At 65.7% G+C, this 42,672-nt stretch carries 39 protein-coding genes (1 of these 39 cut by a window edge); 18 read left to right on the top strand and 21 right to left on the bottom strand.

Features of this window, described 5'->3' with window-relative positions:
- The coding region (locus tag ACTRWG_RS04225; RefSeq protein WP_462829017.1) for an ABC transporter permease at positions 1 to 1,100 on the top strand (1,100 nt) is incomplete at its 5' end.
- Between the two features lie 20 nt (positions 1,101 to 1,120).
- Here the strand turns inward: ACTRWG_RS04225 and ACTRWG_RS04220 are convergent.
- A complete protein-coding gene (locus ACTRWG_RS04220; protein ID WP_027236431.1) occupies positions 1,121 to 1,570 on the bottom strand; it encodes an RrF2 family transcriptional regulator in 450 nt (149 codons plus the stop codon).
- 101 nt (positions 1,571 to 1,671) lie between these two features.
- Between ACTRWG_RS04220 and ACTRWG_RS04215 the strand changes: the two genes are divergently transcribed.
- The gene (locus ACTRWG_RS04215; protein ID WP_259957340.1) at positions 1,672 to 2,247 is read left to right on the top strand and encodes a gamma-glutamylcyclotransferase family protein; all 576 of its coding nucleotides are present in this window, start codon (positions 1,672 to 1,674) and stop codon (positions 2,245 to 2,247) included.
- Complete coding sequence (locus ACTRWG_RS04210) at positions 2,240 to 3,433, top strand: DUF2254 domain-containing protein (RefSeq protein WP_462829016.1); 1,194 nt, start codon at positions 2,240 to 2,242, stop codon at positions 3,431 to 3,433. Before ACTRWG_RS04215 ends, ACTRWG_RS04210 begins: the two co-directional genes overlap by 8 nt.
- A 255-nt stretch (positions 3,434 to 3,688) precedes the next feature.
- Here ACTRWG_RS04210 and gltX read toward each other — a convergent pair whose 3' ends face one another.
- Together gltX and ACTRWG_RS04200 are read right to left on the bottom strand one after the other, a co-directional pair.
- Positions 3,689 to 5,014 carry a glutamate--tRNA ligase gene (gltX, locus tag ACTRWG_RS04205; protein WP_462829015.1) on the bottom strand — a complete coding sequence of 442 codons (1,326 nt, stop codon included), beginning with the start codon at positions 5,012 to 5,014 and terminating at the stop codon, positions 3,689 to 3,691.
- Positions 5,015 to 5,139: 125 nt separating this feature from the next.
- Entirely contained in the window at positions 5,140 to 5,568 is a 429-nt protein-coding gene (locus tag ACTRWG_RS04200; RefSeq protein WP_462829014.1) for a DUF1801 domain-containing protein, read from the bottom strand.
- A gap of 107 nt (positions 5,569 to 5,675) precedes the next feature.
- On the opposite strand from ACTRWG_RS04200, the gene ACTRWG_RS04195 reads away from it, so the two are divergent.
- Complete coding sequence (locus tag ACTRWG_RS04195; protein ID WP_462829013.1) at positions 5,676 to 6,608, top strand: MBL fold metallo-hydrolase; 933 nt, start codon at positions 5,676 to 5,678, stop codon at positions 6,606 to 6,608.
- A 10-nt stretch (positions 6,609 to 6,618) separates the two neighbouring features.
- Here the strand turns inward: ACTRWG_RS04195 and ACTRWG_RS04190 are convergent, their stop codons facing one another.
- Together ACTRWG_RS04190 and ACTRWG_RS04185 are read right to left on the bottom strand one after the other, a co-directional pair.
- The gene (locus tag ACTRWG_RS04190) at positions 6,619 to 7,950 is read right to left on the bottom strand and encodes an NAD(P)/FAD-dependent oxidoreductase (RefSeq protein WP_462829012.1); all 1,332 of its coding nucleotides are present in this window, start codon (positions 7,948 to 7,950) and stop codon (positions 6,619 to 6,621) included.
- A gap of 179 nt (positions 7,951 to 8,129) precedes the next feature.
- On the bottom strand, positions 8,130 to 9,788 hold the full coding sequence (locus ACTRWG_RS04185) for an NAD+ synthase (protein WP_027236425.1): 1,659 nt from the start codon (positions 9,786 to 9,788) through the stop codon (positions 8,130 to 8,132).
- Positions 9,789 to 9,970: 182 nt separating this feature from the next.
- Here ACTRWG_RS04185 and ACTRWG_RS04180 point away from each other — a divergent pair, with 182 nt between their 5' ends.
- The gene (locus ACTRWG_RS04180) at positions 9,971 to 11,392 is read left to right on the top strand and encodes an MORN repeat-containing protein (RefSeq protein WP_027236424.1); all 1,422 of its coding nucleotides are present in this window, start codon (positions 9,971 to 9,973) and stop codon (positions 11,390 to 11,392) included.
- Between the two features lie 46 nt (positions 11,393 to 11,438).
- Here ACTRWG_RS04180 and ACTRWG_RS04175 read toward each other — a convergent pair whose 3' ends face one another.
- Entirely contained in the window at positions 11,439 to 12,104 is a 666-nt protein-coding gene (locus ACTRWG_RS04175; RefSeq protein ID WP_027236423.1) for a pyridoxamine 5'-phosphate oxidase family protein, read from the bottom strand.
- A gap of 97 nt (positions 12,105 to 12,201) precedes the next feature.
- On the opposite strand from ACTRWG_RS04175, the gene pdxR reads away from it, so the two are divergent.
- Entirely contained in the window at positions 12,202 to 13,578 is a 1,377-nt protein-coding gene (pdxR, locus tag ACTRWG_RS04170) for a MocR-like pyridoxine biosynthesis transcription factor PdxR (RefSeq protein WP_036797366.1), read from the top strand.
- An 80-nt stretch (positions 13,579 to 13,658) separates the two neighbouring features.
- On the opposite strand, the gene ACTRWG_RS04165 is transcribed toward pdxR, so the two are convergent.
- Both ACTRWG_RS04165 and ACTRWG_RS04160 read right to left on the bottom strand, forming a co-directional pair.
- A complete protein-coding gene (locus tag ACTRWG_RS04165; RefSeq protein ID WP_027236421.1) occupies positions 13,659 to 15,203 on the bottom strand; it encodes an alanine/glycine:cation symporter family protein in 1,545 nt (514 codons plus the stop codon).
- 21 nt (positions 15,204 to 15,224) lie between these two features.
- The gene (locus ACTRWG_RS04160) at positions 15,225 to 15,659 is read right to left on the bottom strand and encodes a universal stress protein (protein WP_462829011.1); all 435 of its coding nucleotides are present in this window, start codon (positions 15,657 to 15,659) and stop codon (positions 15,225 to 15,227) included.
- 486 nt (positions 15,660 to 16,145) lie between these two features.
- On the opposite strand from ACTRWG_RS04160, the gene ACTRWG_RS04155 reads away from it, so the two are divergent.
- Positions 16,146 to 17,732, top strand: coding sequence for a 2-isopropylmalate synthase (locus ACTRWG_RS04155; RefSeq protein ID WP_027236419.1), 1,587 nt, complete (start codon positions 16,146 to 16,148; stop codon positions 17,730 to 17,732).
- Between the two features lie 66 nt (positions 17,733 to 17,798).
- On the opposite strand, the gene ACTRWG_RS04150 is transcribed toward ACTRWG_RS04155, so the two are convergent.
- A complete protein-coding gene (locus ACTRWG_RS04150; protein ID WP_462829009.1) occupies positions 17,799 to 19,544 on the bottom strand; it encodes an adenylate/guanylate cyclase domain-containing protein in 1,746 nt (581 codons plus the stop codon).
- Between the two features lie 489 nt (positions 19,545 to 20,033).
- Positions 20,034 to 20,828 carry a 23S rRNA (adenine(2030)-N(6))-methyltransferase RlmJ gene (locus tag ACTRWG_RS04145; protein ID WP_462829007.1) on the bottom strand — a complete coding sequence of 265 codons (795 nt, stop codon included), beginning with the start codon at positions 20,826 to 20,828 and terminating at the stop codon, positions 20,034 to 20,036.
- Between the two features lie 132 nt (positions 20,829 to 20,960).
- Here ACTRWG_RS04145 and ACTRWG_RS04140 point away from each other — a divergent pair, with 132 nt between their 5' ends.
- The 7 genes from ACTRWG_RS04140 to ACTRWG_RS04110 all read left to right on the top strand — a co-directional run bounded on the left by ACTRWG_RS04140 (position 20,961) and on the right by ACTRWG_RS04110 (position 28,635).
- Positions 20,961 to 21,731 (top strand): lysozyme family protein, encoded by a 771-nt coding sequence (locus ACTRWG_RS04140; RefSeq protein WP_462829006.1) that lies wholly within the window; start codon positions 20,961 to 20,963, stop codon positions 21,729 to 21,731.
- A gap of 276 nt (positions 21,732 to 22,007) precedes the next feature.
- The gene (locus ACTRWG_RS04135; RefSeq protein ID WP_008554722.1) at positions 22,008 to 23,054 is read left to right on the top strand and encodes a rod shape-determining protein; all 1,047 of its coding nucleotides are present in this window, start codon (positions 22,008 to 22,010) and stop codon (positions 23,052 to 23,054) included.
- A 65-nt stretch (positions 23,055 to 23,119) separates the two neighbouring features.
- The gene (gene mreC, locus ACTRWG_RS04130; protein WP_027236415.1) at positions 23,120 to 24,061 is read left to right on the top strand and encodes a rod shape-determining protein MreC; all 942 of its coding nucleotides are present in this window, start codon (positions 23,120 to 23,122) and stop codon (positions 24,059 to 24,061) included.
- Positions 24,054 to 24,593, top strand: a complete 540-nt coding sequence (locus ACTRWG_RS04125; RefSeq protein ID WP_027236414.1) for a hypothetical protein — start codon at positions 24,054 to 24,056, stop codon at positions 24,591 to 24,593. The genes mreC and ACTRWG_RS04125 overlap by 8 nt, the downstream gene beginning before the upstream one ends.
- Positions 24,590 to 26,536: a penicillin-binding protein 2 gene (mrdA, locus tag ACTRWG_RS04120; RefSeq protein WP_027236413.1), complete on the top strand. Its 1,947-nt coding sequence runs from the start codon at positions 24,590 to 24,592 to the stop codon at positions 26,534 to 26,536. Before ACTRWG_RS04125 ends, mrdA begins: the two co-directional genes overlap by 4 nt.
- Positions 26,533 to 27,684 (top strand): rod shape-determining protein RodA, encoded by a 1,152-nt coding sequence (rodA, locus tag ACTRWG_RS04115; protein ID WP_027236412.1) that lies wholly within the window; start codon positions 26,533 to 26,535, stop codon positions 27,682 to 27,684. Before mrdA ends, rodA begins: the two co-directional genes overlap by 4 nt.
- Before the next feature lie 18 nt (positions 27,685 to 27,702).
- Entirely contained in the window at positions 27,703 to 28,635 is a 933-nt protein-coding gene (locus ACTRWG_RS04110) for a 2-hydroxyacid dehydrogenase (protein ID WP_027236411.1), read from the top strand.
- A 119-nt stretch (positions 28,636 to 28,754) separates the two neighbouring features.
- Here the strand turns inward: ACTRWG_RS04110 and ACTRWG_RS04105 are convergent, their stop codons facing one another.
- The 7 genes from ACTRWG_RS04105 to ACTRWG_RS04075 all read right to left on the bottom strand — a co-directional run bounded on the left by ACTRWG_RS04105 (position 28,755) and on the right by ACTRWG_RS04075 (position 35,914).
- On the bottom strand, positions 28,755 to 30,770 hold the full coding sequence (locus ACTRWG_RS04105) for a M3 family metallopeptidase (RefSeq protein ID WP_027236410.1): 2,016 nt from the start codon (positions 30,768 to 30,770) through the stop codon (positions 28,755 to 28,757).
- A gap of 111 nt (positions 30,771 to 30,881) precedes the next feature.
- The gene (locus tag ACTRWG_RS04100) at positions 30,882 to 31,232 is read right to left on the bottom strand and encodes a hypothetical protein (RefSeq protein ID WP_027236409.1); all 351 of its coding nucleotides are present in this window, start codon (positions 31,230 to 31,232) and stop codon (positions 30,882 to 30,884) included.
- A 9-nt stretch (positions 31,233 to 31,241) separates the two neighbouring features.
- Positions 31,242 to 32,291: a HesA/MoeB/ThiF family protein gene (locus ACTRWG_RS04095; RefSeq protein ID WP_027236408.1), complete on the bottom strand. Its 1,050-nt coding sequence runs from the start codon at positions 32,289 to 32,291 to the stop codon at positions 31,242 to 31,244.
- Positions 32,291 to 32,746 carry a dUTP diphosphatase gene (dut, locus tag ACTRWG_RS04090; RefSeq protein WP_027236407.1) on the bottom strand — a complete coding sequence of 152 codons (456 nt, stop codon included), beginning with the start codon at positions 32,744 to 32,746 and terminating at the stop codon, positions 32,291 to 32,293. Before dut ends, ACTRWG_RS04095 begins: the two co-directional genes overlap by 1 nt.
- A gap of 37 nt (positions 32,747 to 32,783) precedes the next feature.
- On the bottom strand, positions 32,784 to 33,980 hold the full coding sequence (gene coaBC, locus ACTRWG_RS04085) for a bifunctional phosphopantothenoylcysteine decarboxylase/phosphopantothenate--cysteine ligase CoaBC (protein WP_027236406.1): 1,197 nt from the start codon (positions 33,978 to 33,980) through the stop codon (positions 32,784 to 32,786).
- A 222-nt stretch (positions 33,981 to 34,202) separates the two neighbouring features.
- Positions 34,203 to 35,039: a ChaN family lipoprotein gene (locus ACTRWG_RS04080; RefSeq protein WP_027236405.1), complete on the bottom strand. Its 837-nt coding sequence runs from the start codon at positions 35,037 to 35,039 to the stop codon at positions 34,203 to 34,205.
- Entirely contained in the window at positions 35,036 to 35,914 is an 879-nt protein-coding gene (locus tag ACTRWG_RS04075; protein ID WP_027236404.1) for an RNA polymerase factor sigma-32, read from the bottom strand. The genes ACTRWG_RS04080 and ACTRWG_RS04075 overlap by 4 nt, the downstream gene beginning before the upstream one ends.
- A gap of 273 nt (positions 35,915 to 36,187) precedes the next feature.
- Here ACTRWG_RS04075 and cobU point away from each other — a divergent pair, with 273 nt between their 5' ends.
- From cobU to ACTRWG_RS04055, 4 genes are all read left to right on the top strand, one after another.
- Positions 36,188 to 36,706, top strand: coding sequence for a bifunctional adenosylcobinamide kinase/adenosylcobinamide-phosphate guanylyltransferase (gene cobU, locus ACTRWG_RS04070; protein WP_027236403.1), 519 nt, complete (start codon positions 36,188 to 36,190; stop codon positions 36,704 to 36,706).
- The gene (locus tag ACTRWG_RS04065) at positions 36,703 to 37,284 is read left to right on the top strand and encodes a histidine phosphatase family protein (RefSeq protein WP_027236402.1); all 582 of its coding nucleotides are present in this window, start codon (positions 36,703 to 36,705) and stop codon (positions 37,282 to 37,284) included. The genes cobU and ACTRWG_RS04065 overlap by 4 nt, the downstream gene beginning before the upstream one ends.
- A 58-nt stretch (positions 37,285 to 37,342) precedes the next feature.
- The gene (locus ACTRWG_RS04060; protein ID WP_027236401.1) at positions 37,343 to 38,026 is read left to right on the top strand and encodes a glutathione S-transferase; all 684 of its coding nucleotides are present in this window, start codon (positions 37,343 to 37,345) and stop codon (positions 38,024 to 38,026) included.
- 113 nt (positions 38,027 to 38,139) lie between these two features.
- On the top strand, positions 38,140 to 39,648 hold the full coding sequence (locus ACTRWG_RS04055; RefSeq protein ID WP_027236400.1) for a YifB family Mg chelatase-like AAA ATPase: 1,509 nt from the start codon (positions 38,140 to 38,142) through the stop codon (positions 39,646 to 39,648).
- Here ACTRWG_RS04055 and ACTRWG_RS04050 read toward each other — a convergent pair.
- The 4 genes from ACTRWG_RS04050 to rsmI all read right to left on the bottom strand — a co-directional run.
- Positions 39,637 to 40,545 carry an alpha/beta hydrolase fold domain-containing protein gene (locus ACTRWG_RS04050; RefSeq protein WP_027236399.1) on the bottom strand — a complete coding sequence of 303 codons (909 nt, stop codon included), beginning with the start codon at positions 40,543 to 40,545 and terminating at the stop codon, positions 39,637 to 39,639. The two genes, ACTRWG_RS04055 and ACTRWG_RS04050, sit on opposite strands and share 12 nt — an antisense overlap.
- The gene (gene gshB / locus ACTRWG_RS04045; RefSeq protein ID WP_027236398.1) at positions 40,545 to 41,480 is read right to left on the bottom strand and encodes a glutathione synthase; all 936 of its coding nucleotides are present in this window, start codon (positions 41,478 to 41,480) and stop codon (positions 40,545 to 40,547) included. Before gshB ends, ACTRWG_RS04050 begins: the two co-directional genes overlap by 1 nt.
- Before the next feature lie 71 nt (positions 41,481 to 41,551).
- Positions 41,552 to 41,926 carry a YraN family protein gene (locus ACTRWG_RS04040; RefSeq protein WP_027236397.1) on the bottom strand — a complete coding sequence of 125 codons (375 nt, stop codon included), beginning with the start codon at positions 41,924 to 41,926 and terminating at the stop codon, positions 41,552 to 41,554.
- A 3-nt stretch (positions 41,927 to 41,929) separates the two neighbouring features.
- Positions 41,930 to 42,672 carry the 3' portion of a 16S rRNA (cytidine(1402)-2'-O)-methyltransferase gene (gene rsmI / locus ACTRWG_RS04035; protein ID WP_027236396.1) on the bottom strand. The gene runs 115 nt beyond the window's last position, so only the last 743 of its 858 coding nucleotides appear in the window; its start codon lies off the right edge, out of view; it ends in the stop codon at positions 41,930 to 41,932.

Raw genomic sequence — 42,672 nt, 5'->3', positions numbered from 1 at the left:
CGCGGGACGGCGCGGTGCCTGCGGTGCTGGCGCTGGGGCTGGGCCTGACGGTGCTGGCCGCCATCGGCCAGATCGACGGCAACATGCGCCGGGCGATTGCCGGCAACCTGCCGGATGTGGCACCGAGCTATTTCTTTGTCGATATCCAGCGCAGCCAGATGCCCGCGTTCCTGGAACGGGTAGAGAATGATCCCTCTGTCACGCGTGTGGAGAACGCGCCGATGCTGCGCGGGGTGCTGACCCGGATTAACGGCCAGCCGGCCACCGAGGTTGCGGGCGATCACTGGGTGGTGCGCGGCGACCGCGGCATCACCTATGCCGCCGCCCGGCCCGACAGCACCGAGGTCACCGCCGGCACGTGGTGGGCTGAGGATTATTCGGGTGATCCGCAAATCAGCTTTGCCGCCGAGGAGGCCGAGGAACTGGGGCTTAGCCTGGGCGACACGCTGACGCTGAACATCCTGGGCCGCGACATCACCGGTACCATCACCAGCTTCCGCAACGTGGATTTCTCCACTGCGGGCATGGGCTTTGTGATGGTGCTGAACGAGGCCGCGCTGGCCGGCGCGCCGCACAGTTTCATCGCCACCGTTTATGCCGAGGAGCAGGCGGAGGCGGCGATTCTGCGCGATCTGGCGCGCGAGATGCCGAATATCACCGCGATCCGGATGCGCGACGCCATCGACCGGGTGTCGGACATCCTGCGCCAGCTGGCCGCCGCCACCGCCTATGGCGCCGCGGCGACGCTGCTGACCGGGTTTCTGGTGCTGTTGGGCACGGCAGCAGCTGGCGAGCCTGCGCGCCGCTATGAAGCCGCGCTGCTGAAAACGCTGGGCGCGCCGCGCAAGCAGATCCTGGCAAGCTTTGCCCTGCGCTCTGCCCTTCTTGGGGCGGCCGCCGGGCTGGTGGCGCTGGCGGCAGGCATTGCCGGGGCCTGGGCGATCAACGCCTATGTGTTCGAGACGGGATACACGGTGATCTGGCCGAATGCGCTGATGGTCATATCCGGCGGGGTGCTGACCACGCTGCTGGCCGGGCTGGCCTTTGCGCTGCGGCCGCTGGCCGCCAAACCGGCCCGCATCCTGCGGGCCCGCGAATGATCAGCTCTGCGGCGGCGGCGTCAGCGGGCGCCGCAGGAGACCGGCTGCAGGATGCGCAGCAGGTCGTGGTTGTCGCAGACCAGCGATTCCAGCGAAATGTCGTCCAGCGAGGCGTAGAACGCCTGCGCAGCATCGGCCAGCGCCACCTTCAGGCGGCAGGCATCCGACAGCGGGCAGGTGTTGTCCGCATCAGCAAAGCACTCGACCATCGGCAGGTTGCCCTCGACATCACGGAACACGTCGCCGATCCGGATCTCTGCCGCGGGTTTTCCGAGGTTCATGCCGCCGTTGCGGCCGCGCTGGGTGGCCAGATAGCCAAGCTGGCTCAGCTGGTTGATCACCTGCGCCAGGTGGTTTTCCGAGATATTGCAGCATTCGGCGATCTCGGCCTTGGTCACCAGGCGGTCTTCATGGGCGGCGCAATACATCAGCAGCCGCACGGCAATGTTGGTCCTTTTGGTAATCCGCATGGGTTGCTCCCGCAGCTATGGTGCATCGCTTATTGCACAACAGCGGAAAAAGCGGTTTGACATACATCAATAACCGGAATTGCGGCAGAAAGGCGCGGCGAATGACGGCTCCATACTTCTTTGGCTACGGCAGCCTGGTGAACACGGCGACACATGGCTATGGCGGCGCACAGCCTGCCCGGCTGCGCGGCTGGCGGCGTGCCTGGGTGCATACAGATCTGCGCGAGGTGGCGTTTCTGTCGGCGGTGCCCTGCGCCGCCAGCACCATCGGCGGGCTGATTGCCGAGGTGCCCGGAGCCGACTGGGCGGCGCTGGACGAACGCGAGTTCGCCTATGACCGGCTGCCCGCATCGGACAAGGTGCAGCACGGGCTGGAGGGCGCGCCGGAAATTTCCGTCTATGCCGTGGCCGCGGACAAGCAGAACGGCGTCACTGAGCAGCATCCGATTCTGCTGAGCTACCTGGACGTGGTGCTGCAGGGCTATTTGCAGGTGTTCGGCGAAGCTGGCGTGCAGGATTTCATCGCCACCACCGACGGCTGGGGCGCCCCCCTCCTGGACGACCGGGCGGCGCCGCGCTATCCGCGCCATCAGCGTCTGAGCCGGGCGGAGCGCGCGCTGTTCGATGATCTGATCGACAGCACCGGCGCGCGCAGGATAAGCTCCGCTCATGATTGAGCAGTGTCTTTTGTACCTCAGGCGGATGGCCCGCAAGCTCTGGTTCCGGGTGGTTCTGATTTCCATACTCTCGCTGCTGGCGCTGCTTTTGGCGCCGCTGGCCAAACCGCTGCTGCCGGACAGCCTGAGCGAGGACTTCGGGCGCGAGGCGGTGCTGCCGGTGCTGACGATCCTGGCGTCGGGCATGCTGGCGGTCACCACCTTTTCGCTAAACGTCATGGTCAGCGCCTACCGCACAGCCGCCTCGATGGCGACGCCGCGGGTCTACCGGCTGCTGCTGGAAGATACCGTGACCCACCGGGTGCTGGCGACATTCGTGGGCGGGTTCATCTATTCGCTCAGCGGGGTGATCCTGTTCCGGGCCTGGTATTACACGCCCGAGGGCGCCCTGGTGGTGTTCGGCATTACCATCATTGTCGTGGTCCTGATTGTCGGCGCAATCCTGCGCTGGATTGACCACCTGTCGGGGCTTGGCAGCATGGACCATACGCTGCGGCTGATCGAGACCCGGACCCGCGACAGCATGCGCGCGCGCCTCGACGCGCCCTGCCTCGGCGGCCAATGCGCTGACAGCAGCGGTGTTCCCGCCGATGCGGTGGCCATCCCGGCCGCCCGCAGCGGCTTTGTCCGCTTTGCCGGGATGGCCCAGCTGGACGAGCTGGCCGAGGAGACCGGCACCGAGATCACCCTGGCACGGGCTCCCGGCGAATACATCCTGCGCGGCCAGCCGGTGGCCTGGGCCGCAGGCGGGGACAACGATTTCTGCAAGGCGGCCTCGAAGGCGATCGACATCGGCGACGTGCGCAGTTTCGATCAGGACCCGTCCTTCGGCCTCACCCTGCTGGCGGAGACGGCCCAGCGGGCGCTGTCGCCCGGCATCAACGATCCGGGCACCGCGATAGAGGTGATGGGACGGCTGGGGCGGCTGCTGTGGGAAAACATGCCCGCCGATGAGATCAGCAGCACCCGGAAGCCGGATTTCCCGAACGTGAAAGTGCCGCCGGTGACGGCGCGCCACCTGCTGCGCTGCGCCTTCCCGCCGATTGCCCGCTGCGGCAGCGATTCCCCCTCGGTGATGGGCTGGATGCACAAATCGCTGGAGGAGCTGGAACACCACTCCAACCCGGAAATGGCCAAGGCCGCAGCGGAAATGCGCGAGGAGCTGGGCACGGGCGGCAACGGCTGACCCGCAGCCCGGGCAGTCGGCTGTTGCGCTGCTGTCCCGCGGCGCCCTCCCGCCTGTTCAGGCGCAGGCAAGCTGCACCTCCCTCAGTTGGGCATGGCACCGCGCACCCGCGCGGCGCCCGGCCCTACCGCAGGGGATGCATCTGCGATGCAGCTCCGGCGGGCGGGAGCGCTGCCGCGGCCTTCCGGCAAAGCGGCACGAAAAAGGGCGGAGCCCATGGCTCCGCCCTTATATCTATCCTTGCTTGGAGCCGCCTCAGCCGCGCGCCCGGACCTTTTCCATCAGCGCCAGCAGCGCCGACATGTCGGGGCCGCGCTCCATGCCGGTGACGGCCTTCCTGAGCGGCATGAACAAGCCCTTGCCCTTGCGGCCCGTCGCTTCCTTGACTGCGGCGGTCCACTTGCCCCAGCTTTCGCTGTCGTAGGGGCCTTCGGGCAGCAGCGCCATCGCTTCTGCGATGAAGTCCTTGTCCTCATCCGCCACCAGCGGCTCGGCACCATCGCGGCAGAGCTCCCACCAGCCGGCCAGGTCTTTGAGCGTGGTGATGTTTTCCTTGGCCATGTCCCAGAAGGCGGCCTGTTTCTCCGCCGGGACGCCCAGCGCGTCCACGCGGGCCTGCACCGCTGCCAGCGGCAGCGACTGCAGGTAGCGGGCGGTCAGCGGATACAGATCCTCGACATCGAACTTGGTCGGCGCTGCGCCAAAGCGGTTGATGTCGAAGCCCTCGATCAGCTCTGCCATCTCCGAGCGCAGTTCTACCGGGTCAGAGGAGCCCAGGCGCGCCATCAGGCTGAGGAGCGCCATCGGCTGCACGCCGGCTTCGCGCAGATCGCGCAAGGCAAGCGTGCCCAGGCGCTTGGACAGCGCCTCGCCCTGCGGGCCGGTCAGCAGCGAGTGGTGCGCGAAGGAGGGCACGGAGCCGCCCAGCGCCTCGATGATCTGGATCTGGGTGGCGGTGTTGGTCACGTGGTCCGAGCCGCGCACCACATGGGTCACGCCCATTTCGGTGTCGTCCACAACCGACGCCAGGGTGTACAGGAACTGGCCGTCGCCGCGGATCAGCACCGGGTCGGAGACCGAGGCCGCGTCGATGGAAATATCACCCAGGATGCCGTCGGTCCACTCGATCCGCTCATGGTCCAGCTTAAAGCGCCAGACGCCGTCGCCGCGCTCGGCGCGCAGGTTGGCCTTCTCCTCGTCCGACAGGGCCAGCGCGGCGCGGTCGTAGACCGGCGGCTTGCCCATGTTCAGCTGCTTCTTGCGCTTCAGATCCAGCTCGGTCGGGGTCTCGAACGCCTCGTAGAAGCGGCCGATTTCACGCAAGCGGTCGGCGGCGGCGAAGTAGCGGTCGAGGCGCTCGGACTGGCGCTCCACCTTGTCCCAGGTCAGGCCCAGCCATTCCAGGTCCTGCTTGATGGCATCGACGTATTCTTCCTTGGACCGCTCCGGGTCGGTGTCGTCGATGCGCAGGATGAAGGTGCCGCCGGCCTTGCGGGCGATCAGGTAGTTCATCAGCGCGGTGCGCAGGTTGCCGACGTGGATATAGCCGGTCGGCGACGGGGCAAAACGGGTGGTGGTCATCTCGGATCTCCTGTTGCCTTGCCCCTTGTCACATGGGCGGCGGATTGTCCAGTTTCACAGGTGTTAACGCGTCTCCGGCGCGTGCCTGCGGCGCGAGTATTTGGGGAAAGATGAACGCCTGGCAGTCACTCAGGCTGCACCGGCCAGATTGCGTTCAAATCTTTCAACCCTGCGCGGATCAGTTCGGCCAGGACCTCCAGGTCGATATCGGCGAGCTTGTTCACATAGAGGCAGCTTTTGCCCAGCTTGTGCTTGCCCAGGCGGGAGAGGATGGCGCCGTAATCCTGATAGCCCGGCATGATGTAGATAGAGTGGCGTGCTTTCCGCGGCGAGAAGCCGGTGGCGAGGAAATCGCCCTCGCGCCCCGAGGCATATCGGTAATGGTAGCGGCCATAGCCGATGATCGACGGGCCCCACAGACGCGGTTCAAACCCGCTCACCCGGCGGAACAGCGCATCCAGCTGCTGCGCCTCCGCCGCCTTGCGGGCCGGTTCGACGCTGGCGAGAAATGCCACAACGCTTGCCCCGGTCGGGACGGTTTTGTTCTGGGTCATGACGGGGCCTCCTGACCGCATCCTAACCCGCATCACGGGATTGTTTACAGCCCGCTGCCGCCGGAGCGCTAGGGTATGGCCAGTCCAACTCCACCGGAGGTTATGCCATGACTGTTTCCCTGTCCCGCCGCGCCGCCTTGGCCGGTGCTGCCGCCCTGCCCCTTGCCGGGGCTGCCGCGCCCCTGCTGGCCGGTGCCCATGGCGGCCGAGCCGAAGCGCCGGTTGCCCATTCGTTCAAACTGGCAGAGATGCCGGTCACCACCCTTCTGGATGCGTCAGCGCAGCGGGAGGGGCCGAAACCGATGTTCGGGGCAGCGGCCAGCGATGCGGAGTTTGCGCGGGTTTCAGCCGAGAATTTCATTTCCGACGAGACCCTGCAGTTCTATTTCACACCCACTCTGGTGGATACCGGAGGGGAACTGGTGCTGTTTGACACCGGGCTGGGCAATGGCGGCATTGCCAAGGCGCTGGCCGCGGCCGGGGTGACGCCGGATCAAATCAATGTTGTGGTGATCACCCACATGCACCCCGACCATATCGGCGGGCTGATGACAGACGGCGCGCCGACGTTTTCCAATGCCCGATACGTGACGGGGGCCGAGGAGTACAATTTCTGGTCCAAGAGGGAAGCTGGCGACCGGGTCGGCGACCTGGTGGCCAAGAATGTGACGCCGCTGGCGGAGAAGACCGATTTCATTGATGACGGGGCCAGTGTGGCTCCGGGGATCACCGCAATGGCCAGCTTTGGCCACACGCCTGGGCATATGTGCTACATGCTGGAGAGCGGCGGGCGGCAGCTGCTGCTGACGGCGGATCTGGCCAACCATTATGTCTGGAGCTTTGCCCGCCCCGATTGGGCGTTCAGCTTCGATGTGGATGCAGAGGCCGCCAGCGCCTCGCGCCGCCGGGTGCTGGCGATGCTGGCAGCGGACAAGGTGCCAATGGTTGGCTATCACATGCCGTTCCCGGCTGCGGGCTTTGTCGAGACGCGCGGTGACGGCTTCCGCTATGTGCCCGTAAGCTATCAGCTGATGGGCTGACGGGGCGCGTTCAATAGCCGCTTTGCGGCCCGTATTTGCTGCCGTCGGTAAAGCGCGACAGGCGGAAGTCGTGCGGGTCCACAACGGGGGTGTCGCCGGTCACCAGGTCGGCGGCCAGTTTGCCTGCGGCCGGGCCGATGCCAAAGCCGTGGCCGGAAAACCCGGTGGCGATGAACAGGCCCGGCAGGCGGTCGGCCTGCGAGATTACCGGGATCCCGTCCGGGGTCACGTCGATCAGCCCGCCCCAGCTTTGCACCACATCGGCGCCCTGCAGCACCGGAAAGGCCTTTTGCGCTGCCGCCCAGCCGCTTTTCAGCGCCTTCTGCGACGGGGCCGGATCCAGCACCCGGCACAGCTCGAACGGGGTGGTCTGCTGCGGCTGCCAGCGGCGGGCCTGGGCCGCCTCCTCGCGCCAGCGGCTGGTGACGCGGAACTGCAGCGCGCGCCATTCGTGCCGCAGGCTGGGCAGGAACTTCCAGCCCAGGCGGAAGCTGTCAGGCACGATATCGACGATGTTCTCCAGCGCGTCCGAGACGGTGTAGCCGCCGTCGGCACGCTTGCGCAGGCCCAGGTTGCCGGTGCGCACCGCGGTCTCCGGCCCGCCCTGCACCGGCGAGGTGCGCAGGACCGAGTTGAGGACCTTCAATTGCGGCAGGCTGATACCCGCATTGCCCAGAAACAGCCGCGACCAGGCGCCGCCTGCCACCACCACCGCCGAACAGGCGACGCGGCCGCGTTCCGTCATCACGCCGCTGATGCGGCCAGCCGAGGTTTCGACGCTGCGCACGGCGCATTCCGTCATGATCTTGGCACCCGCGGCCTGGGCTGCGGTGGCGATTGCGTGGGTGGCCAGCTGCGGCTCGGCCCGCCCGTCCATCGGCGTCAGCAGCCCGCCGCAGGCTTTGGTCTGATGGCCGGGCATCAGCTGTGCCAGCTGCTGACCGCGCACCATGCGGGCGCCCTGCCCCCAGCCGTCGAGGTTGCGCAGCCAGCGCTCCAGCTGCGCCTCGCGCTTGGCGGTTTCCGCGGTGTAGAGGATGCCGGAACGGGTGAACCCGGTCTCCTGCCCGGTGCGCGCCGCCAGCCCCGCCCAAAGCAGCAGCGATTCCGCCATCAGCGGGAGTTCCCGCGGGTCGCGGCAGGAAATCCGCACCCATCCCCAGTTGCGCGAGCTTTGCTCACCCGCGATCTGCCCCTTTTCGCACAAAAGCACGGAGTGGCCGCGCTCAGCCAGCTCCAGCGCGGTGGCAGCGCCAATGATGCCGCCGCCGATCACGACGGCATCGACGGCCTTGGGCAGGGCCAGATTGGATTGGAAATGAGGCAGTCGCGGTCCAGGCATGAGGCCTCTATGCCCGCTGCGGAATCGCCGGTCCAGCGCACAGGCGACGCGCCCTGCGCCGCTTTGCGCCATTGTGATTTTTTCGCCGCATATCAGGACGTTACCGCCACCGGCAAGGGCCTGAAGGAGTCAAGGAAAGCGCGAAAAAGACCCGCGCTTTCAAGGGGTTAACGCGCGCCTCAGGTCGGGTCGCGCCAGCGGTTCACAATCGGGTAGCGGCGGTCCAGCCAGAACGACCGCGGCGTCAGCCGGGCGCCAGGCGCGGACTGGAAGCGTTTGTATTCGCTGATATAAAGCAGGTGTTCAACCCGTTTGGCCACGTCCCGGGAAAAGCCCGCCGCGACGCAATCTGCGATTGAGCCTTCCAGATCAACCAGGATTTCGAGGATCGCATCCAGTTCGGGGTAGTCCGGCAGGCTGTCGCTGTCTTTCTGATCATCGCGCAGTTCCGCCGAGGGCGGCTTGTCGATCACATTGGGGCGGATCACCTCGCCCTCCGGGCCCTTCATCCAGGGGCGGTGGTTGGCGTTGCGCCAGCGGCAGGTTTCAAACACGCGGGTTTTGTAGAGGTCCTTGATCGGGTTGTAGCCGCCATTCATGTCGCCATAGATGGTGGCATAGCCCACGGCCACTTCGGATTTGTTGCCGGTGGTCAGGAGCATCTCGCCGAACTTGTTGGACATGGCCATCAGCAGCAGGCCGCGCAGGCGGGACTGGATGTTTTCCTCGGTGATATCTTCATCGCGGCCGGCGAACAGCGGCGCCAGCGTGCTGGTGATTGCAGCCCGCGCCTCGCTGATCGGAACATAGTCATAGTGGACGCCCAGCGCCTTGGCGACGGCTTCGGCATCGTCGAGCGATTCCCGGCTGGTGTACTCGGACGGCAGCATCACGCAACGGACGTTTTCAGCCCCCAGCGCATCCACCGCAATGGCCGCGACAATCGCCGAGTCGACACCGCCGGACAGGCCCAGAAGCACCTTCTTGAAGCCGGTTTTACCCATGTAGTCGCGCAAGGATTCCACCATCACCCGGTAGTCCTGCTCCCATTCGTCCGGCAGATGCGCCTTTTCGCCCTCTTCCACGCGCCAGCCTTCCTCAGTGCGGATGAGGTCGAGCTGGGTGATGCATTCGTCAAACAGCGGCATCTGCACCGCCAGCGCGCCGCCCGGGTTCAAGGCGAAGGAACCGCCGTCAAACACCTGATCGTCCTGGCCGCCCACCATGTTCAGGTAGATCACCGGCAGATGGGTTTCGACCGCGCGCGCCACCATCATGTTGAAGCGCACTTCCATCTTGTTGCGGAAATAGGGCGAACCGTTGGGGATCAGCAGGAACTCGGCACCGGTTTCGGCCAGGGTTTCAGCCACATCCTCGTGCCAGCCGTCTTCGCAGATGGGGGAGCCGATGCGGGTGTTGCCGACGGCATAGGGGCCGCCCAGCGGCCCGGCCTCGAAGATGCGGACCTCGTCAAAGACGGTCTCGTTCGGCAGGTGGTGCTTGAGGCTGCGCGAGGCGATCTTGCCGCCTTTCAGGATCAGATAGGCGTTGTAAAGCCGGCCGCCCTCGACCCACGGCCCGCCGATCGCCAGCGCCGGACCATCGGCGCAATCCGCCGCCAGTTTCTCCACCTCGGCAATGGCGGCCTGGTGGAACACCGGCTTCATCACCAGGTCCTGGGTGTTGTAGCCGGTGATGAACATTTCCGGCAGCGCCACCAGATCGGCGCCGGCCTTGCGGCCCTCCTCCCAGGCGGCGCGGGCCTTGGCGGCGTTGCCCGCCAGATCGCCCACAGTGGGGTTCAGCTGCGCCAGTGTCACGCGGAAACGGTCTGCCATGCTGCATCGGCCCTTTGCAAAAATCCTTCCCCAGCCATTTACCAGATTGACGGCCAAGGAAAAGAGCAAGGGCTTGCGACCAGGGAAAAGACATTGCGGCCCCGCGTGCGGTAGCTTAGTTTCCGGGCGAGCAACCCAATATGGCAGCAGCACCGTAATTTCTGGGCAGGCAGAGGTTTTGAATGACCCGTTTCGGCACCGCAATCGCGTTTTCCACGATCCTGGCACTGGCCGCCCCGGCCTGGGCCCAGGAGGGGGAAATCATCACCACGCAGGATGAGATCGGCGGCGTCTATGAGGGCACCTTCCGCAACGGGCTGCAGCATGGCACCGGCACCTACAAGCTGCCGAACGGTTACGAATACACCGGCGAGTGGGTCGATGGAGAGGTCCGCGGCCAGGGCGTGGCGCGGTTCCCGGACGGCTCAATCTATGAGGGCGAGTTCGCGCAGGGCAAGCCGCACGGGCTGGGCAAGCTGACCCGCGCCGATGGCAGCACCTACGAGGGGGAATGGCAGGACGGCCAGATCCATGGCGACGGAGTGTCGGCCTACGCCAGCGGCGTGCGCTACCAGGGCAGTTTTGCCAATGGCAAGCGGCACGGCAAAGGCGTGATGCAATCGCCCGACGGCTATACCTACGACGGCGACTGGGCCGAGGGGCGCCAGCAAGGCCAGGCCAAAATCACCTATGCCGAGGGCACCGTCTATGAGGGCAGCGTGGCGGATGGCCAACTGCAGGGGCAAGGCCGGCTGGAGACCTCGGACGGGCTGGTCTACGAAGGCGAATGGATGTCCAGCCAGATGCATGGCACCGGCCGCCTGGTGCAGCCCAACGGCGACATCTATGAAGGCGAGCTGCAAAAGGGCCGCCGCCACGGCACCGGTACGCAGACCTATGCCAATGGCGATGTCTACACCGGCGACTTCCTGAACGACCAGCGCCACGGCACCGGCACCTTCACCGAGAAGGACGGCTACAGCTACACCGGCGCATGGGTGAAGGGGCAGATCGAAGGCAAGGGCAAAGCGGTCTATCCCGACGGATCGGTCTATGAGGGCGATTTCCGCGATGATCTGGCCGAGGGCCAGGGCAAGATCACCTATCCCGACGGCTCCACCTATGAGGGCGGTTGGGTGGCCGGCGTCATTGAGGGCGAAGGCACCGCCACCTACCCCAATGGCATCACCTATACCGGCGGCTTCAAGAATGCCAAAAACCACGGCCAGGGGGTGATGACCTATGCCGACGGCTACCGCTATGAAGGCGGCTGGCAGGACGGGCAGCGCCACGGGGAGGCGACGGTCACCTATGCGGACGGGTCGGTCTATACCGGTCAGTTCGCCAACAGCCAGCGGCACGGGCAAGGCAAAATCGTGATGCCCGACGGCTTCACCTACGAAGGCGAGTGGCAGGAAGGCAAGATCTTCGGCCGGGGCGTGGCGACCTATGCCAATGGCGACGTCTACGAAGGCAGCTTTGTTAACGGCAAGCGCCAGGGACCGGGCACGATGAAATACGCCAGCGGCCAGCAAGCGGACGGCACCTGGGAAAACGGCGCGCTGGTCCGCAGCGAGGCCGGGGACACAGGGCAGACCGAGTAAGCCGGAATGATCAAAGGGCGCGCCAGGGCGGCGCGCCTTTTTTGTTTCAGCCGATGCGGATGCGGCTCAGGTGGTCCGGCATCGCCACGCCCTCAAGGTTGGCAGGATCCGGCTGCGGCGGCTTCAGCTCCATCGCCATCGGCACCACGCCCGCCCAGATCGGCAGGGCGTAATCCTCCTCGTCATCCTTGGGCGCACCGGTGCGGATCTTGGCCGCGCCTTCTTCAATCGGCATCCGCATCAGGGCGGTGGCCTTCAGCTCCTGCGCGGTCATCGGGCGCAGGGCGTCCCAGCGGCCGGGGAAAATGTGGTCGACCATCGCCTTGAGGCTGGCCGCCTTGGCATCCTCATCCGTGACCTTCTCCGCCACCCCGAACAGCATCGCGGAGCGGAAGTTGACCGAGTGGTGAAAGGCCGAACGGGCCAGAACGTAGCCGTCCATGCAGGTGACGGTCAGGCAGACCTCCGCCCCCTCCATCGCACGGATCGCCCGGCTGGCGGAGGAGCCGTGCCAATAGACGTGATCGCCCTCGCGCCATTGCAGCGTCGGCAGCACCGATGGGGCGCCATTGATCTGATAGCCGATATGGCCCAGCGGCATGGCGTCGAGCACCTGATACACGGTCTCGCGGTCATAGAGCCCGCGTTCATGGGCGCGGCGCAGGCGGCTGCGCTCTGTTTTCAGGGCGGTTTCGGTTTCGGGCTGGCGCATTGGCGGACCTCGTGAATTCCTGTTGTGTCAGGGTGAGTGCTATGCGCAAACTGGACTGCAATTAACTTCCACTTTCCGGCAAAATGAGCAGTCCAGTATGATTGACCTTTCCGGCATGCTGTCCAAGGGCAGCGCCGAGCCCATCTATCTGCAAATCGTGGGCGCGCTGCGCCGCCAGATCAGCGACGGCAGCCTGGCAATCGGCACCCGGCTGCCCTCAACCCGGGCGCTGGCGCAGGATCTGGGGGTGGCGCGCTCCACCGTGGTGACGGCCTATGAGCAGCTGGTGGCCGAAGGCTTTGCCGAGGCGCGGCAGGGTGCGGGGATCTTTGTCTGCGACGTTGCGCCGATCCGGCCGCCGGAGGCACCGCCGCGGCCCCAGCCTGCGGCTGTCCCGCCGGCGCCGGGAATGCTGCAGCCCGGCGCGCCGGACCCTGATGTGTTTCCGGCCCGGTCCTGGGCGCGCTGTGTTTCACGTGTGGCACGGATGGACCCGCTGAGCCTGAGCCATCAGGAGGATTCCTTTGGCGATCCGGAGCTGCGGCGCGAGATTGCCGCCTATGCCGCGCGCTGGCGCGGGATCGAGTGCAGCGCGGATCAGGTGCTGGTGACCAGCGGCGCGCGCGAGGCGCTGGAGCTGACGATGGATTTCCTGGTCGAGGGCGAGGATATCGCGCTGGAGGCGCCCGGATTTATCCCGACGCAGCGCTTTGCCAAGGTGCGCGGCTGGCCGGTGCGCTGGCTGCGGGCCGGGGAGCGCGGCGCGGAGGTGCCGCGGCGGATGGCCAAGGTCACGCTGCTGACGCCGTCGCATCAGTTCCCGCTGGGCGGCACCCTGCCGGTGCCGCAGCGGCAGGCGTTTCTGCAGGCGGCCGGGGAGCGGGACGGCTGGATCATCGAGGACGATTTCGACAGCGAGTTCCGCTATGCCGGCCAGCCGGTGCCCGCGATGGCGGCGCTGGACCGGGAGGGGCGCTGTATCTATGTCGGCACCTTCTCCAAGACATTCTCGCACGCGCTGCGGCTGGGCTATGCGATCCTGCCGCCGGCGCTGGTGCCGCGGTTCCGGGCCGGGTTCATCCAGCCCAGCGCAGGCGCCGCAATCACCGCGCAGCGGCCCTTGGCCGAATTCATGGCCTCCGGCCAGTACGACCGCCACATCCGCCGCGCCCGCAGGCTTTATGCCGAACGCTATGCCGCGGCGGCAGATGCGCTGGCAGCATGGCCCGAACCGCTCGGGTATTTCACACGCCACAATGCTGGGATGCAGATTTGCTATCATCTGGCGGGCGGGCTTGCAGATTTCCAAACCTGCCGCCGCGCAGCGGATGCAGGATATGGCGTCCAGCCCTTGTCGCCGCTGGACCCCGGCGGCCAGTCCCAGGGGCTGCTTGTCGGCTTTTGCCAGTCCAGCGCCGGGGACCTGCCCGGCCAGATTGCCGGCCTGCGCCAAATTGTTGCAGAGAGCGTTTAGGGTCTGGCGAAAGAAAAAGCCTCCCCGGCGGACCGGAGAGGCTTGGTTTTCAAGTCATCCGTGATGACGGCCGGAGCCGGTCAGACGTACTTTTTGATCTCGCCGGTTTTCAGGCGCGACAAGTAGCTGTTCAGCTCTTTCTTGACGATCGGCATCAGGAAGTAGAGCGCGATGATGTTGACCACCGCCATGGCAAAGATTGCCGCGTCGGAGAAGTCGATCACCGGGCCGAGGTTGGCGGCTGCGCCGATCACCACGAAGATGCAGAAGATCACCTTGAACACCAGTTCCTTGGTTTCACCTTCGCCGAACAGGAAGGTCCAGGCCTTGAGGCCGTAGTAGGACCAGCTGATCATGGTGGAGAAGGCGAACAGGATCACCGCGATGGCCAGCACGTACTGGAACCAGCCGAAGGCGGAGGAGAAGGCGGCCGAAGTCAGCGCCACACCCTTGTTGCCGTCAACGGTCTGGATTGTGGCTGCGCCCTCATCCAGCAGATAGAGGCCGGTGTTCGGGTCCTGGACCAGCTGGCCGGTGATGATGATCACCAGCGCGGTCATGGTGCAGATCACCACGGTGTCGATGAACGGCTCCAGCAGCGACACGAAGCCTTCGGTGATCGGCTCCTTGGTGCGCACGGCGGAGTGGGCGATGGCTGCCGAGCCGACGCCCGCCTCGTTCGAGAAGGCCGCCCGCTTGAAGCCCTGGATCAGGGCGCCGACCATGCCGCCGGCGACGCCGAGGCCCGTGAAGGCACCGTCGAAGATCTGGCCGAAGGCCCAGCCGATCTGGTCGGCATTCATCGCCAGGATGACCAGCGCGGTTAAGACGTACATGACCCCCATGAAGGGAACCACCTTCTCGGTCACCCGTGCAATGGATTTCAGGCCGCCGACGATCACGGCAAACACAACGCCCGCAAACACCACGCCGGTGATCCAGCCGGGGTATTCGCCGATAACGCCGGAGATCTGCGCATGCGCCTGGTTGGCCTGGAACATGTTGCCGCCGCCCAAGGCGCCCAGGATACAGAAGATCGAGAACATCACCGCCAGGACCTTGCCCATCGGCAGGCCGCGTTCGGCAAAGCCCTTGGTCATGTAATACATCGGGCCGCCCGAGACGTGGCCGTCCGGGAACTCGTTACGGTATTTGACGCCCAGCGTGCACTCGGTGAACTTGGAGGCCATGCCCATCAGGCCGGCCAGGATCATCCAGAAGGTCGCGCCGGGGCCGCCGATGCCCACGGCCACCGCAACGCCGGCGATATTGCCGAGGCCGACGGTGCCCGACAGAGCGGTTGCCAGCGCCTGGAAGTGGCTGACTTCGCCCGCGTCATTGGGATCGGAATAGTCGCCCTTGACCAGCGAAATCGAGTGCGGGAAGGCACGGAACTGGATCAGGCCGAAGTAGATGGTGAACACGGTGGCCGCGACCACCAGCCAAGCCACGATCCAGGGGAAACTGGTGCCGGGGAACGGGCTGAAGATCAGGTTGACGAACCAGCCGGTCGAATTGGCAAACAGCTCGTTGACCCGCTCATCGACGGATTGTGCCATCGCCGGCGCGGTTGCTGCCAGCAGCAGCGGTGCAGACAGGGCTGCCGCCTTGATTGATTTACTCATGACTGTCCTCTGAGTTTATCTTTAGGGAACGATGGTGACCGGAACCGGCGCGGCCTGCGCCAGACTGCCCGCGACGGAGCCGAACAGCCGCGATGACAGTGCGGAATGGCCGGTGCGCCCGATGATCAGGTGGCCGGCGGCGCATTCCTTGATCACATCGACCAGGGTTTCCGCGATATGGCCGTACCTTAGCTCGGTGGTGACGTTGACGCCGCTGCCTTCCAGGTTTTTGCGCACCGGTGCCAGCAGCGCATCTTCGGCCCGCTTCAGCTCCTCCTCCCGGCGCTTGTGGCGCTCGCTGAGCTCTTCCGGGGTCAAAAAAGAATAGGGTGACCATTCCAGCACATGCGCAATCACCAGTTCAGCCCCTTGCGATTTTGCAAGGCTGACAGCAAAAGCAAGCGCAGATTTGGCCGCCTCGCTGTCGTCGTACCCAAGGACAATTTTATTCGACACTGTTTCCTCCTATCGATGGCGCCTCTTTTTCTGAGACGCCGGATCCTGGCTGCCTGAGCCAGGAATTCCTCCAATGCGAAGCTTTCTGCCGCATCTGCCCAAGGCCAGGTGCAGTGCAGACAAACTGTCGCATTGAAACTGGCTATGGCCCATAATTAGATTATAATCTTTTTTCAACATTGTCTTGAAAATACCGGACACGGTTTTACGCGGGTTTGCGGCTGCAGACGCAAGGGCCATGCCCCAAGGTCAAAATCCCCCTTCCCATTCGGCTGCACCTCTGTATAAATCCGTGCCATGAGCATTTGCGCAGATATCCTCTTTGCCGCCGCCGCATTCCGCGGTGCCGCCCTGCGCGCCCTACTGATCCTAGCCCGCCTCTGAGCGTGCCCTTCCGGCGCGCCCGCTCAGAGGATTGCCGCACGCGCGCCATCGAAGGCTATGAATGCCCTGGAAGGGCCTAGGACAGAGACAAGAGATACCAATATGACCAACGCATCCCCGATTTCCGGCGACAAATCCCGTGTATTGATTTTCGATACCACCCTGCGCGACGGCGAGCAGAGCCCCGGCGCCACCATGACCCATGATGAGAAGCTGGAGATTGCCGAGCTTCTGGACGAGATGGGCGTGGACATCATCGAGGCCGGATTCCCGATTGCCTCCGAAGGCGACTTTGCTGCTGTGTCCGAGATTGCGGAGCGCTCCAAGGACGCGATGATTTGCGGCCTGGCGCGCGCCAACTTCAAGGATATCGACCGCTGCGCCGAAGCGGTGCGCAAGGCCGCGCAGCCGCGCATTCACACCTTCATCGGCACCTCGCCGTTGCACCGCGCCATCCCCAACCTCTCCATGGACGAGATGGCCGACAAGATCCACGAGACGGTCACTCACGCCCGCAACCTGGTCGACAACGTGCAGTGGTCGCCGATGGATGCGACCCGGACCGAGTGGGATTACCTGTGCCGGGTGATCGAGATCGCGATCAAGGCCGGCGCCACCACCATCAACATCCCCGACACCGTGGGCTACACCGCGCCCGCGGAAAGCGCCGACCTGATCAAGCGCCTGATCGAAACCGTGCCGGGTGCCGATGAGGTGGTCTTTGCCACCCATTGCCACAATGACCTGGGGATGGCGACCGCCAACGCGCTGGCAGCCGTCGCCGGCGGCGCGCGCCAGATCGAATGCACCATCAACGGGCTGGGCGAGCGGGCAGGCAACACTGCGCTGGAAGAAGTTGTGATGGCGCTGAAGACGCGCAATGACATTATGCCCTGGCACACCGGTATCGACACCACCAAGATCATGCATATCTCGCGCCGGGTCTCGACCGTCTCCGGATTTGTGGTGCAGCCGAACAAGGCGATTGTCGGCAAGAACGCCTTTGCGCATGAGTCCGGCATCCACCAGGACGGCATGCTGAAGAACCGCGAGAACTTCGAGATCATGCGGCCCGAGGACATCGGCCTCTCCGGCACCTCGCTGCCCTTGGGCAAGCACTCCGGCCGCGCGGCGCTGCGCGACAAGCTGGAGCATCTTGGCTACGACGTTGGCGACAACCAGCTGAAGGACGTCTTTGTCCGCTTCAAAGAGCTTGCCGACCGCAAGAAAGAGGTCTTTGACGACGACCTCATCGCCTTGATGCGCATCGGCACAGACGCGGAGAACGATCACCTCAAGATCGTGTCGATGAAAGTGGTCTGCGGCACCGGCGGCCCCGCGGAATCCACCGTCGAGATGGAAATCGACGGCAAGGACGTGACCGAAACCGCCGAGGGCGACGGTCCGGTGGATGCGACCTTCAAGGCGATCCGCAAGATCTATCCGAACACCGCCCGCCTGCAGCTCTATCAGGTGCATGCGGTGACCGAGGGCACGGACGCGCAGGCCACCGTCTCTGTCCGGCTGGAGGAAGACGGCAATATCGCCACGGGCGAAAGCGCCAACACTGATACCGTGGTGGCCTCGGCCAAGGCCTATGTGAACGCGCTGAACCGCCTGATCGTGCGCCGCGGCCGGATCGGCGAAGGCGCCGACACCAAGGAGATTTCCTATAAAGACCTGGCCTGAGCCAAGCTCCATTGAAGGTGAAGGGGCGCCCGCTGCGGCGCCCTTTTGCATTACTCCGGCAGCGGCCTAGTCCAGCCCGGCCTTGCGCAGGCCTTCGGTGAAATGCTCAGCATCTTCCTTGCGCCCGTAATGCAGCCCGGCCAGCAACCCCTCTGCCGTGGCTTCCGGCTGCAAAACCCGGATCCGCGCCACGCTGTCCTGCGCTTGCTGCGTGTTGCCCAGCCAGCTGTTGCAGGCTGCAACCAGCCCGGTTTGCACCGCATCCAATGCAGGCAGGCGTTTGAAATCCGTCAGCGCTTCCTCGTACAGGCGGGCGGTGAAATGCGCCTTGCCAAGGTGGCTCCAGAACCGCACCGGGAAATGCGGATTGAGCCGCATCCCCTTCTTGATCCATTCCGCGCCTTCCTCGGGCCTGCCCTGCCAGGTCAAGAGCTCACCCATCTGCACCACAACCAGATCGTAGTTCGGGTTCAGGGACAGGGCGCGTTCCTGGTGGTACTGCGCCTGATCCAGGTTCTCCTGCAGGATGGACACCGCTGCCATCAGCCTGTGCACATCCGCATCATTGTCATCCATCGACGCGGCCTTCTGGATCGACGCCAGCGCCAGCTCAAGCATCGCCTCAGGATTATCGCACCAGCCATAGCCCCAAGCCTGACCGCGGATGCAGCCGCGCCAGGCGTGGGCATGGGCGTATTCCGGGTCCAGCTCCACCGCCCGGTCGATCAGCTCCATTGCTTTGGCATTGTCTTCAGCCGTGCTGCGGTGATGCAGCACCTTGGCGGCCAGCACGCATTCATAGGCCGCCAGGCTCGCGGGTTTCTTGCGCGAGACCTCATCCTGCTGGGCCGCTTCGATCCGCCCCGGCAGAGTGGCGACGATGGCCGATGTCACCTCATCCTGGATCTCGAAGATATCGTCCAGGGTGCGGTCGTATTTCTCCGCCCAGATATGGGAATCGTTGCAGCTGTCGATCAGCTGCACGGTGACCCGCAGCCGGTTGCCCGCCTTGCGCACGCTGCCCTCGACGATGTAGCGGGCGCCCAGTTTTTCCGCCACTTCGCGGATGTTGACCACCTGCCCCTTGTAGACAAAGGTCGAATTGCGGGAGATCACGAACAGTTCGTGGCGGCGGCTGAGTTCGGTCAGGATGTCCTCCGTCAGCCCGTCGGCAAAGAACTCCTGCTCCGGGTCGCCGCTCATATTGGCAAAGGGCAGCACCGCGAGGGAGGGTTTGACCACGGCAACCGGTTCGGCCGCGCTGCTGCCTTGATCAGGCGCGGCTGCGTCAGCCTCCGCCTCCAGAAGAAGCCGGTAGACCTGCACAGGCTCCGCGATGTTCTTGAGCTGCTGCGGCCCCAGGTCCTCGAACTGCAGCTCGCCGATGCGGCGGACCTGATCGTAAACCGCGGCTGAGATGCAGACGTCCCCGGTGCCGGCAAACTGTTCCAGCCGGGCGGCCACATTGACGCCGCTGCCGTAGATGTCGCCATCTTCAAAGATGATATCTCCAAGATTGATCCCGACCCGGAACTGGATGCGCTGATCCGGCGCCACATCGGCGTTGCGGCGGCGCATCCGCTGTTGCACCTCGGCGGCGCAGGCCACCGCGTCGCAGACGCTGGGAAACTCCACCAGCATCCCGTCGCCGGTGGTCTTGATGATGGAACCGCGGTTCTTGGCAATCGAAGGGTCGATCAACTCGATCCGGTGGGTGCGAAGACGGGCCAGCGTGCCCTGCTCATCCACATCCATCAGGCGGCTGTAGCCAACCATGTCCGCCGCCAGCACGGCAGCCAGCCTGCGTTCCATATGGCGCCCTCCCTGCTGAAAAGCGTAGCGGGAAAGCGCTGGATTTCAAAACTGTTTCCGGAGCGTCAGCCGCGCAGGATGCGTGCCGCCAGCGCCGGGGAGGGTTTGCAGATCAGCCGCAACAGCTTCATCTGACCCACCCGGATTTCACTTTTACCCGCTGCAACCCCATCCAGCATGGCCATTTCTGCCGCCCTGGGGTTGCTCTTGCCGCGGCAAGATGAGGGGAGCTGTCAGGTTCAGCGCCATTTCCTGCCCGGTTTCCTGCGGATACGCCGCATCTTTGGAGAAACCGGCCGTGATCTGAACGCCTGCGTTGCTGATCACACAACTTCAAGCCGCCGGTCCTGCAGCCCGGCGATCTGCGCCGTCCGGACGCTCCTGCCGCTCCAGGCGCGCGACGCGGTGGCCATTGCCACGGGCATGATCAACGCCGCAGCGCTGAGCGGCGAGCCAGGCGGCGCTGCGCGTCGAACGTGCGATCCTGGGCTACTTGCGGGAAACCGCCTTGAACAGCGCCGAAATCCGCGCCGCTTCCTCTGCCGCGCCATAGGGCGCGTTGACCACGAACATGCCGGACCCCACCATCCGGTGGCCCTCGCGCACCGGCGGAAAGGCCACCTCGTGGCGCAGGGCGTCAGGCAGCCCCTGCGCCTCCAGCGCCTTCAGCATCTGCTTGTGGCTGCCGTCCTTCAGGATCGGGTACCACAGGGCGATGATGCCCACGTTCCACTTCTTGTGGAGCTGGCCGATGATGCCGGGGATGCGGGCGTAGTCGGATTTGATCTCGTAACTGGGGTCGATCAGCAGCAGCCCGCGGCGCGGGGTTGGCGGCGCCAGCGACATGGCGAGCTCGAACCCGTCCTGCTGGTGCACCTTGGACTTCCAGGGCTTCAGCGCGGCGCGCAGGGCGGCGTTTTCCTGCGGGTGCAGCTCGGCAAAATGCAGCGAGTCGTCGGGCCGCAGCAGAGAGGCCGCAATCAGCGGCGAGCCGGGATAGGCGGCCGCGCCGTGGGCCTTGCGGGTTTCCGACAGCGCGCGGTGCAGCGGGTGGTCCGCCGCCAGGCCCTGATCTGTCAGAACCCGGGTGATGCCCTGCTCCGCCTCGCCGGTCTTCACGGCCTCGGGCGCGTCCAGCTGATACAGGCCGCGGCCCGCGTGGGTCTCGATATAGCTGAGCGGTTTGTCCTTGCGGGTGAGGTAGGCCAGCATCCAGGCCAGCAGCGCGTGCTTCTGGACGTCGGCCAGGTTCCCCGCGTGATAAATGTGCTGATATGAGAGCATGCGCCCCCTCTAGCCGCTATTTCCAAGGGGCGGAAGGGGCGGCGTGCGGCGGATAAACGGAATCTCAACCCCGACGCGGCAGACTGCCCCCGTTCCAGACGCCGCAGAATGCAGGTTCCGATGCCCCTTAGAATGAGCGCCCTTGCCCTTTTCGTGACCTTTCTGGCGCTGCTGCTGTGCGCCGCGGCCGCCGTCAGCGCGCAAGGGTATTCGCTGGTGGGCAACCAGTTCTTCCTGCAAAAGGCCTCTGCCCCGATGCCCGGTTCTGCGCCCGCCGCAACGCCAGCGCCGCAGGCGGTTGCCAGCTTTCTCCCCGACACCCTGCCCGGCCCCGGCCGCGGGGCCGTGTCGCTCAATCCCGGCGCCGCCAGCCTGTTCCGCGGCCGCAGCGGCGGCGGCCTGTTTGCCCCGGTCCTGAAAGCACCGCCCAGCGTCAAGCGGCTGCTGGACCTGATCGCCAGCGCCGAGGCCGGCAAGGCGCAGTATGATGCGGTGCAATATGGCGCTACGCGCAAACCGCCGAAGAAGCCGACAAACATGACAATCGCCGAGATCAACGCCTGGATCGATGCCACCCCGGGCCAGCCCCACGCCATCGGGCGGTATCAGATGATCCCCGCAACGCTGCGGCGCCTGGTCCGGCACCAGGGCGTGAAGCCGCAGGCCCGCTTCTCGCCCGAGCTGCAGGACCAGCTGGCGCATCAGCTGATCGAGGAAGCGGGCTACAGCGCCTTCCTGCAGTCGGAAATGCCGCGCAAGACCTTTATGCTGAATCTCGCCAAGATCTGGGCCGGGCTGCCGGTGTCCAGCGGCAAATCCTATTACGAGGGCTACGCAGGCAACAGCGCCAGCCTGACCTGGGCTCATTTCAACTCGGAGATGCAGCGGATTTTCCCAAGCTGACCGGCAAGATGCCAGGACGGCGGCAGCCACGGCACCGGCGGCATTCCGGCGGCATTCGGGCGCCGGCGGGAAACCCGGCGCGCCCGGCCTAGCCGCCTGACCGCCGCAACCTGCGCCTTCCGGCCCGGCGCACAGGCCCGCCGACTTGGCGGAAACGCGCTGTTTCACCATAATACGCTCTTTCGCGGCCCTCCCGTGCCGCTTATAAGGTGGGTGCAGGCGGCTCCCCGGGAGTCGCCTAAGGTATAATGGCAGCACTCACAGGATCCCTTCTATATGGCGCTTTTCGGAAACTTGGGCGGTCTGTTCTCCTCGGACATGGCCATTGACCTCGGCACTGCCAACACGCTGGTCTACGTCAAAGGCCGCGGCGTGATCCTGTCCGAGCCTTCGGTGGTGGCCTACCACGTGAAGGACGGCGTCAAGAAAGTGCTGGCCGTGGGCGAGGACGCCAAGCTGATGCTGGGCCGCACACCCGGCTCGATCGAGGCGATCCGGCCGATGCGCGAAGGCGTGATTGCCGATTTTGACACCGCCGAAGAGATGATCAAGCACTTCATCCGCAAGGTGCATAAGCGCTCGACCTTCTCCAAGCCCAAGATCATCGTCTGCGTGCCGCATGGCGCGACCCCGGTTGAAAAACGCGCGATCCGCCAGTCGGTACTGTCCGCAGGCGCCCGCCGCGCGGGCCTGATTGCCGAGCCGATCGCCGCTGCCATCGGTGCCGGCATGCCGATCACCGACCCGACCGGCAACATGGTTGTCGACATCGGCGGCGGCACCACCGAGGTGGCCGTCCTGTCGCTGGGCGACATCGTTTACGCCCGCTCCGTCCGCGTCGGCGGCGACCGCATGGATGAGGCGATCATCAGCTATTTGCGCCGCCAGCAGAACCTCCTGGTGGGGGAATCCACTGCCGAGCGCATCAAGACCTCCATCGGCACCGCCCGGATGCCCGACGACGGCCGCGGCCAGTCGATGCAGATCCGCGGCCGCGACCTGCTGAACGGGGTGCCGAAGGAAATCGAAATTTCTCAGGCCCAGGTGGCCGAGGCGCTGGCCGAGCCGGTGCAGCAGATCTGCGAAGCGGTGATGACCGCGCTGGAAACCACCCCGCCGGATCTGGCCGCCGACATCGTTGACCGCGGCGTGATGCTGACCGGCGGCGGTGCTCTGCTGGGTGATCTGGACCTCGCCCTGCGCGAACAGACCGGGCTGGCGGTTTCCATCGCGGACGAAAGCCTCAACTGCGTGGCCCTGGGCACCGGCAAGGCGCTGGAATACGAAAAGCAGCTGGCCCACGCCATCGACTACGACAGCTAATAGACCCTGACCGCCGGAACGGCGCCAGCTGACAGGAGGCTGGAGGGGCGGCTGGAAGGAGAGACGTGGCGAAGGACAAGTCACAGCGCGACGATTACGCAACCCCGCTGCGGCGTCTGCTGACAGCGGTTTTGTGCCTGTGCCTGGCCGCGATTTTCATCGTCTGGCGGATCGACAGCCCGCGGGTGGAACGGTTCCGCGCCCAGGTGGCGGACAAGGTGGTGCCCAGCATGGACTGGGCGATGGTGCCGGTCACTGCAACCATCAACCTGATCCGTGATTTCCAAAGCTATCAGCGGCTGGCCGAGCAGAACCGCGAACTGCGCAGCGAGCTGCGGCAGATGCGGGCCTGGAAAGAGGCCGCTCTGCAGCTGGAACAGGAAAACGCCCGGCTTCTGGATCTCAACAACGTGCGGCTGGATCCGCAGCTCACCTATATCACCGGGGTGGTGATGGCCGACAGCGGCTCCCCCTTCCGGCAGTCGGTGCTGCTGAATGTGGGCAGCCGCGACGGGGTGCATGACGGCTGGGCGGCGATGGACGGGATCGGGCTGGTGGGCCGGATCTCCGGCACCGGGCGCGACACCGCGCGGGTGGTCCTGCTGACCGATGCCGCCAGCGCGGTGCCTGCCACCATCCAGCCCTCCGGCCAGACCGCGCTGGTCACCGGCGACAACAGTGCCGCGCCGGTGCTGAGCTTTCTGGAAAACCCCGATCTGGTGCGCCCCGGCGACCGGGTGATTTCCTCCGGCGATGGCGCGGTGTTTCCGGCGGGCCTGCTGATCGGGCAAGTCGCCAAGGACCGTTCGGGCCGGATGCGGGTGCGGCTGTCAGCAGACTACAGCCGGCTGGAATTCCTCAGGATACTCCGCCATCACGGTACTGAAGTGATCCAGGACCCCGGCGGGCTGGTCGGGGCCCCGCCCGGCGATCCGGTGCCGCAGCCGCGGCCCGAGGGGCTGGGGGCCGAGAGCGCGGACGGCACGGCTGAGGCGGGCAATGGCTAACACCTCCCCCGCCCGGATCTGGACCATGCGCCTGGCCTTCCCGGCGCTGGCGCTGCTGGTCATGTTCTTTCACCTGCTGCCGCTGGAAACCGAGCCGCGTTTCTGGGCGCCGCCGGACCTGCTGATGCTGCTGGCCATGGCCTGGTCGCTGCGGCGTCCCGACTTTGTTCCGGCGGTGTCCATCGGCCTGGTGATGCTGCTGGCCGATCTGCTGTTTCAGCGCCCGCCGGGCCTGCTGGCGCTGCTCACGGTGCTGGGCTGCGGTTTTCTGAAGGCCCGTGCCGCCCCGCACCGCGAAAGCACCTTTGCCAGCGAGTGGCTGGCCGTGGCCCTGACGGTGACGGGGATCTCCACCTTGAACCGGCTGGTTCTGGTCCTGTTCGGTGTGCAGCAGGCCCCGCTTGGCCTGACGGTTATCCAGGCGGTGATGACCATCGCCGCCTACCCGCTGGCGGTTTGGGCCAGCCAGTCTATTCTGGGCGTGCGCAAATTGTCCCCTGCTGAGGCCGAAACCCTGGTGAGCCGCCGATGAAACGCAATTCCAAGGACGTGGATGCCTCTCACGGCAAGATGACCCGGCGGGCGCTGTTCCTGGGCGGGCTGCAGCTGGCCTTTGCCGGCGGGCTGGCCGCCCGCATGCGCTTTCTGCAGGTGGATCAGGCCGATGAATTCCGCCTGCTGGCCGAGGAAAACCGCATCAACATCCGCCTGCTGCCGCCCGCCCGCGGCCAGATTTTTGACCGCAACGGGCTGATCATCGCGCAGAACTCGCCCTCTTACCGGATCACCGTGGTGCCGGAGGATGCGGGCGACGTGGAGGACGTGATCGCCAAGCTGGCAAACCTGGTGCCGCTGGATCCGGAGGACCTGGAGCGCGCCCGCACCGAGATGCGCCGCTCACCGCCGTTCCTGCCGATCACCCTGGCCGACCGGATCGGCTGGGAGGATATTTCCAAGGTCGCGGTGAACGCCCCGGCCCTGCCCGGCGTCACCCCGGAGGTGGGCCTGACGCGGGTCTATCCGCAGCTGGGCGATTTCGCCCATGTGGTGGGCTATGTCGGCCCCGTGTCCGACTATGACCTGAGCAAGATGAAAGATCCCGAGCCGGTGCTGATGATCCCGCGCTTCCAGATCGGCAAGGTCGGCTTCGAGGCCAAGCGTGAGGATGTGCTGCGCGGCAAGGCCGGCGCCAAGCGGGTGGAAGTGAACGCCACCGGCCGGGTCATGCGCGAGCTGGACCGGCGCGAGGGGATTTCCGGCGCCGACATGCAGCTGACCATCGACGCCGGGCTGCAGAACTACGTGCAGGCGCGGCTGGGCCAGGAAAGCGCCGCCGCCGTGGTGATCGACTGCGAAGACGGCGACATCCGCGCGATCTGCTCCTCGCCCAGCTTTGACCCCAATCTGTTCGTGCGCGGCATTTCCGTGGCCGACTACCGGATGCTGACCGAGGATAAGTACCGCCCGCTGTCCAACAAGACCGTGCAGGGCACCTACCCGCCGGGATCGACCTTCAAGATGATCACCGCGCTGGCGGCGCTGGAGGAAGGCGTCATCGGTCCGGACGAAACCGTCTGGTGCCCCGGATACCTCAAGGTTGCTGGCCGCCGGTTCCATTGCTGGAAGCGCGCAGGCCATGGGCATGTGGATCTGAACACCTCGCTGAAACGGTCTTGCGATGTCTACTACTATGACGTGGCCATCAAGACCGGTATCGACAATATCTCGGCGATGGCAAACCGGTTCGGGCTGGGCATCAAGCACGACCTGCCGATGTCGGCAGTGGCGCAGGGGATCACCCCGACCAAGGACTGGAAGGCCAGCTCCTATGGCAAGGACTGGCTGATCGGCGACACTGCAAATGCCTCGATCGGCCAGGGCTACATGCTGGCGTCGCCGCTGCAGCTGGCGGTGATGTCGGCGCGTATCGCCACCGGGCGCAGCGTGACCCCGCGGCTGCTGAAATCGCTCGACGGGGTGGAGCAGCCCAGCGGCGCGGGCGAGCCTTTGGGCGTCAGCGAGACCAGCCTGCGGATGGTCCGCAAAGGCATGTATTCCGTCAGCAACGACCGCCGCGGCACCGCCTACCGTTCGCGCATCATCGGCGACGGGATGCGGATGGCGGGCAAGACCGGCACCAGCCAGGTGCGCAACATCACCGCCGCCGAACGCGCCGCAGGGGTGATCCGTAACGAGGACCTGCCCTGGGAGCGCCGCGACCACGCGCTGTTCGTCAGCTTCGCGCCCTATGACAACCCGAAATACGCGGTGGCCGTGGTGGTGGAACACGGCGGCGGCGGCTCCAAGGCGGCGGCGCCGATCGCCCGTGACGTGATGCTGCAGGCGCTTTATGACGGCACGCCGCCGCTGGAAGCATACCCCAAAGCCGACCGCAGCCGCATCAAGGCCCAGCAGGAACGGCTGGAGCGCGAGCGCGTCAAGCGCCCCCTGGGGAGCAGGAGCAGCCGGGCATGAGCTATCTTGAGTACCACGCGAAATCGACACCTTCGGGGTTCCGCAAGATCCTGCACCTGAACTGGGGGCTGACGCTGCTGCTGATCACTGTGGCCAGTGTCGGTTTCCTGATGCTCTATTCAGTGGCGGGCGGCTCCTTCAGCCCCTGGGTGGAGCCGCAGGTCAAGCGGTTTGCCCTAGGCCTTGCTGCCATGTTTGTGGTGGCGATGATCCCGATCTGGTTCTGGCGAAACGTGTCGGTGCTGGCCTATCTCGCCTCGCTGGCGCTGCTGGTCGCGGTGGAGCTGTTCGGTACCGTCGGCATGGGCGCGCAGCGCTGGATCGACATCGGCTTTATGCGCCTCCAGCCCTCGGAGGTCACCAAGATCGCCCTGGTGATGCTGCTGGCGGCTTATTACGACTGGCTGCCGCCCGAGAAGACCTCCCGCCCCTTGTGGGTGCTGCTGCCGGTTGCGCTGATCCTGCTGCCCACAGCGCTGGTGCTGAAGCAGCCGGACCTTGGCACCTCGATCCTGCTGATGGCGGCAGGCGGCGGGGTGATGTTCCTTGCGGGCGTGCACTGGGCCTATTTCGCCGCGGTGATTGCGGCCGGGGTCGGCCTCGTCAGCGCAGTCTTCCAAAGCCGCGGCACCGACTGGCAGCTGCTGAAAGACTACCAGTTCCGCCGCATCGACACCTTCCTGGACCCCTCGCAGGACCCCTTGGGCGCGGGGTATCACATCACCCAATCCAAGATCGCGCTCGGCTCCGGCGGCTGGTCGGGGCGCGGTTTCATGCAAGGAACGCAATCACGGCTGAACTTCCTGCCCGAGAAGCACACAGACTTCATCTTCACCACCCTGGCAGAGGAATTCGGCTTCATCGGCGGCGTCACCCTCCTGTTCATCTACATGCTGATCATCCTGTTCTGCATCGCCTCGGCGATTGCCACCAAGGACCGGTTCTCCTCGCTGGTGATCATGGGCATTGCCATCACCTTCTTCCTGTTTTTTGCGGTGAACATGTCGATGGTGATGGGGCTTGCGCCCGTGGTTGGCGTGCCGCTGCCGATGGTGTCTTATGGCGGCTCGGCGATGCTGGTGCTCTTGGGCGCCTTCGGCATCGTGCAAAGCGCCCATATCCACCGTCCAAGACAAGCCTCACGCTAAAAATTTCAGGGAGATCTCATGACCGCCAATGTCCTGTTTGCAGGCCGCGCCGATAGCTGGCCAACGTATGAGCCGCTGTTAACGGCGGAATTCGACCGGCTGGGCGTGAAGGCCGATGTGCGCGATGACTTCGCGCCGGAAAAGGTGGATTACATCGTTTACGCCCCCAACGGGCCGGTCAGTGATTTCACCCCTTTCACCCGGCTGAAAGCAGTGCTGAGCATGTGGGCCGGTGTCGAAAAAATCGTGCCCGTTGTTCCTGCTGCCGTGCCGCTCACCCGGATGGTGGACAGCGGGCTGGAACAGGGCATGACCGAATGGGTGGTGGGGCACACGCTGCGCTATCACCTCGGCATGGACATGCATATCCGCGGGCTGAACGGGCGCTGGCACCGGCATATTCCACCGCTGGCCAAGGACCGGCATGTCACCGTGCTGGGCCTCGGCGCACTGGGCGCCGCGTCTGCCAAGGCGCTGGCTGCGCTGGGGTTTGATGTCTCCGGCTGGAGCCGCACGCAAAAGGAGATCGAAGGCATCACCTGCCACGCAGGACAGGACGGGCTGAAAACAGCGCTGGAGCGGGCGGAGATCGTGATACTGCTGCTGCCCGACACCCCCGCCACCGAAAACACCCTGAATTCAGAAACCCTGGCGCTGCTGCCCATGGGCGCAAAGATCATCAACCCGGGCCGCGGCCCGCTGATCGATGACGCGGCGCTGCTGGCTGTGCTCGACAGCGGTCAGGTGGGCCACGCGACGCTGGATGTCTTCCGCATCGAGCCGCTTCCGCCGGAACATCCCTATTGGGCGCATCCCAACGTGACGGTCACCCCGCATATCGCCTCGGAAACCCGCGAGAGCACTGCGGCCGAAGTCATCGCCGAAAACATCCGCCGCGCTGAGGCCGGCGAGCCGCTCTTGCACCTTGTCGACCGCAGCCTCGGCTACTGAACCAAAAAAGAGCGGACTGGCTGCCCGCTCTTTCATCTTTCCCAAAACACTCAAGTCCCGCTGCCCGGCAGGCGGCTTTGCCGCCGGAAGGGGCAGCAGCGCCCGTCAGGGCGCGTTCCTCATTCCGCAGCCAGCCCGCGCCCTTTCAGCAGCGCGTCGACACCGGGCAGCCGCCCGCGGAAGGCAACATACAGATCCGCCGGATCCGCGGAGCTGCCGGTGGACAGGATATGCTCCTCCAGCGCCTTGGCGCGTTCGGCATCAAACGCCCCGCCTGCCTCCTCAAAGGCGGCAAAGGCATCGGCGTCCATCACCTCCGACCACATGTAGCTGTAATAGCCCGCGGAATAGCCGTCGCCCGAGAACACATGCGCAAAATGCGGCGTCGCGTGGCGCATGACGATCGCATGCGGCATTCCGATCTCTGCGAGCACCTCGTTTTGCTTGGCCATCGGATCGGACGGCGCAGGGCCATTATGGAAGGCCAGGTCCACCAGCGCAGAGGCCACGTATTCCACCGTCTGGAACCCCATGTCGAAGTTGGCGGCCCCCAGAACTTTCTGCAGCATCTCCTGCGGCATCGGCGCGCCGGTCTCGGCGTGGGTGGCGAACTCCTGCAGCACCTCCGGCACCTCCAGCCAGTGCTCGTAAAGCTGGCTCGGAAGCTCCACAAAATCGCGCGCCACGGAGGTGCCCGAAATGCTCTCATAGGTCACATCCGACAGCATCTGGTGCAGCGCGTGGCCGAACTCGTGGAACAGGGTGCGGGCGTCGTCCCAGGACAAGAGCGCCGGGTCACCCTTGGCGAAGTTGCAGACGTTGATCACCACCGGCGCCTGCACCTCGGGGAACTTGGCCTGCTGCCGCATGGCTGAGCACCAGGCGCCGGAACGCTTGGAGCTGCGGGCGAAGTAATCACCGATGAAGACCGCCACATGTTTGCCGCCGCGGGTCACCTCCCAGGCGCGGCAGTCGGCGTGGTAAAGCGGCACGTCCAGTGCTTTGAAATCCAGCCCGAACAGGCGGTTTGCGCAGGCAAAGGATGCCTCGATCATCCGGTCGAGCTGCAGATAGGGTTTCAGCTCCGCATCATCCAGATCGTGCTCAGCCTTGCGGCGCTTCTCAGCGTAGTAGCGCCAGTCCCAGGGCTCCAGGTCGCCATTGATACCATCGGCCTGCATCATCCCGGTCAGCACGTCCGCATCCGTTTCCGCCTGCGCCTTGGCCGCCTCCCAGACCTCCATCAGCAGCCCGCGTACCGCTTCCGGCGTCTTAGCCATTTCGGTTTCCAGTTTGTAGGCGGCGAAGTTTTCGTAACCCAGGAGCTTTGCCCGCTCCTCGCGCAGTTGCAGGATCTCGGCCGCGATGGCCCGGTTGTCGGTCCCGCCGCCATTTGCGCCGCGGGCGGCCCAGGCGTTGAAGGCTTTCTCACGCAGGTCGCGGCGCGGAGAGAACTGCAGAAAGGGCGTGATCAGCGACCGCGACAGGGTGACAACCGGGCCGCCCGCGCCCTTTTCCTCCCCCGCTGCGCGCGCGGCCTTTACGACAAACTCCGGCAAGCCTTCCAGATCGTCCTCGGACAGCTCCATGAACCAGTCGCGTTCATCCGCCAGCAGGTTCTGGGTGAACTGGGTGCCCAGGGTCGCCAGCCGCCCCTTGATTTCCTGCATCCGGGTGTCGGCCGCGCCCTCCAGCGCCGCGCCGCCGCGGACAAAACCGCGATGGGTCAGCATCAGGACCCGCTGCTGCTCCGCTGTCAGATCCAGCTCCTCCCGCTGGTCCCACACCGCCTTGACCCGCGCATACAGCGCCTTGTTGGCGGTGATTGCCGAGAAATGCGCGGCAAGTTTCGGGGAGAACTCCCGCTGCAGCTCCTGCCGCTTGGGGTTGCTGTCGGCGCCGGCCACGGTGAAGAACACGCCCAGCACCTGTTCCAGCTCGCGGCACGGGGTTTCCAGCGCCTCGATCACATTGGCAAAGCCGGGCGGCTCAGCGCTGGTTGCGATGGCGTCGATCTGCGCCTTATGCGCCGCCAGCGCCTGGTCCAGCGCGGGGGCGAAATCATCATCGGAAATGCTGTCGAAGGGGGCGATTTCAAACGGCGTATCCCAGCGGGACAAAAGCGGGTTGGACATATACAGGTCTCCTTTGCAGGCGACGCTAGCGGGAAAGGCGGGGGGCCGCAATCAGACTGAGAACTGCACATAGGCCTCCCTGGACATTCCCGCATAGAGTAGATGGGCTGTTCAGCCGCCGGCTCCCAGGCTGTCCGTCAATTCAGCCGGAATGATCCGGATCGGAACACCCGCGACATTGGCCGCGCGGGCGATGCGCCACTCGAACCGGCCCATCGTGCCGTCGGTATCAATCAGCACAACCACAGGCTCCTTGCCGGTGATTTCAGCCGCAAACAGCGCCTGCTGGATACTGTCCAGGCTGCTGCGTTTGTCGAGGCCGAACTCGATGACCCGGTTGCCGTTTTCACAGTCGGTCCGGATCGACGCCGCGCCTCCGTGATAGGTGAACTCATGCACCGTCTCCGGCTGGCCGCCGAACAGGGCGCCGCACAGCAGCGCAATGTAATAGGCTTCATTCACGGAAAGAGATCAGCTTGCCGAAACACCGCCGCACGCCGGGCAGCCGTCCCGCCGGGACAGCCGGATCTTGCGGGTTTCCCCGTAGAGCCCATCATAGATCAGCATCTCGCCCCGCAGGACGGCTCCGGCCCCGGTGATCTGCTTGACTGCCTCCACTGCCATCATCGCGCCGACAACACCCGGCAGCGGGCCGATCACCCCGGCCTCAGAGCAGCTGGGCGCCAGGCCGGCGGCCGGGGCCTCCGGGAAGATGCATTGATAGCAGGGGCCGCCTTTGGCTGGATTAAAGACGCTCAGCTGGCCCTCCCATTGCGACAGCGCGCCAGAGATCAGCGGCTTGCCCAGTGCCACGGCAGTGCGGTTGGCCAGATAGCGGGTCTCGAAATTGTCGGTGCCGTCCAGGATCAGATCATATTCGCCAAACAGCTCCGCCGCGATGTCTTCGCTCAGGCGGCGGTTATAGGGGCGCACCTCCACATAGGGGTTCTGCGCCTCCATCGCCGCCTGCGCCGAAAATACCTTGGGCGTGCCGATGTCCTTGTCGCGGTGGATCACCTGGCGCTGCAGGTTGGCATTGTCGACCTGGTCGTCGTCGATCACCCCGATGGTGCCGACCCCGGCCGCGGCCAGATACTGCAGCGCAGGCGCGCCCAGACCGCCGGCGCCGATCACCAGCACCCTGGCCTGTTTCAGCTTTTTCTGCCCCGGGCCGCCCAGCTCGCGCAGGACGATATGGCGGGCATAGCGGTCAAGCTCGCTTTCGGTAAAGGTGCCTGCGGGCTGGGTCATCTGTGTATCCTGAGGCTGGGCGCGGGTTTTCAAAGCCGTCACGATACGCGCGTAGAAACCGGCCACAAGAGCAAAGCCGCCCAGCATCAGCCAGGGCGCGGCAGAGCCGCCGGTGCCTTCGCGCAAGGGATGCCCTACCGGCAGGGTCAGCTGCACCGCCAGCACGGCGATGAACAGCACCGCCAGCAGCGTGATACGCAGGTTGCGCGGCAAGCCCAGAAAGCGCCCGCCCCACCAGATCAGCGCCGCAAGAATCAGGATCCGCAGCATCAGGCCTGCCCGGTGGATCCAAAGCCGCCCGCGCCGCGGGCCGTTCCGGACAGCGCATCCGCCAGTTCAAACCGCGCTTGCAGGACCGGCGCCACCACCATCTGCGCAATGCGGTCGCCATGCGCGATTTGAAAGGCCTCCTGCCCCGCATTCATCAGGATCACCCCCAATGGCCCGCGATAATCGCTGTCGATGGTGCCCGGTGTGTTGGGCAGGGTAATCCCGTGTTTCAGCGCCAGCCCGGACCGCGGCCGGATCTGCACCTCATAGCCAGCCGGGATCTCGATGCGCAACCCGGTCGGCACCAGCGCGCGCTCGCCCGGCTGCAGCACCAGGCAGCCGCGGTCCGGCAGGTTGGCACGCACATCGGCGCCGGCGGCACCAGCAGTCTCATAAGACGGCAGCGGCACATCCCGGTCCGCCCCTTCGTCGTGGATCACACGGATCGCGACCATCCCCGCTCCCTCTTCATCTTTCCCAAAATACTCAACATCACCCGGCCAGCGCCGCAGCGATCCGTTCCGCCAGCCTGCGGGCAACCTCGTCCTTGCCCATCCGCGGCCATTCCTCGGCGCCGCCGTCAGAGATCAATATCACCGCGTTTTCACTGCCGCCCATAATGCCGGTCGCGGGCGAGACGTCATTGGCCACAATCCAGTCGCAGCCCTTGCGCTTGCGCTTGGCGGTGGCGTTCTCGACCACGTCGTTGGTTTCTGCCGCGAAGCCAACCACCAGCGGCGGGCGGCCATCCTTCATCTGCGAAACGGTTTTCAGAATGTCCGGGTTCTCCGCAAACTCCAATACCGGCAGCCCGTCCTTAGATTTCTTCAGCTTGCGGTCCGAGGCGCTGGCCACCCGCCAGTCCGCCACCGCGGCAGCAAAGACCCCGGCGTCGGCAGGCAATGCTGCCTGAACCGCGGCTTCCATTTCGCGGGCGCTTTCCACCGGAACCACCTGCACGCCCTCGGGCGGGCGGACCGCTGCCGGGCCCGTGATAAACACCACCTCTGCGCCCAATTCGCGCAGAGCTCGGGCCACCGCCGCCCCCTGCGCCCCGGAGGAACGGTTGGCGATATAGCGCACAGGATCAATCGGCTCATGCGTCGGGCCAGAGGTCACCAGGATGCGCTTGCCCTTCAGGGGCCCGTCCGCAAGCTTGGCCGCGATGGCGGACAGGATCTCTTCCGGTTCCGCCAACCGGCCGGGTCCGAATTCGCCGCAGGCCATGCTGCCCTCGTTGGGGCCCACGAAAGAGACACCGTCCTCTTTCAGTGTTTCAAGATTGCGCCGGGTGGCCGGGTGATCCCACATGCGCACGTTCATCGCGGGCGCCAGCAGCACCGGCGTGTCGGTGGCCAGCAGCAGCGTCGAGGCGAGGTCATTTGCAAGGCCTTGCGCCATCTTGGCCATCAGATCCGCGGTGGCGGGCGCCACCACCAGCAGATCGGCACTGCGCGACAGCTGGATATGGCCCATCTCCGCCTCTGCCGTCAGATCGAACAGCTCCTGATGCACGGGTGTTCCGGCCAGGGCCGAGACCGACAGAGGGGTCACAAACTCGGCACCGGATTTGGTCAGCACCGGGGTCACCCGGGCGCCCTGGTCCTGCAGGCGGCGGATCAGCTCCAGCGACTTATAGGCCGCGATGCCGCCGCCGATGATCAGAAGAATGTGTTTGCCAGCCAGCATTTGCGCGTCCTCGCCCGGTTTGCCGCGACTGTACTGCGCCGAAAGGGAAGTGTGAAACGGTTTTCCCGGCCCGGCACCCCGGCACAAAGGCAAACGCAAAGCCTCCCGCCCCCGCACGGTACGGGCCTGCGGCCCCTGCCGCTGGCGGCGTTGGGCCGGGCGCCGCGCTGCGCACGGCGCGGTCCTGGGCACAAACAGCGTCAGCAGCTTAGGCAGCGCGCCTCAGTTGCTTTTCTGAAACACCAGACAGGGATCGGGACGCTCTGCCGCCGGCGCGTCCAGCACCAGATCGAACGTGCCGCTGATCTGCCCGTCCTCCGACTGGCCCAGACTGCGGATCCGGGCTTTGGGCCGGGCCTTGGCCAGGTACACCGCCAGCCCGCGGTCGGTGCGGGCATGGCCGTTGCCGGTGATCACCGCCACCGGGCCGCCGGTTTCCGCCAGCGCCCGGTCTGCGGCAGCGGCCAGGCTGGCGTCGCGCAGGCGCTGGATGTCCACCAAGACCGGCAGCATCTCTGCCGGCATCGCGTTGCAGTGACTGGCCAGTTGATCCCCCTCGCGCGCCGCCTGCTCAGCAGCCGGCAGCGGCCGATCCAGGCCAAAGCGCGCCGCGGCCTCTGCGCCGAAATAGGCGGCGGCACCTTGCTCCAGCGCCCGGGCGGCCTCTGCCCGCGGCACCAGCGCGCCGTACTGGCGGGCCCCTTTGGCGGCCGCAAAGACCGGCGCATAGAGGGAGAACTCCGGCCAGCCGGACTGTGCCCAGTCCAAAGCCTGCGCCACATGCTTAGCGTCCGCCAGCACCTCAGGGTCCAGTTCGGCCGCCTCCTCTGCCGTGATCATTTCCCAGACCACCGCCCTGGGTTGCAGCGCCGCCAGCAGCGCTGCCTGCCGCTGGTGGTGCACCGCGTTGTCATGCACCTCCCCGAGAATTGCCACATCCGCACCGCGCAGCATTTCAGCCGCCGCCGCCAGATCGCCGGCGCGGGCGCCAGACAGGCAAAGCGCCGCCAGAACGGCGGCGCTTGCCAATGTTTTCAGAATTTGAAACCGCTTTCTCATGAAAGCAGTCTGTGCACCTCGCGCGATTGGCTTTCAAGGCTCTTGCGCATCTTCTGAAACGCACCGGCCTCCAGCTGGCGCACCCGCTCCTTGGAGAGGCCCAGCTCCGTGCCCAGGCTTTCCAGCGTGCGGGGCCGTTCGCGCAGCTTGCGCTCAGTGATGATAAAGCGCTCGCGGTCATTCAGCGCCTGCAGCGCCGTCACCAGCCACTTGCGCAGCTGACGGCGGTCGTGCCGCTCCTGCACCAGTTCTTCGGCTTGCGAGGTGTCATCCTCCAGCGCGTCGATCCACTCGCGGCCCTCCTCGTCGGTGGACTGCACCGCGTTGAGCGAGAAGTCGGCCCCGGACAGGCGCCCCTCCATCATCTCCACATCGCGCAGCGGCACACCGATTTCTGTGGCGATCTTCTGATGCAGCTGATGCTGATCCAGAGGCACGCCCGAAGACCGCGCCTCGCGCTCCAGCTGCGCCTGCACCCGGCGCATGTTGAAGAACAGCGACTTTTGCGACGAGGTCGAGCCGGTCCGCACCATCGACCAGTTGCGCATCACGTAGTCCTGGATCGACGCCTTGATCCACCACACCGCGTAGGTCGAGAACCGGACCCCGCGGTCCGGATCGAATTTGTCAGCCGCCTTCATCAGGCCCAGGCCGGCCTCCTGGATCAGGTCGTTCATCGGCGCCCCGTACCGCTTGAACTTGGCCGCCATGGAGATGGCCAGGCGCATATAGGCATTAATGAGCCGGTGCAGCGATTTGACATCGCGGTCATCGCGCCAGGCATAGGCCAGACGGCGCTCTGTTTCGGCATCCAAAAGTTCTGCCTTCATTGCCTGTCTCGGCAATGGGTTTTCGACTGTTTGGTCAAGTGCCATGTGATTTCCCCCCGGAAACTAATTAACAAACTGCCGTCTGAGGACGCGCATGGAACAATGGGGGCCCGGTTTCTGCAGACCGGCAGCAACAGCGCGCAGGATGCGACTTTCGGCTCATCCAAAGGCCAAAATGGAAAAGAAAAATTTGTTTTGGCCCCTGCGCAAACTTTCCCGGCCTTAATAAGTGGAACCCCGGGACGCTGCGGTCTCTTGTCTTAACCGGGCCCTGCGGTTACCCACAGGAACGGCTTCGGACTTACAGGTTAGCAAGAAATGCCTGCAAATGTAACTTTTATTCTTGGAGGAGCCGCCTCAGGGAAGTCGGCCTATGCAGAGAAGCTGTGTTTAAGCTCCGGGAAAAGCAGGGTTTACTGGGCGACTGCGCAAATTTTCGACAGTGAAATGCGCGATAAAGTGTCCCGGCATCTCAAACAAAGAGGCGCAGGCTGGACCACTGTTGAAGAACCGGAAACGGCAGACAAGGTGCTTGGCGATCTGGAGCCCGGCCAGATCTGCCTGATGGATTGCGCCACCATGTGGCTGACCAATCATTTACTGGCAGAGCATGACCTGCAGGCCGCCCAGGACGGGCTGCTGGCGGCAGTGGACCGGTGCCAGGCGGACCTGGTTATCGTGTCCAATGAAACGGGCCTTGGCGTCGTTCCCGAGAACGCGCTGGCCCGCCGGTTCCGCGAGGCGCAGGGGCGGCTCAATATCGCCCTGGCGGCGCGGGCGGATACTGTTGTGCAGGTGACCGCGGGGCTGCCGCTTGTGCTGAAGGGGGCCGTATGATCACCCGGCTGTTTCTGGTCCGGCATGGGCCGACTCACGCGAAATCCATGGTCGGCTGGTCGGATCTGCCCGCCGATCTGACCGATTCGGCAGCGTTGGCGCGCCTGTCGGACTACCTGCCTGCAGACGCGCTGGTGGTGTCCTCGGACCTGTCCCGCGCGGCGGAGACCGCCACCGCCATCCAGGGACGCCGGCAGCGCCTGCCGCATGTGCAAGCTCTGCGCGAGATCCACTTTGGCGCCTGGGAGCTGCGGACCTGGGCCGAGGTGGACGCCGAGGACCCGGAGCGTATCCGCGCCTATTGGGAAACCCCGGGCGATGTGACCCCGCCGGGCGGTGAGAGCTGGCACCAGGTCTGCAACCGGGTTAACGCGGCCGTTGACGGGCTGATCGACGCGCACCGGGGCCGCGACCTGATCGTGGTGGGCCACTTCGGCCAGATCCTGACCCAGATCCAGCGTGCGGAATTGCTGACCGCGGAAGAGGCCTTTGCCCACCGCATCGACAACCTGTCCGTCAGCGAAGTGCTGCATGGCCCTGAGGGCTGGCGGACGGGTGTTATCAATCACCTTCCGTGACGGATACCATCACAAACATTCCATTTCGCGATTGATTACCAGGCGCTAGCCTCCTGGCATGGCTTACGAACTTTATATTGGCGACCGCATGTATTCCAGCTGGTCCTTGCGCGGCTGGCTCATGCTCGAAAAATTCTCCCTGCCCCACACTGTGCATATGGTGGGGCTGTATTCAGGAACCATGGCGGATGACATGGCGCATCTGGCCCCGGCGCGGCTGGTGCCCGCCTTGCGCACGCCTGAAGGCACGGTGATTGGCGAAAGCATGGCGATTGCCGAGACCTTGGCAGAGCGGCACCCGGAGGCCGGTCTCTGGCCGTCAGATCCGGCGCAGCGTACCACGGCGCGCTGGCTGGCCGCGGAAATGGCCGCAGGCTTCGGCGCGCTGCGCAGTGAATGCCCGATGCAGCTTGCCCATGTCTATGAAGGGTTCGAGGTTTCACCTGGCGTGAAGGCCGACCTGAACCGGATCGAGTCCCTGTTCGCCCACGCCCGCAAGGTCTCAGGCCACAGCAGCGGCTATCTGTTCGGGGCGTATTCGCTGGCGGATGTGTTCTACACCCCGGTGGCCGCGCGGATCGTGGGGTATGGTCTGCCGGTATCCGGGGAAACCCGCGTCTATTGCAAGCTGCTGCTGTCCGACCCCGCAGTCCTGCGCTGGCAGGAGCAGGCGCATGAAGTCAGTTATGATCCCGAACCCTATGCAATGGATCTGCCGCGGCGCCCCTGGTCGCTGGACTGAGGCCGCAGGCAGCGCGAATTCTGCGTGAATTCGCCTCCCGCTGCCGCTTGCGTTAACGACTCGGAAACCACGATTGCCAAGCATTTCTCCCTGCACCAGGAGGGTTGGGAGACATGACCGCACGATCCTACACAGTTGCCTTTCAAGGGGTCGAGGCCCGGCTGGTCGAGGTGCAATGCGCCGTCGCCCCGGGCCTGCCCGCCTTCTCAGTCGTCGGGTTGCCGGACAAGGCCGTCTGCGAGGCGCGCGAGCGGGTGCGGGCAGCCTTTGCGGCGATGTCCATCGCCCTGCCCTCGCGCCGGATCACCATAAACCTGTCGCCCGCCGGCCTGCCCAAGGAAGGCAGCCATTTCGACCTGCCCATTGCACTCGCCCTGCTGGCCGCGATCGGCATCATCCCGGAGGAAAAGGCCGAGGAAACCATCGCTTTGGGAGAATTGTCGCTGGACGGCCAGCTGATTGCGGTGGCGGGCGCCCTGCCAGCCGCAGTGACCGCGGCGGAGGAAGGCCTGATGCTGCTCTGCCCGAAACCCTCGGGGCCGGAGGCGGCCTGGGTCGATGCGGCGCAGGTGATCGGCGCTGGCACGCTGACGGAGGTGGTGCAGCATTTCACCGGACAGCGGCGCATTGAACCCTCCGCGCCCGGCGAGGCGGTCAGCGGGCTGGGCGGCAAGGATTTGCGCGACGTGAAAGGCCAGGAAACGGCCAAGCGGGCGCTGGAAATCGCGGCGGCCGGACGCCATCACATGCTGATGATCGGCCCGCCCGGCTCCGGCAAGTCGATGCTGGCCGCGCGGCTGCCCTCGATCCTGCCGCCGCTGTCGCCCGCGGAGGCGCTGGAAACCTCGATGATCCATTCCCTGTGCGGGCTGATCGACGAGGGCGGCATCAGCCGCGCCCGCCCGTTCCGCGAGCCGCACCACACCGCCTCGATGGCGGCGATTGCCGGCGGCGGCAGGCGCGCCCAGCCCGGCGAGATCAGCCTGGCCCATAACGGCGTGCTGTTTCTGGATGAGCTGCCGGAGTTCGGCCGCCCGGTGCTGGAAACCCTGCGCCAGCCGCTGGAAACCGGCGAGGTGATGGTGGCGCGCGCAAACGCCCATGTGAAATACCCCAGCCGTTTCATGCTGGTGGCCGCCGCCAACCCCTGCAAATGCGGCTATCTGGCGGATGCCAACCGCGCCTGTTCCCGGGCGCCCCTCTGCGGCGCGGATTACCTGGGCCGGATCTCAGGCCCGCTGCTGGACCGCTTCGACCTGCATCTGGACGTGCCGCCGGTGGATGTCGCCGACCTGGAGCTGCCGCCCGGCGCCGAAGGCTCTGCTGAGGTGGCACAGCGGGTGGCCATCGCCCGCGAGATGCAAAACGCCCGGTTCCGGGACCATCCCGGCCTGCGCCAGAACGCCGATGCCGAGGGCAGCCTGCTGGAGGAGATTGCTGCCCCGGACGCCCAAAGCCGCGACCTTCTGATCCGTGCCGCCGAGCGCTTTGGCCTCAGTGCGCGCGGCTATCACCGGGTGCTGCGGGTTGCCCGCACCATCGCCGACCTGGCCTGTGAGGAGCGCGTGCAGCGCCAGCACTTCGCCGAGGCGCTGAGCTTCCGGCTGCCCTCATCCCGCTGAGCCGCCGTCCAGCGCCCTGACCGCAAAGGCAGCCGCCTCTTCCAGCGCGGCCTGCCCCTCCGGCAGGTGCCCGGCCATGAACTGCCAGACGTGCGGCACATCGCGCCACAGGGTCAGGCGGACGCTGCCGCCCGCGGCCTGCAGCCGCTCTGCCATCCGCTCCGCATCCGACAGCAGCACTTCGACGTCGCCTGCCTGGATCAGCACCGGCGGCGGATCGGGAAACTCCGCAAACAGCGGGGACGCGCGCGGATCAGCAGGGTCCGCGCCTGCCAGATACTGCTCGATAACCTCTTTCATCCGCCCGGCGGGGATGATCACATCCTTGTCCCGGTTGGCTTGGATACTGGCTCCGCTCAGCGTCAGATCGCACCAGGGGGAAAAGGCAATCACACCCGCCGGCCGCTCGCCCTTGGCCAGTAGCCCGCCCAGCAGCGCCAGCGCCAGCCCGCCGCCTGCGCTGTCGCCCGCCAGCAGGATGTCCCCCGGCCCATAGCCCATACGGCGCAGCGACTGCCAGGCCGTCATCGCATCATCGTATGCGGCCGGAAACGGAGCCTCCTGCAGCAGCCGGTAATCGGGCACGGCGATCTCAGTGCTAGAGGCGTAAGAGAGACGGGACAGCATCCCCTGATAGGCTCGGGCGCTGCCGGCCAGATAGGCACCGCCGTGCAGGAACAGGATGACCCGCCGGCTGCGGGTCTGCCCGGCGGAGACCAGATACAGCGGCACCGGAGCAGGCCGCCGCAGCACCCGGGTATAGGGCAGCGCCGGGCAAAACAGCGGTGCGGTCAGGTCAAAGACCCTGCGCACGAAGTCCGGGCTGCCGGTCAGCCGCAGCGCCGGTTTCATGCCATAACGCATCCACGCATTTATGGCCCGGCGCTGCCAGCTCATCAGCGGATCTTGGCTTCGATCGCCTGCCAGATCTTCTCGGCGATGTTCACACCGTCAAACCGCTCCAGCTCCTGAATGCCGGTGGGCGAGGTCACGTTGATCTCGGTCAGGTAATCGCCGATCACGTCGATGCCGACAAAGATCTGGCCCTTTTCGCGCAAGAGCGGCCCGATGGCGGCGCAGATTTCCATGTCGCGCTCGCTGAGACCGGTCTTTTCGGGCCGGCCGCCCACGTGCATGTTGGACCGGGTCTCGCCCGCCGCGGGCACGCGGTTGATCGCCCCCACCGGCTCGCCGTCGACCAGGATCACCCGCTTGTCGCCGTTGCTGACGTCGGGCAGGAATTTCTGCACGATCAGCGGCTCGCGGCTGAAGCCGGTGAACAGCTCATGCAGCGAGGTGAGGTTGCGGTCATTGGCGTCCAGCCGGAACACGCCGGCGCCGCCGTTGCCGTACAGCGGCTTGAGGATCACGTCGCCATGAACCTCCTTGAACGCCTTGATGGTCTGCAAATCGCGGGCGATGGTGGTCGGCGGGGTCAGGTCCGGGAACTTCAGAACCAGCAGCTTTTCCGGGTAATTGCGCACCCAGAACGGGTCGTTCACCACCAGCGCCTGCCCCTTCAGCATGTCCAGAAGATGCGTGGAAGTGATGTAATGCATGTCAAACGGCGGGTCCTGGCGCAGCCAGACCACGTCGAACACGCCCAGGTCCACTTCGCGTTCCGGTCCCAGCACCGCCGGCGCATCCGCCACCCGCTGCACCGTCATGTCATGGCCGCGGGCGGTGATGCGACCCTCCTGATAGGCCAGATGGTCAGGGGTGTAGAAGAACAGCTCATGGCCGCGCGCCTGCGCCTCTTCGGCCAGGCGGAAGCTGCTGTCCGCGTTGATGTCCACGCCCATGACCGGGTCCATCTGGAAGGCGATTTTCATGGCAGTATCCCTTGTAAACTGGCCAAATACATGGCCCACCCCGCCCTGGGGTTCAATGGGTGAGGCGCGGTTCAATCCATGCCAAAAGCGTTTTCGATGATTTCCACAGCGCCGGTTCCGTTGACCAGCGCCGCGTCAAACCGCACCGGCGTCAGCTGCCCCTGCGGCGCGTTCTCCAGATACTGCCCGGCGCTGGCATAGATGCGCTCCGCCTGCCGCGGCGTGATGCGCAGGGCCGCGGCGGCGCTGGTGGCGCTGTGCTTCACCTCGACAAACACCAGCCCCTCCGGCCCGCGCAGGATCAGGTCGATTTCGCCGCCCTGCCCGCGCCAGCGGCGCTCCGCCACGGTGTAGCCGCGGTTCTCGTAGTGGCGGGCAACGATCTCCTCCGCCGCTTCGCCCGCCAGATTGGCGCGGCTGCCGCGATGCTGGCGGGCGCGGGTCATGCCTCAGCCGCCCTTCGCCAGCTGCAGCGCCAGCTGATAGACCTTGCGCCGGGGCAGCCCGTGCATTTCGGCGACAATGGCGGCGGCGTCCTTTACCGAGTTGCCCTGCAAGGCGGCCTGCAGATCGCTTTCCAGATCGCCCTCGCTCACCTCCGTCTCCTGGCCGCGGTCGACCAGCAGCACGATCTCGCCCTTGACCGGGCTGTCTTCCAGACCGGCCGCCAGATCCGCCAGCGGCGCGCGGCGCACTTCCTCGAACTTCTTGGTCAGCTCGCGGCACAGCGCCGCCGGGCGGTTGCCCAGCACCGCGGCCATATCCGCGACCGAGGCGGCAGCCCGCTTAGGCGATTCATAGAATATCAGCGTGCCGGGGATGTCCCGCAGCTCCTCCAGCCGCTTGCGGCGGGCACCAGAGGCGTTGGGCAGGAAGCCCGCAAAGAAAAACGCATCCGTCGGCAGCCCGGCCAGTGTCAGCGCCGTTGCCGCCGCCGAGGCGCCGGGCGCGCAGGTGACCGTGTGCCCGGCCTCTGCCGCGGCGCGGCTGAGGTCAAAGCCCGGATCGGCAATCAGCGGCATCCCGGCCTCGGAGGCATAGGCAACCGATTTCCCCTCCGCCAGCGCCTCAAGCAGCTTGGCCCGCGCGCCGCTGCCGCTGTGATCGTGATAGGCGATGATCCGCCGCCCGCCGAGCGGCACCCCGTGTATCTCCATCAGCTTGCGCAGCGAGCGTGTATCCTCCGCCGCGA

Source organism: Leisingera sp. G5_S3_59_S7, assembly GCF_054968485.1.
This window is presented reverse-complemented; position numbering and strand designations above follow the sequence as displayed.

Coding starts and splice junctions, on each gene's coding strand:
- pdxR (WP_036797366.1), top strand. CDS start 12,202: ATGATTGACCTTTCCGGCATGCTGTCCAAGGGCAGCGCCGAGCCCATC.
- ACTRWG_RS04200 (WP_462829014.1), bottom strand. CDS start 5,568: ATGACCCAGAACAAAACCGTCCCGACCGGGGCAAGCGTTGTGGCATTT.
- ACTRWG_RS04180 (WP_027236424.1), top strand. CDS start 9,971: ATGACCCGTTTCGGCACCGCAATCGCGTTTTCCACGATCCTGGCACTG.
- ACTRWG_RS04210 (WP_462829016.1), top strand. CDS start 2,240: ATGATTGAGCAGTGTCTTTTGTACCTCAGGCGGATGGCCCGCAAGCTC.
- ACTRWG_RS04185 (WP_027236425.1), bottom strand. CDS start 9,788: ATGGCAGACCGTTTCCGCGTGACACTGGCGCAGCTGAACCCCACTGTG.
- ACTRWG_RS04190 (WP_462829012.1), bottom strand. CDS start 7,950: ATGCCTGGACCGCGACTGCCTCATTTCCAATCCAATCTGGCCCTGCCC.
- gltX (WP_462829015.1), bottom strand. CDS start 5,014: ATGACCACCACCCGTTTTGCCCCGTCGCCGACCGGCTATATCCACGTC.
- ACTRWG_RS04135 (WP_008554722.1), top strand. CDS start 22,008: ATGGCGCTTTTCGGAAACTTGGGCGGTCTGTTCTCCTCGGACATGGCC.
- gshB (WP_027236398.1), bottom strand. CDS start 41,480: ATGAAAATCGCCTTCCAGATGGACCCGGTCATGGGCGTGGACATCAAC.
- ACTRWG_RS04040 (WP_027236397.1), bottom strand. CDS start 41,926: ATGACCCGCGCCCGCCAGCATCGCGGCAGCCGCGCCAATCTGGCGGGC.
- ACTRWG_RS04220 (WP_027236431.1), bottom strand. CDS start 1,570: ATGCGGATTACCAAAAGGACCAACATTGCCGTGCGGCTGCTGATGTAT.
- ACTRWG_RS04080 (WP_027236405.1), bottom strand. CDS start 35,039: ATGAGAAAGCGGTTTCAAATTCTGAAAACATTGGCAAGCGCCGCCGTT.
- ACTRWG_RS04110 (WP_027236411.1), top strand. CDS start 27,703: ATGACCGCCAATGTCCTGTTTGCAGGCCGCGCCGATAGCTGGCCAACG.
- dut (WP_027236407.1), bottom strand. CDS start 32,746: ATGGTCGCGATCCGTGTGATCCACGACGAAGGGGCGGACCGGGATGTG.
- ACTRWG_RS04175 (WP_027236423.1), bottom strand. CDS start 12,104: ATGCGCCAGCCCGAAACCGAAACCGCCCTGAAAACAGAGCGCAGCCGC.
- ACTRWG_RS04065 (WP_027236402.1), top strand. CDS start 36,703: ATGATCACCCGGCTGTTTCTGGTCCGGCATGGGCCGACTCACGCGAAA.
- ACTRWG_RS04150 (WP_462829009.1), bottom strand. CDS start 19,544: ATGGAACGCAGGCTGGCTGCCGTGCTGGCGGCGGACATGGTTGGCTAC.
- ACTRWG_RS04155 (WP_027236419.1), top strand. CDS start 16,146: ATGACCAACGCATCCCCGATTTCCGGCGACAAATCCCGTGTATTGATT.
- coaBC (WP_027236406.1), bottom strand. CDS start 33,980: ATGCTGGCTGGCAAACACATTCTTCTGATCATCGGCGGCGGCATCGCG.
- mrdA (WP_027236413.1), top strand. CDS start 24,590: ATGAAACGCAATTCCAAGGACGTGGATGCCTCTCACGGCAAGATGACC.
- cobU (WP_027236403.1), top strand. CDS start 36,188: ATGCCTGCAAATGTAACTTTTATTCTTGGAGGAGCCGCCTCAGGGAAG.
- rodA (WP_027236412.1), top strand. CDS start 26,533: ATGAGCTATCTTGAGTACCACGCGAAATCGACACCTTCGGGGTTCCGC.
- ACTRWG_RS04050 (WP_027236399.1), bottom strand. CDS start 40,545: ATGAGCTGGCAGCGCCGGGCCATAAATGCGTGGATGCGTTATGGCATG.
- ACTRWG_RS04075 (WP_027236404.1), bottom strand. CDS start 35,914: ATGGCACTTGACCAAACAGTCGAAAACCCATTGCCGAGACAGGCAATG.
- ACTRWG_RS04165 (WP_027236421.1), bottom strand. CDS start 15,203: ATGAGTAAATCAATCAAGGCGGCAGCCCTGTCTGCACCGCTGCTGCTG.
- ACTRWG_RS04195 (WP_462829013.1), top strand. CDS start 5,676: ATGACTGTTTCCCTGTCCCGCCGCGCCGCCTTGGCCGGTGCTGCCGCC.
- ACTRWG_RS04145 (WP_462829007.1), bottom strand. CDS start 20,828: ATGCTCTCATATCAGCACATTTATCACGCGGGGAACCTGGCCGACGTC.
- ACTRWG_RS04140 (WP_462829006.1), top strand. CDS start 20,961: ATGAGCGCCCTTGCCCTTTTCGTGACCTTTCTGGCGCTGCTGCTGTGC.
- ACTRWG_RS04125 (WP_027236414.1), top strand. CDS start 24,054: ATGGCTAACACCTCCCCCGCCCGGATCTGGACCATGCGCCTGGCCTTC.
- ACTRWG_RS04105 (WP_027236410.1), bottom strand. CDS start 30,770: ATGTCCAACCCGCTTTTGTCCCGCTGGGATACGCCGTTTGAAATCGCC.
- ACTRWG_RS04055 (WP_027236400.1), top strand. CDS start 38,140: ATGACCGCACGATCCTACACAGTTGCCTTTCAAGGGGTCGAGGCCCGG.
- ACTRWG_RS04095 (WP_027236408.1), bottom strand. CDS start 32,291: ATGCTGCGGATCCTGATTCTTGCGGCGCTGATCTGGTGGGGCGGGCGC.
- ACTRWG_RS04060 (WP_027236401.1), top strand. CDS start 37,343: ATGGCTTACGAACTTTATATTGGCGACCGCATGTATTCCAGCTGGTCC.
- ACTRWG_RS04215 (WP_259957340.1), top strand. CDS start 1,672: ATGACGGCTCCATACTTCTTTGGCTACGGCAGCCTGGTGAACACGGCG.